The 57,671-nt window shown below is 72.2% G+C and carries 40 protein-coding genes and 1 pseudogene; 17 read left to right on the forward strand and 24 right to left on the reverse strand.

The annotated features are described in order from the left end of the window. Window positions 1–2,381: ATP-binding protein (locus tag M8J73_RS11510; RefSeq protein ID WP_249828577.1), on the forward strand; the 2,381-nt coding region annotated here is incomplete at its 5' end. A 125-nt stretch (window positions 2,382–2,506) separates the two neighbouring features. Here the strand turns inward: M8J73_RS11510 and M8J73_RS11515 are convergent. The 18 genes from M8J73_RS11515 to M8J73_RS11600 form a co-directional block, all read right to left on the reverse strand. Next, window positions 2,507–3,634 carry an ABC transporter ATP-binding protein gene (locus M8J73_RS11515; protein ID WP_055538125.1) on the reverse strand — a complete coding sequence of 376 codons (1,128 nt, stop codon included), beginning with the start codon at window positions 3,632–3,634 and terminating at the stop codon, window positions 2,507–2,509. Then, window positions 3,627–5,399, reverse strand: coding sequence for an ABC transporter permease (locus M8J73_RS11520; protein WP_055538124.1), 1,773 nt, complete (start codon window positions 5,397–5,399; stop codon window positions 3,627–3,629). Before M8J73_RS11520 ends, M8J73_RS11515 begins: the two co-directional genes overlap by 8 nt. Before the next feature lie 49 nt (window positions 5,400–5,448). After that, entirely contained in the window at window positions 5,449–6,651 is a 1,203-nt protein-coding gene (locus tag M8J73_RS11525) for an ABC transporter substrate-binding protein (RefSeq protein WP_055538123.1), read from the reverse strand. Between the two features lie 245 nt (window positions 6,652–6,896). Then, window positions 6,897–7,355 (reverse strand): PPOX class F420-dependent oxidoreductase, encoded by a 459-nt coding sequence (locus tag M8J73_RS11530; RefSeq protein ID WP_055538122.1) that lies wholly within the window; start codon window positions 7,353–7,355, stop codon window positions 6,897–6,899. Between the two features lie 36 nt (window positions 7,356–7,391). Beyond that, window positions 7,392–8,789, reverse strand: coding sequence for a DUF6177 family protein (locus tag M8J73_RS11535; protein WP_249828578.1), 1,398 nt, complete (start codon window positions 8,787–8,789; stop codon window positions 7,392–7,394). A 259-nt stretch (window positions 8,790–9,048) separates the two neighbouring features. Beyond that, on the reverse strand, window positions 9,049–13,044 hold the full coding sequence (gene eccCa, locus M8J73_RS11540) for a type VII secretion protein EccCa (RefSeq protein WP_249828579.1): 3,996 nt from the start codon (window positions 13,042–13,044) through the stop codon (window positions 9,049–9,051). Window positions 13,045–13,207: 163 nt separating this feature from the next. Then, entirely contained in the window at window positions 13,208–14,866 is a 1,659-nt protein-coding gene (locus tag M8J73_RS11545; RefSeq protein ID WP_249828580.1) for a hypothetical protein, read from the reverse strand. Window positions 14,867–14,881: 15 nt separating this feature from the next. After that, window positions 14,882–16,264 (reverse strand): type VII secretion integral membrane protein EccD, encoded by a 1,383-nt coding sequence (eccD, locus tag M8J73_RS11550; RefSeq protein WP_249828581.1) that lies wholly within the window; start codon window positions 16,262–16,264, stop codon window positions 14,882–14,884. 16 nt (window positions 16,265–16,280) lie between these two features. After that, window positions 16,281–16,586 carry a hypothetical protein gene (locus M8J73_RS11555; RefSeq protein WP_079054744.1) on the reverse strand — a complete coding sequence of 102 codons (306 nt, stop codon included), beginning with the start codon at window positions 16,584–16,586 and terminating at the stop codon, window positions 16,281–16,283. A gap of 96 nt (window positions 16,587–16,682) precedes the next feature. Beyond that, window positions 16,683–16,994: a pore-forming ESAT-6 family protein gene (locus M8J73_RS11560; RefSeq protein ID WP_055521555.1), complete on the reverse strand. Its 312-nt coding sequence runs from the start codon at window positions 16,992–16,994 to the stop codon at window positions 16,683–16,685. A 71-nt stretch (window positions 16,995–17,065) separates the two neighbouring features. Continuing rightward, a complete protein-coding gene (locus M8J73_RS11565; RefSeq protein WP_055521554.1) occupies window positions 17,066–17,398 on the reverse strand; it encodes a hypothetical protein in 333 nt (110 codons plus the stop codon). Window positions 17,399–17,623: 225 nt separating this feature from the next. Continuing rightward, the gene (gene dnaK / locus M8J73_RS11570) at window positions 17,624–19,336 is read right to left on the reverse strand and encodes a molecular chaperone DnaK (RefSeq protein WP_249828582.1); all 1,713 of its coding nucleotides are present in this window, start codon (window positions 19,334–19,336) and stop codon (window positions 17,624–17,626) included. Between the two features lie 369 nt (window positions 19,337–19,705). After that, window positions 19,706–20,095: a D-ribose pyranase gene (rbsD, locus tag M8J73_RS11575; RefSeq protein ID WP_055540512.1), complete on the reverse strand. Its 390-nt coding sequence runs from the start codon at window positions 20,093–20,095 to the stop codon at window positions 19,706–19,708. Continuing rightward, window positions 20,092–21,006 carry a ribokinase gene (locus tag M8J73_RS11580; protein WP_055540513.1) on the reverse strand — a complete coding sequence of 305 codons (915 nt, stop codon included), beginning with the start codon at window positions 21,004–21,006 and terminating at the stop codon, window positions 20,092–20,094. Before M8J73_RS11580 ends, rbsD begins: the two co-directional genes overlap by 4 nt. Window positions 21,007–21,113: 107 nt before the next feature. Continuing rightward, window positions 21,114–23,066 carry an ABC transporter permease/substrate-binding protein gene (locus tag M8J73_RS11585; protein ID WP_055540514.1) on the reverse strand — a complete coding sequence of 651 codons (1,953 nt, stop codon included), beginning with the start codon at window positions 23,064–23,066 and terminating at the stop codon, window positions 21,114–21,116. Then, window positions 23,056–24,600: a sugar ABC transporter ATP-binding protein gene (locus tag M8J73_RS11590; RefSeq protein ID WP_055540515.1), complete on the reverse strand. Its 1,545-nt coding sequence runs from the start codon at window positions 24,598–24,600 to the stop codon at window positions 23,056–23,058. Before M8J73_RS11590 ends, M8J73_RS11585 begins: the two co-directional genes overlap by 11 nt. Then, entirely contained in the window at window positions 24,597–25,616 is a 1,020-nt protein-coding gene (locus M8J73_RS11595) for a LacI family DNA-binding transcriptional regulator (RefSeq protein ID WP_055540516.1), read from the reverse strand. Before M8J73_RS11595 ends, M8J73_RS11590 begins: the two co-directional genes overlap by 4 nt. A 104-nt stretch (window positions 25,617–25,720) precedes the next feature. Beyond that, window positions 25,721–29,398, reverse strand: coding sequence for a BTAD domain-containing putative transcriptional regulator (locus tag M8J73_RS11600; RefSeq protein ID WP_249828583.1), 3,678 nt, complete (start codon window positions 29,396–29,398; stop codon window positions 25,721–25,723). A gap of 178 nt (window positions 29,399–29,576) precedes the next feature. Here M8J73_RS11600 and M8J73_RS11605 point away from each other — a divergent pair, with 178 nt between their 5' ends. From M8J73_RS11605 to M8J73_RS11620, 4 genes are all read left to right on the forward strand, one after another. Beyond that, window positions 29,577–30,278 (forward strand): hemerythrin domain-containing protein, encoded by a 702-nt coding sequence (locus tag M8J73_RS11605; RefSeq protein ID WP_240501558.1) that lies wholly within the window; start codon window positions 29,577–29,579, stop codon window positions 30,276–30,278. Beyond that, entirely contained in the window at window positions 30,275–31,234 is a 960-nt protein-coding gene (locus tag M8J73_RS11610; protein ID WP_107424051.1) for a pyridoxamine 5'-phosphate oxidase family protein, read from the forward strand. Before M8J73_RS11605 ends, M8J73_RS11610 begins: the two co-directional genes overlap by 4 nt. Before the next feature lie 62 nt (window positions 31,235–31,296). Continuing rightward, window positions 31,297–33,564, forward strand: a complete 2,268-nt coding sequence (recD2, locus tag M8J73_RS11615; RefSeq protein WP_055540763.1) for an SF1B family DNA helicase RecD2 — start codon at window positions 31,297–31,299, stop codon at window positions 33,562–33,564. Between the two features lie 271 nt (window positions 33,565–33,835). After that, on the forward strand, window positions 33,836–35,125 hold the full coding sequence (locus tag M8J73_RS11620; RefSeq protein ID WP_055540764.1) for a citrate synthase: 1,290 nt from the start codon (window positions 33,836–33,838) through the stop codon (window positions 35,123–35,125). A 668-nt stretch (window positions 35,126–35,793) separates the two neighbouring features. On the opposite strand, the gene M8J73_RS11625 is transcribed toward M8J73_RS11620, so the two are convergent. The 3 genes from M8J73_RS11625 to M8J73_RS11635 form a co-directional block, all read right to left on the reverse strand. After that, window positions 35,794–38,067 carry a heavy metal translocating P-type ATPase gene (locus tag M8J73_RS11625; protein ID WP_055540765.1) on the reverse strand — a complete coding sequence of 758 codons (2,274 nt, stop codon included), beginning with the start codon at window positions 38,065–38,067 and terminating at the stop codon, window positions 35,794–35,796. 77 nt (window positions 38,068–38,144) lie between these two features. After that, window positions 38,145–38,384, reverse strand: a complete 240-nt coding sequence (locus M8J73_RS11630) for a heavy-metal-associated domain-containing protein (RefSeq protein WP_055540766.1) — start codon at window positions 38,382–38,384, stop codon at window positions 38,145–38,147. A 117-nt stretch (window positions 38,385–38,501) separates the two neighbouring features. Further along, the gene (locus tag M8J73_RS11635) at window positions 38,502–39,209 is read right to left on the reverse strand and encodes a TetR/AcrR family transcriptional regulator (RefSeq protein WP_055540767.1); all 708 of its coding nucleotides are present in this window, start codon (window positions 39,207–39,209) and stop codon (window positions 38,502–38,504) included. A gap of 160 nt (window positions 39,210–39,369) precedes the next feature. On the opposite strand from M8J73_RS11635, the gene M8J73_RS11640 reads away from it, so the two are divergent. Both M8J73_RS11640 and M8J73_RS11645 read left to right on the forward strand, forming a co-directional pair. Then, the gene (locus M8J73_RS11640; RefSeq protein ID WP_107424052.1) at window positions 39,370–41,778 is read left to right on the forward strand and encodes an MMPL family transporter; all 2,409 of its coding nucleotides are present in this window, start codon (window positions 39,370–39,372) and stop codon (window positions 41,776–41,778) included. A 106-nt stretch (window positions 41,779–41,884) separates the two neighbouring features. Further along, window positions 41,885–42,937 (forward strand): zinc-dependent alcohol dehydrogenase family protein, encoded by a 1,053-nt coding sequence (locus tag M8J73_RS11645; protein WP_055540768.1) that lies wholly within the window; start codon window positions 41,885–41,887, stop codon window positions 42,935–42,937. A 526-nt stretch (window positions 42,938–43,463) separates the two neighbouring features. Here the strand turns inward: M8J73_RS11645 and M8J73_RS11650 are convergent. The 3 genes from M8J73_RS11650 to M8J73_RS11660 form a co-directional block, all read right to left on the reverse strand. Beyond that, a complete protein-coding gene (locus M8J73_RS11650; RefSeq protein WP_055537648.1) occupies window positions 43,464–44,054 on the reverse strand; it encodes a GNAT family N-acetyltransferase in 591 nt (196 codons plus the stop codon). Between the two features lie 53 nt (window positions 44,055–44,107). After that, entirely contained in the window at window positions 44,108–44,311 is a 204-nt protein-coding gene (locus M8J73_RS11655) for a helix-turn-helix transcriptional regulator (protein WP_055537649.1), read from the reverse strand. A gap of 342 nt (window positions 44,312–44,653) precedes the next feature. Further along, entirely contained in the window at window positions 44,654–45,571 is a 918-nt protein-coding gene (locus M8J73_RS11660) for a sugar phosphate isomerase/epimerase family protein (protein ID WP_055537662.1), read from the reverse strand. Between the two features lie 125 nt (window positions 45,572–45,696). On the opposite strand from M8J73_RS11660, the gene iolC reads away from it, so the two are divergent. The 10 genes and pseudogenes from iolC to M8J73_RS11710 all read left to right on the forward strand — a co-directional run bounded on the left by iolC (window position 45,697) and on the right by M8J73_RS11710 (window position 57,658). After that, window positions 45,697–46,647 (forward strand): 5-dehydro-2-deoxygluconokinase, encoded by a 951-nt coding sequence (gene iolC / locus M8J73_RS11665; protein WP_055537650.1) that lies wholly within the window; start codon window positions 45,697–45,699, stop codon window positions 46,645–46,647. Then, entirely contained in the window at window positions 46,644–47,528 is an 885-nt protein-coding gene (locus M8J73_RS11670) for a Cgl0159 family (beta/alpha)8-fold protein (RefSeq protein WP_055537651.1), read from the forward strand. Before iolC ends, M8J73_RS11670 begins: the two co-directional genes overlap by 4 nt. Window positions 47,529–47,535: 7 nt before the next feature. Continuing rightward, window positions 47,536–48,384 carry a 5-deoxy-glucuronate isomerase gene (iolB, locus tag M8J73_RS11675; RefSeq protein ID WP_055537652.1) on the forward strand — a complete coding sequence of 283 codons (849 nt, stop codon included), beginning with the start codon at window positions 47,536–47,538 and terminating at the stop codon, window positions 48,382–48,384. Next, window positions 48,381–50,270: a 3D-(3,5/4)-trihydroxycyclohexane-1,2-dione acylhydrolase (decyclizing) gene (iolD, locus tag M8J73_RS11680; protein WP_055537653.1), complete on the forward strand. Its 1,890-nt coding sequence runs from the start codon at window positions 48,381–48,383 to the stop codon at window positions 50,268–50,270. Before iolB ends, iolD begins: the two co-directional genes overlap by 4 nt. Window positions 50,271–50,286: 16 nt before the next feature. Further along, complete coding sequence (gene mmsA, locus M8J73_RS11685) at window positions 50,287–51,789, forward strand: CoA-acylating methylmalonate-semialdehyde dehydrogenase (protein ID WP_055537654.1); 1,503 nt, start codon at window positions 50,287–50,289, stop codon at window positions 51,787–51,789. Between the two features lie 242 nt (window positions 51,790–52,031). After that, window positions 52,032–54,890 (forward strand): alpha/beta fold hydrolase, encoded by a 2,859-nt coding sequence (locus tag M8J73_RS11690; RefSeq protein WP_055537655.1) that lies wholly within the window; start codon window positions 52,032–52,034, stop codon window positions 54,888–54,890. Then, on the forward strand, window positions 54,887–55,750 hold the full coding sequence (locus M8J73_RS11695) for an ABC transporter permease (protein WP_055537656.1): 864 nt from the start codon (window positions 54,887–54,889) through the stop codon (window positions 55,748–55,750). Before M8J73_RS11690 ends, M8J73_RS11695 begins: the two co-directional genes overlap by 4 nt. A 102-nt stretch (window positions 55,751–55,852) precedes the next feature. Continuing rightward, window positions 55,853–56,051 (forward strand): annotated as a pseudogene (locus M8J73_RS11700) (YfbK domain-containing protein); the annotation flags it as partial. Window positions 56,052–56,309: 258 nt separating this feature from the next. Then, the gene (locus tag M8J73_RS11705) at window positions 56,310–56,831 is read left to right on the forward strand and encodes a hypothetical protein (protein WP_055537658.1); all 522 of its coding nucleotides are present in this window, start codon (window positions 56,310–56,312) and stop codon (window positions 56,829–56,831) included. Window positions 56,832–57,418: 587 nt separating this feature from the next. Next, complete coding sequence (locus tag M8J73_RS11710) at window positions 57,419–57,658, forward strand: cold-shock protein (RefSeq protein ID WP_240501094.1); 240 nt, start codon at window positions 57,419–57,421, stop codon at window positions 57,656–57,658. Window positions 57,659–57,671 lie beyond the last annotated feature (13 nt).

The following is a 57,671-nucleotide window of genomic DNA, read 5'->3' on the forward strand; positions in this document are numbered from 1 at the left end:
AGCCCGCGCCCGGGAGCGTGGTCTGCGCCCTGACCGGTACCGCGGGCACGGGCAAGACCGCCCTGGCCGTGCACTGGGCGCACCGGGTCCGCGACCGTTTCCCCGACGGGCAGCTCTTCGTGGACCTGAGCGGCCACTCGCCCGAGGGCCCGGTGCGCCCCGTCGAGGCGCTGGCCCGGTTCCTGCTGGCGCTGGGCGTGACCGCGGACCGGATCCCGGGGACGCCGGAGGCCGCGGCCGACCTGTACCGCACCCTGGCCGCCGAGCGGCGGATGCTCGTCGTCCTGGACAACGCCGTGGACGCCGAGCAGGTACGGCCCCTGCTGCCCGGCGGGCCCGGCTGCATGGTGCTGGTCACCAGCCGCGACCGCCTGGCCGGACTCGCGGCACGCGACGGTGCCAGGCGGATCGGCGTGGACGTGCTCAGCCCCGACGAATCCAGGCTCCTGCTCGTCCGCACCCTCGGCCGAGCCCGCGTCGACACCGACCCGCGCGCCGCCGCCGACCTCGCCCGCGCCTGCGGGCACCTCCCGCTCGCGCTGCGGATCACCGCCGCCAACCTCGACCACACCCCCTGGCGCAGCCTGCGAGAACAGGCCGACGAACTGAGTGACGGCGACCCGCTGGCCGCCCTGTCCGTCACCGGCGACCAGTCCACCGCCGTACGTGCCGCCTTCGACCACTCGTACTACGCACTGGACGCCCCGGTCCGGCGGATGTTCCGCATGTTGGCACTGGTGCCGGGGCCGGAGACGGGGCTCCGGGCCGCCGCCCTCGTCGCGGGCACCACACCCAAGGAGGCCGCCGCCCTGCTGGAGCGGCTGACCGCCGCCCATCTGCTGCGCGAGCACCGGCCCGGCCGGTACCGCCGCCACGACCTGGTCGCGCTGTACGCCGCCGAACGCCTGCGCGACATGGAGAGCGAGTCCGACCGCCGGGCCGCCCGGAGACGGCTGTACGACTGGCTGGTGGCGGTGGTGGACCGCTGCGCGCTGTTGCTCGCCCCGGGGCAGCAGCGCCTGCTGCCCCGGGGCGAGCAAGGCGGCCACGACGGCGAGGCTGCGTCGGCGGAGATCCCCGACGCCGCGACGGCGATCCGCTGGCTGGACACCGAACTGCCCAACATCGACGCGGCCGTCCACCAGGCCGCCGCCGAGAGGCATCCGGCCGCGTGGCTGCTCGCCGACGCCCTGCGCGGCCACTCCTGGACCCGCAAGCTGGTCGTGGACTGGACGGCTCTGGGGGAAGCCGCCCTGTCCGCGGCCGAGGCCGCCGACGAGCCGCTGGCCCAGGGTGCCGTGCACAACCTGCTCGGCAACGCGCAGATCCAGCAGGGCCACCCCGAACGGGCGATCCTCCACTTCGAGCGGCTGCTCGTCCTCGCCGAAGCCGCCGGCTCACTGGAGGGCGCCGCCACCGCGCACACCAACCTCGGCATGGTCACCCGGCTCAGCGGTCGGCCGCGGCGCAGCGCCGAACACCTGGAGCGGGCCATGGAGATCGACCGGCTGGGCGGCCTGCCGGACGGGCACCCGGCGGTCCTTCTCCAACTCGCCAACGTGATGGTGGACCTGGGCCGTCCGGCCGCGTCGCTCGACTGCCTGCTGCGGGCCGAGCGCCTGGCGCCGGACCTGGACTCCCGGCACAACCGGATCCACCGGGAGGCCGACCGCGCACGCGCCCTGCACCTGCTCGGCGACCACCGCGGTGCGGCCCGTCATCTGGAGAGAGCCCTGTCGATGTCCCAGGAGGACAGCGACGTCGGCAGCGAGGCGTACGTCCTACGGTTGAAGGCCGCGGCCCGCCAGGACCTCGGCGACCTCACCGCAGCCCTCGAACTGGCTCTCAAAGCGGCTGAGTTGAGCGAGCTGAGTGTCCATGACTACTACCGCGCCGCCGCCCGGATCACGCTCGGCGGTGTCCTGCTCGCGCTGGGCCGCCGGGGTGAGGCGGCCCAGGTCTACCGGGAGGCGTTGAAGCAGGCACACGAGCACGGCGCGTTCGACCTGGAGGCGCGCGCCCTGCTGGGTCTGGCGTCCGTCCCGGACCCGGCGGACCGGGAACAGGCCGCCCGCGCCCTGGCCCTCGCCCGCCGCGCGGAGTACGTCCTGGTGGAGGGCGAGGCCCTGATCGTCCTGGCCCGCGCGGCACTCCAGCACGGTGAACCGGCGGTCGCCGCCGACCACGCCCGCCAGGCCCTCGCACTGCACCGCACAGCCGCCCATCCCCAGGGCCAAGCCCACTCCCTCGACCTCCTCGCCCGCGCCCTCGACGCGAGGGGAGGGAAGGCCGACGACACCGACGGGAGGGCCGCGAACCGACACCGGGAGGAAGCCCGGCAGATCTTCCGGACCCTGGGCGTCCCGGTCCCACGTCACTGACCGACCCGCCCACGGTGGGAAATCCGTCCACCGGGCCGCACCCATCATGGCGGGGACGGCGGCGGCGTGCGCCGGGCCGCCGTACGGGAGGCCGAACCCCCGGGTACGGCCGCCGATGCCGACGGCTACGACATCACCGTCAGCAAGTCCCGCTGATCCTCCGGCAGTTCCACCCGATCCGCGTACAGCAGCGCGTGCCCCGGTTCGAAGACCAGCGCCACCTCGCCCGCCAGCCCTCCGTTGCCGCTCAGCACCTGCACCACCTGGTCGCCGAGGCGCACGTCGTACTCGTAGCGGGAGCCTACGTAGGAGCTGGTGATGACCTCGGTGGTGAGGCGGTTGACGTCCGCCGGGGTCTCGGCGGACGGCACCACCTCCAGGCGCTCGGGGCGGACTGCCACCGTCACGGACTCGCCGACCCCGACCCGGCGTTCGCTGTCGACCCGCACCACCTCGCCGCTCGCGTCGAGACGTACGCCGTGCCGGGTGCCGTCCAGTCCGACCACCTTGCCGGTGAGGAAGTTGCAGCGGCCGACGAACGCCGCCACCGCCGGGGCGGCAGGCTTCTCGTAGATCTCGTGCGGCGTGCCGATCTGGATCATGTTGCCGCCCTCCATCACGGCGATCCGGTCACTCAGCGCGAGGGCCTCGTCCTGGTCGTGGGTGACGTACACCGTCGTGATGCCCAGCTCCTCCTGGAGCCGCTTCAGCCAGGCGCGGGCCTGTTCGCGGAGTTTCGCGTCGAGGTTGGACAGGGGCTCGTCCAACAGCAGGACCGTCGGCGAGTACACCAACGCCCGTGCCAGCGCCACGCGTTGCTGCTGGCCGCCGGAGAGCTGGTGCGGGTAGCGGCCCGCCAGCGCGGCCAGCCCCACCTTGTCCAGCGCGTCGTGGATGAGGGTCCTCTGCTTGTCCTTGGGCACCTTGCGGATGTTGAGAGGGAGGGCCAGGTTCTTCGCGATGGTCATGTGCGGCCACAGCGCGTACGACTGGAAGACCATGCCGAGGTTGCGCTCCTCTGGGGGCAGGAAGACCCCCGCGCCCGCGTCCACGAAGGTCCTGCCGCCCACCGCGATCGAGCCCTCCGTCGGCTGTTCCAGGCCCGCGATGCAGTTCAGCGTCGTCGACTTGCCGCAGCCGCTCGCGCCGAGCAGCGTGAAGAACTCGCCGTCCCTGATGGTGAAGGTGACGTCGCGCAGGACGGAGTTGTCGCCGAACGTCTTCGCCAGATTCTTGACGGTCACCTCAGGCATGGTGCTTTCCCTTCATGAGCAGTCCCGCCAGGGCGACGAAGACAGCGGTGATGCCGATCTGGAGGGTGGCCAGTGCGGCGACGGACCCGGCCCTGCCCTGCGTCCACAGGCTGAGCATGGTGGTGCCGAGGATGTTGTTGTCGGCCGAGCTGAGGAAGACGGCCGGCGAGTACTCCTTGAGCATGATCACGAAGGTGAGCACGAGGGCTCCGGCGAACGCGGGGGTGATCAGGGCCCGCAGGACCCGGAAGAACGTCATCAGCCAGTCGGCGCCGGAGACGCGGGCCGCGTTGTCCAGCTCACCGCCGATCTGCATGATCGCGGGGGCGACCGACCCGAACGCGCTGGGCAGGGCCCGCATGCCGAAGGCGATGATGACGGCGTAGACCGTGCCCTGGAGGACGGAGCCCATGCCGAACGGGGCGAGCGCGAAGGCCCAGAAGAAGCCGATGCCGATGATGATGCCGGGCAGGGACTGCGGGATCAGGGCCAGGTACTCGACCGCCCGGCCCCAGCGGAACGTGGAGCGCCGGGCCACCATCACCGCGAACACGGCGAGGACGGACACGGCCACCGAGCCGACACCGGCCACGATCAGGCTGTTCCACAGCGACTGCACGTAGTTGTCGGAGTCGAGGACCAGCTCGTAGTTCTTCGTCGTCACCGTCCGGAACGGCGACTGGAGCGGCGTGAAGACCAGGGTGAAGGACCGCATCACCAGGCCCGCGATCGGGATCAGCGCGCCCACGACGACGTACAGCGAGATGAACGCGATGCTCACCCACTTCAGCCGGCCCAGGTCCAGTTTGCGTGGCCGGGTGACCTTGCCGCGTACGGAGACGAACCGGGCCGCGTCCTTCAGCAGCTTCGCCTGCACGGCGACCAGGCTCAGGGTGACGACGAGGATGACCGTGGAGGCGGCGCCCAGCATCGTGTAGTCGGGGTCCACCGACTGAAGTCCGTTGTGGTACAGGAACGTCGAGAACACGTCGATGTCCACCGGCTGCCCGTACAGCAGCGGCACGCTCAGCGTCTCGATGGAGACGGAGAAGACGAGGATCGCGCTGTAGACGACCGGGGGCCGCAGCAGCGGCACGATCACCTGGGCGAGGATCCGGAAGGGGCCCGCCCCGCACACCTGGGCCGCCGATTCGAGCGACGCGTCCGACTGACGCAGCGCGTTGGCGCAGAACACGTACGCGATCGGCGCGAGCGCCACCGCCTCGGTGAGCGCCATGCCGGGGATCGAGTACAGGTTCCAGGGCACACTGCCGAGGAGCTGCTGCACCTTGACGCTGACGAACCCGGCGGGCCCGTACATGATGATCCAGCCGAAGCCCAGGATCAGCGACGAGATGAAGAACGGCCACTGCATGGCGAGGGCGATCAGCCGCCCGCCGGGCAGCTTGGTCCGGACGACCACGATCGCCATGGGGATGGCGATGGCGAGGCTCAGGACCGTGGTCAGCGACGCGAACAGCAGTGTGTTCAGGGCGACTTCACCGAAGCCGGCCTTGGTGAACAGGTCGGTGTAACCGCTGAGGGTGAACGCGCCGCCCGCCTCGTACAGCGGGCGGTTGCGGATGCTCTGGTAGAGGGTCGGGACGATCGGTGCCAGCACCAGGACGGCGAGGAACGCCAGGACCGCGTACTGGACCACCGTGTCCCGTCCGATGCCGAAGGGACGGCGGTAGCGCGGCGGCCGGAACGTCTGCGCCGGGGTCTCGTCCGCGGGTGTGCGGGGTGGCTGGGTGAGGGTTGACATCTGAGCTGACTCCGATCGTCCTTGAGACCTGCCTGTCTGCGGAGTCCGTCTACTTGCGCAGTCCGTCGAAGCGCTCCAGCCAGGCCGCGGCGTCGTCCTTGGCGACCTGCTGGTACTTGACGTGGATGATGTTGTCCTCGCCGACCGCGTCGACGACCTCCTGGTAGGTGTGCAGGCCCTCGCCCTTCACGCCCTCGCGGTACGAGGCGAGACCGCCCTCGGCGACCGCGCGTTGACCCTCGTCGGAGAGCGCGAAGTCCAGGAAGAGCTTCGAGGTCGCCGGGTGCGGGGCCTCGGCGGCGATCCCGATGCCGCGCGGCAGCACGACCGTGCCGTCCTTCGGGAAGACGATCTTCACCAGGCCGGCGCTGTCCTCGACCACCGGGTACGCGGGGGAGGCGCTGATCAGGAAGCCGGCCGAGTACTCACCGGAGACGATCTTCTCCAGCTGGGTGCCGGAGGAGGTCTCCGGGCGGGTCAGCGGGAGGATCCGCTTCAGGTCGTTCCACGCCTCCGGGTTGCCCTCGGTGAGCGCCCGCGTCACCGTGAAGCCGAACGAGCCCTCCGGGTCACGGACCGTCACCTTGTTCTTGAACGTGCCCTCGTCGGCCGTGACGATGTCCGCGAAGTCCGTCAGCGTCGTCGGCGGCTTCTCCATCAGCGAGGTGTTGTACGCGATGGTCATCGGGTCCTGCGACATCGAGTACACGCTCGGCAGCAGCTGCGCGCTGTCGCCCAGCTCCTTCAGTTCCGGCGACGTGTACTTCAGCACGGTGTTCTCGCGGGCCGAGAAGTCCGCCCACGCGGTCGCCGCGCTGGAGATCAGCACGTCCGCCGGTGACGAGCCGGCCGCGTTCTCGGAGAGCGTCTTCTGGAACAGCTCGTCGCTGTCCAGCTCGTTGACGGACACCGTCTTGATGAAGCCGTACTTCTTCTTGAAGTCCCGGACGATCGGCGCCATGTTCTCGTCGCCGAGGTTCGAGTAGACGGTGAGCTTGCCGCCCTCCTTCTTCGCCGCCTCGACCAGGTCGGCGTAGTCGGCCGGGTAGTAGTCCGGCACCTTGCCCGCGGAGATCTTGTTCACCGCGACCTTCGGCGCGTCGCTCTCCCCGCCGCCGCAGGCGCCCAGGGTGCCGAGCGCGAGGGTGGCCGCGACCGCGGCCGCCAAGGGGCGCCGGACGGGCCGCCGAAACGTGACAGCCGTGCCGGTGACGGCGATGTGTCCGGTGCCGAAGTGGCTGGATCTGGCCATGGTTCTCCTCCTGGCGCGTGCCTGCTGGCAGCTGTTGCCGGGAGGTTAGGGACCCAGGTCAGACCGGTAAATCCCTTACCGGCCAAAGCTCGTACTGCTCGTATTGGTCGTTGTGTACGTGACGCGAGTCACCGTCGCTCAGTAGGCGCGGATGGCTGAGAACACACCCGCGGCGGACCGTCTCCGACGCCCGCCGCTGGCCGCCGGAGAACGGCTCGTGCTCGCTCAGCCGGATCCGATGCGTCTCAGCCGTCGATGTCGAGCGCCGTGCCGTACAGGCGGTCCACCTTCAGGCGGATGACCACGCGGCGCTCGGCGACCAGCTGCCGCAGGAAGGCGTCCTCGTCCTCCGGCTTCGCCGCTTCCGGGATCATCGCGAGGAGTTCCCGTCCGACGGCGTCGCCGGGAACGGTCGTGGTCTCGGAGACCTCGGCCTCGCCCTCGGCGACGGCGAACGACCACACGTCGCCACCCTGCACATGGAGCGCCGCACGCGGGTCGCGCCGCAGATGCCCGACCTTGACCCGGTCGGCCGTCGTCGAGAACCGCACGACGCGGGCTTCGGGGTCCCAGCTGTACAGCATGGTGGTCAGGTGGGGGTGGCCACTGCGCTTGACGGTGGCGAGTGTGCCGAACTGCTGCTTGCCCAGCAGGCCGGAGAGGGCTTCGTCGGACAGGGGGCGCGGTGCGGGTCCTTGAGCAATGACGTGATCAACACCCTTGGGGGCTCGGCCATTTCATCACGGTGCCGTCGGCGACCGCAGATGGGTCGTCAGCCGCTGGAGCCGCTCCCAGGACGCCGGGTCCTCGCCGTCGCCGAGGGGGTAGTGCAGGGCCGGGCGGGTCGTCGGGCCGAGGGCTGTGGGGGGCTTGTCGAGTGGGGTGCGGCGGGCGTGGTCGGGGCCGATGGAGTGAACGTCGTCGGGGCCCAGGGTGAAGGCGGCCGGCAGCGGCGGGCCCTCCAGGCGCGGGGCGGTCGCGAGGTCGGCGGGGGCCGCCTGCACGGACGTCAGCATGGTCCGCAGGGAGTGCCTCGTGACCAGCTCCTCCGCCAGCGCCCGCACCCGGTCCAGCGGCAGCTCCTCACCCTCCGCGAACCCGACGGTCAGGACCATGTCCTCCTCGACGCCCTTCGTCGTCCGTGTCACCCGTAGCGTCGCGAGGGCCGGGCGCTCGGGCCGCCCCACCACGATCAGCTGCGACGGCTCGGGCATCCGCTCCCGCGCCAGGTCCGTCAACTGACGTGGTGACCAGGGGAGGTTGACGGGCTCTGCGGTGCCCCAGCCGCCGGGCGCCGAGCCGGTCAGGGTCTCCCAGGCCGTCTCCAGCGCGCCGCCCAGCAGGAGCCGTTCGTCGGGCCGGTGCACCGTACGGATCGCGACGATCAGCCGGCGGCCGGGCGCCTCCTCCGCGCGGCGGGTGAACGCGGCGGCGACCGTCGCCGTGCCGTCCTCGGACAGCGCGGGCGAGAACGCCCCGTCCTGCCAGCGCAGCACCGCCCCCGACAGACCGTCGTAGTAGCCGCACTCCGGGTCCCGCACCACCCACCGGTTGGGCACCCGGGCGAGCGTCGTCCGCGCCGGGGCGCTCAGCCGGACCCCGGGCGGGGTGACGATCTGGAGGGACCGCCGGGACGCCACGGCCGTCCGCATGATCTCGGCGAGCCAGCTGGTCAGCGCCACCACCGGGCGGTCGATGAGGACGACCGCCGCGTTCTCGGTGACGACGTCCACAGCGGGCTGCCCGGCCCCCGCCGACGGCACGGCCGACACGTCGACGGCCTCCGTGCTCGCGGCCCCGGCCGGCCAGGTCGTGCCGCCCAGCAGCGCGTTGAGCCGGCCGCACACCACCCCGGCCAGCTTCTCCGCCTCCGGTACGGCCGTGGAGGCCCGCGCCTCCGTCCACCAGTAGGGGGCCTCGGCGCTCTGCCCGAGCAGCCGCTCCGCCTCGCCCGGCACCCGCACCAGCAGCGGCGACTCGACGGACACCAGGGGGCGCCCGCCGGGGCCGTGCAGCTGGACGACCGCCCCGTCGGCCGCCGCCGACAGGTCCAGGTCGGAGCCGCCCGCGTACAGACTCGCCATGAGCGCCCACACGTCGGGCATCGTCGGGGTGAGAGCGATGACGTCCTTGGTCACGTGCGGTCGTCCTTGTCGGTGGTCGTGGCGGGCTGTCCTGTTGGGGCGGGCGCGGGTGGGCGGGCTCCCGTCGGAGTGGGCGCGGGTTGGCGGGCTCCCGTCAGGGCGGACGCGGGTCGGCGTACCCCCGTCAGGGCGGGCGCGGGTCGGCGGGCTCCCGTCGGGGTGGGCGCGGGTGGGCGGGCTCCCGTCAGGGCGGGCACCAGTCGGTGTGCTCCCCTCGGGGTGGGCGTGGGCGGGCGTCGTCCCGGCCGAGCCGTCATCGGCGGTCGGCCTCCTCGCCGGACAGTGCCGTCTGGATCAGCTGGTGGGCGCGGCCCCGGCGGACCAGGGTGCCCCGGCCCGGCGGCTGCGCGGACGGGTACAGGCCGGGGAAGAGCTGGCCCTCGCTGCGCTCGCCGGTCATGAGCAGCGCGGCCGTCCCCGTCTCGCGGAGCGTCTGGAGCAGCGGCTCGTAGACGGCCCGCGAGGCGCCCGCCGTCCGCCGGGCGATCACGAAGTGCAGGCCGATGTCCTGCGCCGACGACACATACGGCAGGAACGGCGCGAGCGGCTGCTGCCCGGCGGTGGTGAGGATGTCGTAGTCGTCGACGAGGATCACGATGCGCGGCCCCTCGAAGGCGGGCTCGTCGGTCACCGCGTCCGGGTCGGCGCTCTCCGGCATCCGCTTCTCCAACTCGGTCGCGATCCCGGACGCCAGCCCGACGGCGAGCTTCGCGTTGTGCGCGTAACCGCCCCGGTACGGCTCCGGGACCACGCCCCGCAGCCCGCGCCGCGGGTCGAACACGCCGAAGACCAGCTCCTCCTCGGAGTACTGCTCCACCAGTCGGTCCACGATCAGCTTCAGCAGGTTCGTCTTGCCGCACTCGTTGTCGCCGAGGACCAACAGATGCTGGTCGGAGCCGAACAGGTCCAGCAGCACGGGCGCGAGGGCGTCCTGGTCGACGCCGATCGGGACGCGGCCCGGCTCGGCGACCTGCGACGGCAGCCGGTCGGCGGGCAGCCGGGTCGGCAACACCCGGACCGGCGGCGCCAGTTCGCCGTGCCAGGTGGAGCGGATCGTACGGGCCGCGTCCTCCAGTGCCGGACCGAGGTCGCCCGTCGACGGCCGTCCGTCCAGGCGGGGCAGCGCGACCTGCGCGAACAGCTTGCCGTCGGTGAGGGCCCGCCCCGGCGTGTCGGGCGACAGGGTCTGGGAGAGCTTTCGGTCGACGCTGGAATCGCTCGGGTCGTTGAGCCGCAGCTCGATCCGGGTGCCGAACATGGACTGCGTCGCGATCCGCACGTCGTTCCAGCGGAGCATGCCGCCGACGACATGGATGCCGTAGCCGCCGCCCCGCTTCAGGAGGTCCACGACCGTGTCGTCCAGCTCGGCGAACTCGTCGCGCAGCGCCCCGAACCCGTCGATGAGCAGCACGATGTCGGTGGAGCCCAGCTCCCGCAGCCCGCCCTGGGCGCGGAGGCGGCGCAGCTGGTCGACGGAGTCGATGCCGTGCTCGCGGAACAGCTCCTCCCGCTCGATCAGCATCGTCCGCACCTCGGCGACCGTCCGCGCCGCCCGCTCCCGGTCGGCCCGCCCGGCGATCCCGCCGACGTGCGGCAGCCCGGCCAGGGCGGAGAGGCCGCCGCCGACCAGGTCGAGGCCGTAGAGGGCGACCTCGGCGGGTGTGTGGGTCGCCGCCAGCGACAGCGCGAGGGTCCGCAGCAGCGTCGTCTTGCCGGACTGCGGGCCGCCGATCACCGCCGCGTGTCCGCCCGCGACCGTCAGATCGAGCACCCAGTGGCCCTGCCACTGCTTCGCCGGATCGTCCAGCACCCCGAGCGGCACCCGCAACGGCCCCTGCCGGGCGGCGAGTTGAAGCCCGCGCTCGTCCACGCCCACCGGCCCGGCCGCCGCGTCCAGTGTGATCGCGTCCGGCAGCGGCGGCAGCCAGATCCGCCGCACCGGGCGCGCGGCCCCGGCGAGCCGGTCGACCATCACCGACATCACCGTCGGCCCGGTCTCCCGCTTGGTCGCCCTGGGTTCCTCGGACGCGCCGCCCGCCGCCGGCGCGCCGCCGAGCGTGTTGTACGCCGGGTACGGCCACGCGAGCGGCGTGTCGTCGTCCTCCCGCGCGGCGAGCGCCGGACCCCGGTAGGCGCCGGACACGTACCCCGCCTTGAACCGCTCGTACGTCGAGGTGTCCACCTTGAGGTAGCCGAAGCCCGGCAGCGGCGGCAGATGGAAGGCGTCGGTGGTGTCGAGGACGGTCCGCGACTCGTCGGCGGAGAACGTCCTGAGGCCCAGCCGGTACGACAGATAGGTGTCGAGGCCCTTGAGCTTGCCGCCCTCGATGCGCTGGCTGGACAGCAGCAGATGCACGCCGATGGAGCGGCCGATGCGGCCTATGGAGAGGAACAGGTCGATGAAGTCCGGCTTCGCGGTGAGCAGTTCACCGAACTCGTCGATCACGACGAACAGGTGCGGCAGCGGTTCCAGGTCCGGGCGGCTGCTCGCTCGCAGGGCCGCGTAGTGCCCGATGTCGGCGACGTTCCCCGCGTCCTTCAGCACCTGCTGCCGCCGCTTGACCTCACCGGCGAGGCTGGAGTGCACGCGTTCGACGAGCCCCGCCTGGTTCTCCAGGTTGGTGATCACCCCGGCCACGTGCGGCAGCCCGGTGAACGGGGCGAAGGTCGCGCCGCCCTTGTAGTCGACCAGGACGAGCGCCAGGTCCTCGGGAGGGTGGGTGGCGGCGAGCGCCAGCACCAGGGTGCGCAACAGCTCGCTCTTGCCCGAGCCGGTCGCGCCCACGCACAGCCCGTGCGGGCCCATGCCCAGCTCGGAGGACTCCTTCAGGTCGAGCAGCACCGGTTCATGACGGTCCGTCAGGCCGATCGGCACGCGCAGGAACTCCCGCTCGCCGCGCGGCGCCCACAGCCGCTCCAGGTCCAGTACGGCCGGGTCGTCGACGCCGAGCAGCACGGGGAAGTCGACCGGCCCGGTGACCGGGGTGCCCTCGGCCGCCGACTCCGCCGACAGTCGCAGCGGCGCCAGCAGCCGGGCGAGGCCCTCGGCCCCGGCGGCGGACACGTCGTCGGAGGAGCCCCGCGCGACCGCGTGCGCCCCCTCCCGGAGATCCTCGACGACGACCTGGTCGCCGCGGACGGTGATCCGCACCGACACCTGGTCCGGCTCGTGGACCTGCCGCTCCAGCAGATGCAGCACCGTGACACCCATGTCGCCGAGCCCCACCGCCGTGTCCGGCAGCGGCAGTTCGGCGGCCGTCTCCCCGTACTCGTCGCTCACCACCAGCATGCGTGACGCCAGCCGCAGCGCGCCCCGGTCGGCAAGGCCGCGCCGCACCTCCGCCGCGTACGAGGCGCGCCGCCCCAGCTCATGGCGGAAGTGCCGGGCCAGCTGCGCCAGGCTCGGCGCGATCCGCCGGGCGGCCACCGGCCCGTCGTGCTCCTGCCCGTCCAGCACATGGGGCAGCCACTTCGCCCACTCCCAGTCCGGCAGCCGCTCCCCGGGCACCCCGAGCGCCACGGCCACGTCGTCCGGCGCGTGCGTCACGGCGACCTGGACGAGCAGCGCCCGCGCCACCCGCAGCACACCCTCACGGTCGCCGACGACACTGACGTTGCCCGCGCGGTCCAGGGGCACGGTGATCGGGCAGTCGTCGGCCACCGCGTAACGGGCCAGCAGGGCACGCGCCTCGTTCAGCATGAACGGGTCCGGCGGCGTCATCACACCGCCCTGGTTCTGCCCGATCGCCAGCTCCGCCACCGGCACGTCACCGGTGCCGACCCGCACCCGAAGGAAGTCCGCATCCCGCCGCCGGCGCTCCCACAACCGCGCCGGGTCCCGCGCGAGGTCGTAGAGGGCCTCCGGGGGCGGATCGAGCACCCGGGCCAGCGTCCGCCGCTCGCGCTCCTGCGCCCCCAACTCCTCGCGCAGCTCCTCCAGATACTCCAGGTACCGCTCCCGCTGCGCCCGCCGGGTGCGCTGCGCCTTGCCGCGCTGCGACAGGAACAGGGCGACCGCGCCGAGCAGCGCGAAGACCAGCACGACCGCGCCGAGCGCCGCGAACTGGCTGCTGCGGATCACGGTCATCATCACGACGGAGCCCATGACCCCCGCCATCGGCAGCAGCGCCGTCGCCGCCGAACCCGCCTTGCCCTCCGGGAGGTTCGGCGGCGGCTCGATCGTGCGGGGTTCGGCCGCCCCGAGCGGACGGGTGCTGCGCGCGGGCCGATGGACCAACTGCTGGGTCACGGACGGACCCCTTCTTTCCCTGGGCGGTCGTGCGTGGCGGTGCGATGAGCGTGGTCGTGCGTGGCGGTGTGGTGAGCGTGGTCGTGCGTGGCGGTGTCATGAGGGCCGCGGTACATGGCGGGGGTGCCGTGGCGGCCGCTTGTCGCGGAGCCGGGTCGGCCGCTCATCGCATCCTCACCGCCCGGGTCATCGCCTCCGCCGCCAGTGTCACGGCCGCGTCCCGCGTGGCCTGGCCCAGCAGGGCGGTGCGGATCGGGCCGCCCTGGGCGAGGTGCCGGTCGTAGGGGACGGTGACGACGTGGACGCCGGACTCCTTCAGGTGCGCGACCGCCGTCTTCCGGTCCAGTGTGACGTCGGGCGAGTTCGCGGTGAGCGCCACGACCGTCGAGGCCAGCGCGGAGTGCGGCAACTGGCCCAGCCAGTCCAGGACCTGCCGGGTGCCGTTGACGCCCTCGGCGGTCATCGGGGCGACCACCACGCGCGCGTGCGCCGTGTCCATCGCCGTACGGGCCACCTCGCCCGGCAGCGTCTCGCAGTCCACCACGGTCACCGCGAAGTAGCGCCGGAGCGCGAGGGTCACCGTGCGGTACGTCCGGATGTCCAGCGGGGCTCCCACGCGGCCCTGGCTGGCGGGCAGCAGCCAGCCGCCGTCCGAGACGGGCACCAGGTAGCCGGTGACATCGGTGAGCTGCATCGCCGGGTTGAGGATCCGCGCGAGGTCGGCCGCCGCCCAGCGCACCGAGTCGGCGCCCATCCGCACCGGCAGCGTGCCGAGCGCGGCGTCCGCCTCCAGGGTGAGCACCGGGTCGTGCCGGTAGTGGTTGAACGTCCGCCCCAGCAGCGCGGCCACGGTCGACTTGCCGACGCCGCCCCGGATCGACGTCACGGCGATCACCCGCCCCGTCGTCACCGGCTGCTGCAACTCCCGCGCGATGCGCGTCTCCTCCGCCACGTCCTGTGCGGCGGACGCCGTCAGCTTCTTGATCGAACGCCCCGTACGCCGGGCCACGGAGTCCCCGTGCTGCGGTCGCCCCAGGGCGTGCGCCAGCCGGGGATCGATCGTCGGCACCGACTCCGGGGTGTGCGCCGGCGACTGCGGCACCCGCGAACCACGCGGCGCGGGGGCGGCCGGGGGAGTGGAGCGGGGGGTGGGACGACCATCGCCGCGCCGGTCAGGGGCGCCCGGCGACTGGGCGGACACCTGGGGGAGACCGAGGCGGGGGTCGACTTGGTGGGGGCCGACGGGGTGCGGGTCCACGGCGTAGGGATCGGCGGGCTGCCCAGGCCGGGGCTGAACCGGCGGCTGGACGACGGGCGTCGGCTGCACGGGCTGTGCGGGCTGAGCGGTTACGGGGTTCACGGGCACCGGGCCCACGGGCATCCCGTGCCCCGGCCCAGGCCCCGGCGGCGCGGGCTCCGGTCGTACGGCCCCCTGTTGCCCCCGCTCCTGCTGCTGTCCCTGCTGCCCCTGCTGTCCCGGAGCCGGATGCCCCGGCACCGCCCGCATCGGCCGGTCGCCGGCGCTCTCCTCGGCCGTTTCAGCCGTTTCGGATGGCTCGGGCCTCTCGACCGCCTCGGACGGAACCGAGCGCACCAGCCGCAGCGTCGGCTCGGGCCGCCGTGCGGCGCCGGAAGGCACGCCGGTCACACCGTTCGCACCCGCCGCACCCGACGCCGCACTGGCCCCGGCCCCGGACGGTTCCGAACCGGACGCGGCACCCGCACCCGTACCCGTGCCCGCACCGGCCCCCGCGCGCGCCCCCGCACCGTCCTGCCCCAGCTCGCGCAGCACGTCCCGCTGCCAGTCCTCTGCCTGCGCCATGTGCGCCCCCAGCTCCTAAGCGAAGGTGTCGAGCAGTCGCCCGTACACGCCGAACACCCCGATGAGCAGCGGGAACAGGATGATGACGCCGATGGACTCCAGCGTGTCGCCGAGGCGGCGGAACCGGACCCGGACATGTTCGGCGGGCTGTACGGCGAGCACCAGCAGCGGCAGGACGGCCAGCAGCACGAGCGCGCCGAGCGGACCGGCCGCGTCGCCGGACCGCTCCACCCAGACCGCGATCAGCCGCACCGCGAGCACCGCCGCCGCGCCCAGCAGCACCACGACCTCGCCGACCAGCGGGAACGCCCGGGCGCGCAGCGCGAGGACGACCATGGTGACGACGGCCAGCACCACGGTCCACTTGGTGGGCGCGCGCAGCGCGAACACCCCGGCGGCGGTGGCCGAGACGGCCATCGTCACCGTCGCGAGCACCAGTCCCCGGTGGGTGGCGGTGAGCGCGGCCGCCACCTGGTAGCGGCTCACGGAGGTCCCGGCGGAGCGCCGGTCGTCGAGCCCGGAGAGACCGGACGCCATCAGCGCGAGCCGGGGCAGCAGCCCCAGCACGATCACGGAGACGACGGCGAGCACGGCGCCCACCCGGGCCTGTTCGGCCGCCGGCGACCCCACCGACACGAACGCGGCGACGCCCAGCCAGCACACCGCGGTCCCGGCCAGCGCCCCGGCCCCGACCAGCCCGCCCCGCCCGAGCGGGCTGAACAGGCCGAGCAGGGCGAGGGTGACGATCCCCGCCCCGGCCAGCGCCGCGACCCGGGCGGTGCCGGACCAGCCCTGCGCGTCGGCCAGTGTGGAGGCGCCGAGCAGCGCCAGCGCCCCGGCGGTCACCAGGAGCGTCGTGGCGAGCCCGTACCTCCTCAGCCGCCCCAGCAGCGCGCCCGCGAGCGCGGCGACCAGGGCGACGGCGAGCAGGGCGCCCGCGACGGTCCCGGCCGCGTACTCGGCGCGCGCCAGCCACCCGGCGGCCAGGGCCCAGCCGACCGTGGCGAGCCCGGCGGTGACCCGCCGTGCGGCCGGGCTCCAGCGCCGGGCACGGGAGTCGAGGTCCTCGGCGGCCTCGTCCGTGACGTCGTGCACGACGGGCGCCGACGGCGCGTCCTCGGCGCGCACCAGACGCAGTACGGCGCCGTCAGGGACCCCGGCCGACTCCAGGGTGCTGTCGTGGGCGAGCGCGCTGCCGTCCGTGGTGACGAGATGCCGCAACTCCGGCTGTCCGCCGACCTGGTCGTCGAGCAGCCGCATCACCTCGGGCAGCAGCAGCCCGACCGGTTCCCGCGACGGCAGCACGAGATCCACGCGCCGCCGCTCACCGACCAGCGTGACCCGGCTCAGTGCCGTACGACCGCCGGTCATCTCCTGGCCCAGAGCCCCCGTAGACATCACGCGTTCGAACCTATCACCGGGTAGAAGTGCTGGTAGGAGCCGTGGAGGAGGCCCCCGACGGGCTCGCCGAGGGCGTCACGGACGGCTGTACCGAACTCCCGTACGGGCTCTTGCCGATGATGCGGTTCGACACGAACGACCACCCCACACATCCCGCGCACAACACCGCCGCGATGACGATCCCGGCGAAGACCTTCCCGATCCGCTCGTCCACCGAGCGCCGCTGCCTCTGCGCCCCGAACAGCAGGGCGTCGCGCAGCCGTCGACGGCGCACCGACACCGACTCCAGCAACTGGCTGTCGTAATCCTGCGCCGCCACGGCTGCCTTCCCTCACTCACTGCTCACTGCTCACGCGCCCGGAAGCCGACGCCCGACGAGCGGAAGCCGATGCCGGACGCCGGACGCCGGTCCGCGTCAGCCGATCTGGTCGACGGCCGCGCGGGCCTTGGCCAGCGTGGACTGGGCGGTTCCGTCGTTCTGTTCCAGCGTGGTGCGCACCAGGCGGATGATCTCGCGGACCTCGCCCGCGGCCTTCTTCCAGCGCTCTTCCTTGCCGTGGTAGTCGTCGGAGACACCGTCGGCCTGGAAGTCGGTCATCGCGGCCTTCACCGCGGCGTCGCGGTCGCTGAGCACCCGCTCCAGCTGACCCACGATCGTGCCGAGCGAGGTCTGCACCTCACCCGAGGCACCGGTGTCGTACGAACGGCGGTCCTGGTTCTGACCCATGGTGAATCTCCCCGTGTGGCTCTCGTGACTCTAGGGCTGTCGATGAACGGGCCGTGGCCGGTGGCCGTCGGCTATCGCGCCCCGAAGCGGGCCGCGTCGAAGTTCGCGAGACCCATGTTCTGGTTGGCGTTGTCCTGGGACTCCACGTCACCGGTGCCGAAGGCGTTGTCCATGCCCGACTGACCGCCCAGGATCGCGGCGAGCGAGCTGTTGAGGTCCGCGGTGATCTCGTCCGCGCGGTTCTTGAACGAGTCGAACGCCAGCTTGCCCGAGCCGTTGAACTTGCCCTCCAGCGGCTCCGCCGCGCTGATCAGCAACTGGATCAGCGTCCCCAGGTCGTCGCTCGAACCGAGCGTGCTCTTGCCGAGGTCCGCCAGAGTCGTCGACCCCATGTCGAACTTCACGTCGTGTCCACCCCCGTGTGTCTGGGTCACCTACGTCCCGCCCATGCTCCCCCACAACCCGTTGCACCCGCAACGCACTTGGCGTCGAAGTGACATGATCGGGACATAACTCGAACAGGGCTGTGGCGCGACGACGCTCGCACGCCCCGCCGACGCGGCCGATCGAGAGGGACCCATCGACGGTGAGTGGGGGTGCTCCAGGATCCGCGCGACCTTGTTGGTGGGTCAACGGTGGAGTAACTGTGCGATGGTGGCGGCCTTCTCGGTGGCCTCGCGGACGGCGGCGTCGTCCCCGTTCTCCAGGGCTTCCTTCAGCTCGCGGACCGCGGCCTCAGCCCTGATCTCGATGTCGCCCGGGACTGCGCCCGCATGGTCCCGAAGAGATGCCTCGATGATGTGGACGCGTCGATGGGCCTGGTCGCGAATCTCGGCGGATGCGCGCCGCTGACGTTCCCGGTGGTCGTACCGTGCGGCCTCACGCTCCAACCGTTCGAGATCTGCCTCCCGCAGAACGGATTCACCGGTGACTGCCACGCGTTGCTCCTTGCCGGAGCGCAGGTCCTTGGCGGAGACGTGCATGATGCCGTTGCCGTCGATGTCGAAGCTGACCTCGATCTGGAGCTCACCGGCCTTCGCCGGTGGCAGACCGTTCAGCGCGACCGTGGCGATCTTCTTGTTGTGCGCCGTGAGCTCGTGCTCACCCTCGTAGACCTTGACCTCCAGTGCCGTCTGGTGGTCCCGCGTCGTCGTGAAGATCTCGGATCGCTTGGTCGGGATCGTGGTGTTGCGTTCGATGAGCTTGGTCATGACGCCGCCCTTGGTCTCGATGCCGAGAGACAACGGGCTGCAGTCGAGCAGCATGACGCCCTGCACCTCGCCCTTGAGGATGCCGGACTGGAGGGCCGCTCCGACGGCGACCGGATCGTCCGAACGGACGCGTCGGCGCTCCTTGCCACCGGTCAGTTCGTCGACCAGCTGGATGACCGCGGGCATACGCGTCGAGCCGCCGACGAGGATGACGTGGTCGATCTCCCCGAGCTCTACGCAGGCGTGCTTGATGACGTTGTAGAACGGAGCTTTGCAGCGCTCCAGCAAATCGGCGGTGAGCTGCTGGAACCCGTCCCGGGTGAGCCTCGATTCCAGATGCAGCGGACCCTGGGCGGAAGCCGCGATGTAGGGCAGTTCGATCGTGGTCTCGGTGGTCGAGGAGAGTTCGACCTTCGCCCTCTGCGCGGCCTCGCGCAGGCGCCGAAGTGCTGTCCTGTCCTTGGCGAGATCGACGCCGTGGTCGTCGGCGAATCGCTTGACCAGATAGTCGACCATGCGCTGGTCCCAGTCGTCACCGCCGAGTGCGTTGTCCCCGCTGGTGGCCTTCACTTCCACCACGCCGTCGCTGATCTCCAGCAGCGACACGTCGAAGGTGCCGCCGCCGAAGTGGATGACCATGACTGTCTCTTCGTCCCGGTCCAGGCCGTAGGCAAGAGCGGCGGCGGTCGGCTCGCTGACGATGCGCAGGACGTTCAGCCCCGCGATACGGCCGGCTTCCTTGGTGGCTCGCCGCTCGCAGTAGCCGAAGTGTGCCGGGACAGTGATCACTGCATCGGTGACTCGCTCGCCCAGGTACGACTCGGCGTCCCGCTTCAGCTTCTGCAGGATGAACGCGCTGATCTGCTGCGGCGTGAAGTCCGTGCCGTCGATGCGTACCTTCTTGCCGGTGCCCATGTGACGCTTGACAGAACAGATGGTGCGGGCCGCGTTGATCACCGCCTGCCGTTTGGCCGCCTCGCCGACCAGCACCTCACCGCTCTTCGTGAAGGCGACGACGGAGGGTGTGGACCTGGCCCCCTCCGCGTTGGTGATGACGGTCGGATCACCCCCCTCGAGAACACTCACCACAGAATGCGCCGTACCAAGGTCGATCCCGACAGCACGAGCCACCGTGCGCTCCCCCTCAGCCATCGCGGCGTAAGCCACGCGCGGACTTCCCCCCATCAGGCTTCCATGTCCGACTAATGCGTACACGTCTCTTCCGTGAGCGTGTGGCGCCTTGTTCCGCCCCTGGAACCACCGACTCCCGAGGACTACCCGGAGGCCTATTGGCATACCAAAAAACTTTCAAGAGACCGTGCAACCCTTTCCCCACCTGGCCGGTCGTACTGGGCGTCGGAACTTCTGGAGGGGGATCTGGGGGGATCGCGGGGGTTCTGACGGGGAGGGGAAAGCCGAGGGGCCCGGTCTTGGACCGGGCCCCTCGAAACATGTCGGGCGGCGCGAGAGCATCCACGTCCCCTCAGCGGAGCGCCCCACTCAGAAGAACACCCCGCAGCGCAGCAGCACGTTCGCGTACGGCCGCGCCTCCCCGGTGCGGACGACCAGCCGCGCGTCCGCCGACAGTTCCTTCAGCCGCTCGTGGGGGACCAGCTCCAGCACGGCGAAGCGGTCCGCCAGCAGGGCCGCCGCCTCCGGGTTGGCGTCCCGTACCTCGTGCGCGGCGGTCGCGCCCTCGACCACGAGCTCGTCGAGCAGCCCGTCCAGCACCTCGGCGAACGACGGCACCCCCGCCCGGAACGCCAGGTCGACCACCCGCGGCCCCCGCGGCACCGGCATCCCCGCGTCGCACACCAGCACCCCGTGCCCGTGCCCCAACTCGGCCAGCGCCCCGGCCAGATGGCGGTTGAGTATCCCGCCCCGCCTCACCGGCTCCCACTCCCGAGCGCGGCGACCTCGTCGGCCGTGGGGAACGACACCTGCGCCCCGGCCCTGGTGACGGCCGCCGCCCCGACCCGCGCCGCGTACGCGGCTGCCTCGGCCGGCTCCTCGCCCGCGCCGAGCTTCCACGCCAGCGCCGCCGTGAACGCGTCCCCGGCCCCCGTGGTGTCCACGGCCTCCACCTTCAGGGCCGCCACCCGCGCGGTGCCCTCGGCGGTCGCGATCAGTGCGCCCTCCGCGCCCAGCGTCACCACCACCGAGCGGGGCCCGAGCGCCAGCAGCGCCCGCGCCCAGTCCTCCGGCGACCCCGCCAGCTCGCCGCCGGCGATGACCCGCGCCTCGTGCTCGTTGACGATCAGCGGATCGCAGGCCGCCAGCACCTCCCCGGGCAGCTCCCGCGGTGGCGACGGGTTCAGCACGAACCGGGTGCCCTCCGGCAGCCGCCGTACGACCTCCACCACCGTCTCCAGCGGGATCTCCAGCTGCGCCGACACCACCCGGGAACGCCGGAGCAGCGGGTCGGCGGCCCGGACGTCCTCGGGGGTCAGCCTCCCGTTGGCGCCGGGGGACACGACGATGCTGTTGTCGCCCGACGGGTCCACGGTGATCAGGGCGACCCCGGTGGGCGCCTCGCCGACCAGCACCCCCGCCGTGTCGACGCCCGCCTCGCGGAGCGAGTCCAGCAGCAGCCGGCCGTTGCCGTCGTCGCCGACCCGGGCCAGCAGCGCCGTACGGGCCCCGAGCCGGGCCGCCGCCACCGCCTGGTTGGCGCCCTTGCCGCCCGGATGCACGGCCAGGTCGGAGCCGAGCACCGTCTCACCGGCCCCCGGCCGCCGCTCGACACCGATCACCAGGTCGGCGTTGGCCGATCCCACGACCAGGAGGTCGTAGTCGTACATGAAGCATCTCCCTGTGCTGGGTTGGAGCCGCCCGCCGGCCGGTCGCGCCGGAGGGCGGAAAAGCCGAGGCGGCCGGACGGGTCCCCCCGTCCGGCCACCGCGTCGTGTCAGCCGCCGAACTCGGCCACATTCTTCGCCGTGACCACCTTCACCGGCACCATCACCGACTTCTTCACCTTCTCGCCCTCAGCGGCCTTCACCGCGTTGCGCACCGCGATCCTGCCGAGTTCGGCGGGCTGCTGCGCGACCGACGCGTACAGCGTGCCGCCCTCGACGGCCTTCAGACCGTCGGTGGTGCCGTCGAAGCCGATGACCTGGACGGACTTGCCGGCCTTCGAGCCGAGTGCCTTGATCGCGCCGAGCGCCATCTCGTCGTTCTCCGCGAAGACACCGTCGACGTCGGGGTTGGCCTGGAGAAGGTTCGTCATCACGTCGAGGCCCTTGGTGCGGTCCCAGTCGGCGGGCTGCTTGGCGAGGACCTTGATGCCCGGGTACGCCTTCAGACCCTCGGCGAAGCCCGCGCCGCGCTCCCGGCTGGCAGAGGTGCCCGCCTGGCCCTGGAGGATGACGATCTCGCCCTTGCCGCCCAGCTTCTCCGCGAGCGCCTTCGCGGCCAGCTTCCCGCCGCTGACGTTGTCGGAGGCGACGAGGGCGGCCGTGTTCGCGCCGTTGACCGCCCGGTCGACGGCCACCAGCGGGATGTCCGCCTTGTTCACGGCCTTCGCCGCCGGGGTCACCGCGTCGGAGTCCACCGGGTTCACGATGATCGTGCCGAGACCTTCGCTGGTGAAGTTCTGCAACTGGTTGGCCTGCTGCGAGGCGTCGTTCTGCGCGTCCGTCACGGACAGGTCGACACCCAGCTTCTTCGCCTCGTCCTGCGCGCCCGCGCGGATCTGCACGAAGAAGGGGTTGTTCAGCGTGGACAGCGACAGCCCGATCTTCTGGCTCTTGGCCGCCGACGAACCACTGTGCAGGAAGGATGTCGCGCCCACGACCGCCGCCGCGACCACCGCCGCGAGGAGGTACGTCATCGCCTGCCTGCCCCGGTCGCCCGAGCCACCGGTCCCGGCGGCCACCGGGGTCGCCCCGGCCTTGCGGCGGACCGTGTCGAGGAGTACGGCCAGCGCGATCACGACACCGATGACGACCTGCTGCCAGAACGCCGACACCGACAGCAGGTTGAGGCCGTTGCGCAGCACCGCCAGGATCAGCGCGCCGATCAGCGTGCCCGACGCCTTGCCCGTGCCGCCGGCCAGGGAGGCGCCGCCGATGACGACCGCCGCGATCGCGTCCAGCTCGTAGCCCTGCGCGGCCTGCGGCTGCGCGGACGACAGCCGGGAGGCCAGCACGATGCCCGCCGCCGCGGCGAACAGCCCGGACAGGGCGTAGATCACGAGCTTCTGACGCTTCACCGGGAGGCCGGACAGTCGGGCCGCCTCCTCGTTGCCGCCGATCGCGTACATGGCCCGCCCGATGTACGTCCGGCCCAGGACCACAGCCGTGACCAGACCCATGACGACCATCACCAGGACGGGCACAGGCAGCCAGCCGCCGAGGTTGTCACCGAGGTGCGACACCGACTCCGGGAACGCGATGGGGCTGCCCTGCGAGATCACCAGCGACAGACCGCGCCCCACCGACAGCATCGCGAGCGTCGCGATGAACGGGGGCAGCTTCCCGTACGAGACGAGGAAGCCGTTGACGAGACCGCACGCGATGCCGGTGACGATCGCGAGGAGGACGGCTATCGGGACCGGCACGCCCTCCGATGTGGCGCTCCACGCCAACACGGTCGCCGACAGGGCCGCCACCGAACCCACCGACAGGTCGATGCCCGCCGAGACGATCACGAAGGTCACACCGAAGGCGAGGATGGCGGTGACGGCCGCCTGGACGCCGATGTTCAGCAGGTTGTCGGCCGTCAGGAAGTCGCCGGACAGCACCGACATCGCGACGACGAGGACGATGAGGGCGCTCAGCGCGCCGTTGTCGAGCAGGATTCTGCGCAGGCCCGAGGGGCCACTCGCGCCCGTCGTGCTCTTGAGCGTGTCAGCGGCCACCGTTGGCCTCCGTTCCGGTCGTGGTGGTGTGAGGGGTGGTGGTGTGCGGGGTGGACACGGCGAGCGCCATCACCGCGTCCTGGGTGGCCTCGGCGGCGGGCAGTTCGCCCGCGACCCGCCCCTGGGCCATGACGATCACCCGGTCGCTCATACCGAGCACCTCGGGCAGATCGCTGGAGATCATCAGGACGGCGGCTCCGGCGGCCGTCAGCTCGTTGATCAGCTCGTAGATCTCGACCTTCGCGCCGACGTCGATACCGCGCGTCGGCTCGTCGAGGATCAGCACCTTGGTGTCCGCGAGCAGCCACTTGCCGATGACGACCTTCTGCTGGTTGCCGCCGGACAGCGTCCGCACCGCCTGGCCAAGACCGGCCATCCGCACGCCCAACTGCGCGGCGACCCGTGCCGCGTTCGCCCGCTGCCCCTTGAGGTCGACGAACCCGCCCCTGGTCGCGCCCCGCAGGGTGACCAGGCCGAGGTTCTCCTCCACGGACGCGTCCAGCACCAGCCCTTGGCCCTTGCGGTCCTCGGGGACGAGACCGACGCCGGCGGTCATCGCCGCGTTGACGTCGTGCCGGGGGACCGGGGTACCGGAGACCTTCACGGCCCCCTTGTCGTACGGGTCGGCGCCGAACACGGCCCGCACGACCTCCGTCCGGCCGGCCCCGACGAGCCCGGCGATGCCGACGACCTCACCGGCCCGCACCTCGAAGCTCACGTCGTGGAACACGCCGTCCCGCGTGAGCCCCTCGACGGCCAGCAGCGCCTCCCCGGCGTCCGGCCGCCGACGCGGGTACTGCTGCTCGATCGACCGGCCCACCATGAGCCGTACGAGCTCCTCCTCGGGCGTGGACGCCGGGACCTGCCCGACGCTCCTGCCGTCCCGGACGACCGTGACCCGGTCGCCCAGCGCGGCGATCTCCTCCAGGTGGTGCGTGATGAAGACGATCCCGACCCCGTCCTCGCGCAGCCTGCGCACGATCGCGAAGAGCTTCTCGACCTCCTCGGTCGTCAGCACGGCCGTCGGCTCGTCCATGATCAACACGCGCGCGTCCAGGCTCAGCGCCTTCGCGATCTCGACCATCTGGAGCCGCGCGATACCGAGTTCACGGACCCGCGCGCGGGGCGACACGTCCACACCGACCCGCTCCAGCAGGACGGCGGCGTCCGCCTCCATCCGCTTGCGGTCGACCATCCCGAAGCGGCGCGGCTGCCGCCCCAGGAAGATGTTCTCGGCGACCGTCAGATCGGGAACGAGGTTGAACTCCTGGTAGATGGTGGCGATGCCCAGCCGCTCGGCGTCCTGCGCCCCGCGGATGCGCACCTCCTCGCCGTCCACCAGGACCCGGCCCCCGTCGGGGTGGTAGGCGCCCGACAGCATCTTGATCAGCGTGCTCTTGCCGGCGCCGTTCTCGCCGAGCAGCACGTGCACCTCGCCCCGGCGCAGGTCGAAGTCGACGCCGTCGAGCGCGACCACGCCGGGGAAGGTCTTGCGGATGCCCTCGATGCGCAGCAACTCGTCCTCGTTGCTCACGACGTGCTCCTTTGCACAGGGTTGGGGTTCTCGCCGCACGAGCGGCGTACGACGAGACGGGCGGGGAGGGTGACGGACTGCGGGGGCCGCCCCTCGATGCGGTCGACCAGCGCGCGCACGGCGGCGCGCCCCAGCTCGCCCGTGGGCTGGGCGATCGCCGTGATCGGCGGATCGGTGTGCACGAACCAGGGGATGTCGTCGAAGGCGGCCAGCGCGATGTCGTCCGGAACCCGCATCCCACGCGCGCGTACCGCGTCCAGCGCGCCGAGCGCCATCAGGTTGTCGGCCGCGAAGACGACCTCGGGCGGCGTGGCCAGATCGAGGAAGCCCTCGGTGACCCGGCGCCCGCTCTCGGCCTGGAAGTCGCCCTGCCCTGTGTAGTCCTCGGGCAGGTCGAGCCCGTACGCGTGCAGCGCCTCACGGAAGGCCGCCACACGCTCCTGGCCGGTCGTGGTCGCCGCCGGGCCCGCGATGATGGCCAGCCGCCGGTGCCCGAGCCCGTGCAGATGCGCCACGAGATCCCGGACGGCGGCCTCGCCGTCCGCCCGGACGACCGGCACGTCGACACCCGGGATCCACCGGTCGACGAACACCATCGGCGTGCCCGCGCGCACGGCGTCCAGCATCAGCGGGGAGCCGCCGTCGGTGGGGGAGACGAGCAGGCCGTCGATGCGCCGGTCGAGCAGGTTCCGCACATGGTGGTCCTGCAGGTCCGGCCGCTCGTCGGCGTTCCCGATGATCACGCTGTACCCGAGCGCGCGGGCCTCCTCCTCCACGGAACGGGCCAGCTCCGTGAAGTACGGGTTCATCACGTCGCTGATGACCAGGCCGAGGGTGTGGGTCTGGTCGGTGCGCAGGGAGCGGGCGACGGCGTTCGGGCGGTAGCCCAGCGTCTCGACGGCGGCCAGCACCCGCGCGCGGGCGTCGGCACTGACCGACGGATGGTCGTTCAGGACCCGCGACACCGTGGCGACGGAGACCCCCGCCTCGGCAGCGACATCCTTGATGCTCGCCATCGCCGCTCCACCTCCTCGTGGAATCGATTACACGACTTCGTGCACGGAGGATTGGAATCGATTACACGCGAGGTTGGCAAGCCCCCGAGACGGGATCGTGATGTTCAGTTCCCGATGAGCTCCGCGAGGGCCCGGCGTGCGGCGGTCACCTGGTGCGGCGACCCCCAGACCCGGGCGACCCGATCGGCCAGCGCATAGGCGTCCGCCGCGGCCCCCCGCTCCCCGACCAGCAGGTACAGGTCCCCGAGGGCGTGCGCGAGGGGACGGGTGGCGTAGGCCCCGCCCGCCGTGCCCCCGAACTGCTCCTTCAGCGGCAGCAGCGGCCCGATCAGCGACTCCGCCGTGTCCCGGTCGTCCAGCAGCACGGCGAGTTCGGCGCGGTAGTCGAGTTCCATGCCGTACAGGTGGTCGGTCACCGGTCGCGCGGGGAAGGGCACGGCCGCCGCCTCGTCCAGGCGCCCCAGCCGGGCCAGGACGAGGGCGTGTGCCACCGCGACCGGAGTGCCGACCGACTCGTACACCTCACGGACGGCCGGTTCGAGCTCGGCCTCCCGGCGCTGGGCCAGCCGGATGGTCCACAGGCCGAGCGTCCGCGGGGCCGTGGCGTGGTGAGCCCCGACCCGCTGGAACAGCCCGTCCGCCTCGGTGTAGCGCGCCTCCGCCTCCTCGAAGCGCCCGGCGACCGCCGCCAGCATGGCCGACGTGGCGGTGTTGATGCCCTGCGCCCACCGCATCCGGTAGCGGTGCGCCAGCTCCAGGCCGGCGGCGGTGTGCCGGCGTACCGCGTCGGGGTCGTTGCGGGTGGCCGCGGTCAGGGTGTCGAGGTGCTCGCACACCCAGCGGTGCGCGGGCAGATCATGGTCCCGGGCCAGGACGCGCAGTTCGTCGACGAGCGGGGTGCGGGCGGCGCCCTGCGCCTCGTGCGGCAGCAGTCCGGCCGACGTCATCAACGCCGAGGCCAGCAGCCGTGGTTCGCCGTCGGCCCGGGCCAGCTCCAACTGGGTGTCAGCCGCCTCCCGGGCCCGTCGCGCGTCCTCGCCCGCCACCGCCTCCACCAGGACCTGCAGCACGCGCGCGCGGGTCGGACCGTCCAGCGAGCGGTCCCCGGCGAGCCGCTCCAGGTGGGCCAGTGAGGTCCGGTCCACGAAGCCCTCCAGACGGCTGCGCCAGGGCGAGGGTTCGGTCCACGCGCCGTAGACCGCCGCGGCCAGGTCGTCCCGGCCGGCCCGCACGGCCAGGTCCACCGCCTGCCGCCGGGTGTGCCGGGCGGCTCCGGTGGCACCGGCCCGCACCTGCGCACCCAGCAGCCGCACCAGCAGCGCGACCGTGCCCTCCGGGTGGGCCTCGGGGTCGGCGGTCACCGCGGTGTGCGCCTCCAGCGCCTGCCGGACGAGTCCTACGGCCACGTCATGGGCGTAGCGCCGCTCGGCGAGCTCCGCCGCCCGCAGCGCGTAGTCGACGGCCAGCGGAGCGTTCGCCGTCCGGCCCGAGCGGGCGAAGTGGTGGGCCAGGGCCGCCAGATCGTCGGGCCGGTGCGCGCGCAGCCGCTGCGCGACGCGGTCGTGCAGCCGGGCCCGGCGGATCCCCGACAGGTCGGTGTAGACGGTGTCGCGGACCAGCGCATGCACGAAACGGACCCGGCCCGGCCCCGGGTCGGTCAGCAGGTCCGCGGCCACGGCGGCGTCCAGGCCCGCCAGCACGGTCTCCTCGTCCGCCTCGGCCGCGTCCACCAGCAGCGCGACATCGGACTCGGGGCCGACGACCGCCGCGAGCTGCACGGCCGCGCGCGCGTCGGCGGACAGCAGGGCGAGGCGCCGGCGCAGCACGTCCCGGACGCCCTGGGGGACCTCCGACACGGCCACCAGGGCGCCCTCGTCGGCCAGCAGCCGCGCGCTCTCCCGGACGTAGAAGGGGTTGCCGCCGGTGCGTTCGGCGAGCGCCGCCACCGTGGCCTCGTCGACGGGCTCGCCGCAGACGGCGTCGACCACCGTGGCGACGTCCCGCGGCGACAGACCGGCCAGCGCGACGCGGTGCGGCAGCCGGGGAGCGAGGTGGGCGAGCGTCTTGGCCAGCGGTTCGCCGACCTCGGCCGGGCGGTAGCCGGCGACGGTCAGCAGCGGCACACCGGTGACCGCGGCCGCGGCCTCCAGCAGGGCGAGGGTCTGTCCGTCGGCCCGGTGCACGTCCTCCAGGAGCACGGCGACGGGGCCGCCCGCGGCCGCCTCGTGCAGCCACGCGGCGAAGGCCCGGTGCAGCCGGAACCGTCCCGCGGTCGCTTCGTCCCGGGTCGTGGCGGCCGTGCCGTCGGGTTCGTGCAGCAGCGCCGCCACCTCCTCGGGCCGCGCCGGAGGCACGAGCCGGGCGAGCGCCCCGAGCGCCTCCACCCAGGCCCACGCGGGTGGAGCCCCTTCATGCTCCGGGCACCGCCCGACGACCACCGTCCACCCCTCGTCCCGCAACCGCCGGGCGAACTGCCCGAAGAGCGCGCTCTTGCCGGCCCCGGCCTCTCCGGTGACCAACACGAGCCCGCCGCCCCGCCGGGCGAACCGGGCGACGGAGTCCAGGGCACCCAGTTCCTCGGTACGGCCCACGAAGAGGTCGTGGGCGGGGGGTGTGGGGGACGACGGGGCTGTGGTGGGGGGTCGTTGCGGCGCGGCGGGCGTCGACTCGTGGGCACGGTGGGGTGGTTCGGGGGCGGCTGACGTCGACTCGTGCGTGTTGTGAGGCCGCCGTTCGAGTGCCGTCGGCGCCGACTCGTGCTTCCCGTAGGGCCGTTCCGCTTCCGCTGACGCTGACTCCATTGCGCCGCCCGGCCGTTCCGGTTCGGCTGACGCCGACTCCCTTGCACCGTCCGGCCGTACCGGTGCGGCTGCCACCCACTGCCGTGCAGCGTCGAGCCCTTCCGCTGTGGCCGGGGACGACTTCGCTGCGGCCGACGCCCGTTCCGGTGCGCCGGCCCCCAGGCCCGGCGTGGGCGCCTCCCACGCCGGTGTCAGCGAGGTCACCCGCCGCACCGGCACCGCCGCCCGCAGCACCTCCACCCGCTGGGTCAGGATCGCCCGCTCCAACTCGGTCAGGGCCGGGGACGGGTCGCAGCCGAGCTCGTCGCGGAGTGTGCTGCGGGCCCGGCGCAGTGCCGCGAGGGCGTCGCCGCGGCGGTCGGTGGCCCAGTGGGCCAGCGCCAGCAGTCGCCAGCCCTCCTCCCGCAGGGGCCGTTCCCGCACCATGGCCTCGGCGGTCGGTGCGACCTCGGCGGCGTGCCCGGTGAACAGACCGGCGGCGACGACGAGTTCGCGGGCCTCGGCGCGCAGCGCGTCCAGCCGGGCCGCCTCGGGCACCGCCCAGGTCTCGTCCTCGTGCTCGTGGAACGCGGGCCCGTGCCACCACCCCAGCGCCTCCGTCAGCGACTCCCTGACCTGCGTGGCCGGTGCGCGCCGGGCACGCTCGACCCGGGCCGCGAACCGCCAGGCGTCCACCGCTTCCTCGGGCAGCCGCAGGGCGTACCCCGGGTGCGAGGAGAGCAGGACGGCGGCGGGGGCCCGCGGCGGTCGCTCCGGTTCGAGCAGCCGCCGCAGGTTCGACACATACACCTGGAGGGACACGGTCGCCCTGGCCGGGGGCGCCCCGCGCCACAACTCGTCCACCATCCGGTCCATGGAGACGACCGCCCCACGAGCCGCGACCAGCAGCGCGAGAACGGCACGCTGCCGCGGGGTGCCCAGTCCCACCGGCGCACCCGCGACCTCGGCACCCAACGGTCCCAGCACTCTGATACGCAGCACGCCGCCGGAATCTATCCGAGCGGTGCGCGCAACCCGTCAACGAGTGGTAAACGCTCAGGTCGGCACGGCTTCAGCTGCCGTTCCAAGCGCACGCCAAGCGGAACGCCAAGTCATCGCCAAGTGGACCACGACAGCGTCGGCGCCCGTCGTCCGTAACCCGAACATCGAAGGACACAGCGTGCCCCGCAGCAGTACACCGTCCGGTCTTCCCGTCGCCGACCGCCCCTACACCCACGAGATGGTCGTGGTCCACCGCGTCTTCCGCCGGGAGTCGGCGCTGCTGCCCCGTATGGTCCGGGCCGTACCCGACGGGGAGTCGGCGCGGGCCGCGCAGGTCTCGGCGTACCTGACCGACTACGTCCTGGGACTGCACCACCACCACACCCTGGAGGACGAGTTGATCTGGCCGCTGCTGCGTGCCCGGGCCGACGACGCCGAGGAACTGGTCGCCCGCATGGAGGAGCAGCACGGCCGTATCGACAGCACCCTGGAGGCCGTCGCGCTGTGGGCGCCGCAGTGGCAGCGCTCGGCCGACAGCGTCGCCGGGCAGGAGCTCGCGCTGGCCCTCGATGAACACCGCCTCGCCCTGCTCGACCACCTCGACGACGAGGAACGCCTGGTTCTCCCCCTGGTCGCCGAGCACTTGACGGTCGACGAGTGGGACCTGGTCGGTCGCCGCGGCCTGGAGAACCTCCCCAAGGACAAGGTCATGTTCGCCATCGGCGCGATCCTGGAGGACGCCACCGAGGACGAGCGGGCCTACTTCCTCGGCAAGGCCCCGCTGCTCGGGCGGCTGGTCTGGAAGCTGGTGGGGCGGCGGCAGTACGCCGCTGCCTGCCACGCCCTGCGCGCCCCGTTGTCCGGGGAGGCGGGGCGATGACCGTGCTCGACTCCGCGCCGACGGCCGTCCTCGACGCCTACCGGACCTGCGAGTTCGTCACCCTCGGCCGGGACGGGACACCGCTGGCCTGGCCGACGGCGGTGCGGCGGTGTGAGGACGGCACGCTGGTGCTGACCACGTCCCTCGCCTTCGCCCAGAAGGCGCTGAACATCCGCCGCGACGGCCGCGTCGCGCTGCTCTTCTCCGACCCCACCGGCAGCGGCCTCACCGACGCCCCGCAGCTCTTCGTCGGCGGTCGGGCGCAGTGCCCCGACGACATCAGGACGGGTCCGCAGGACCTGGAGGACTACTGGCGGATGCTGTTCGAACGCCAGCCGCACAGTCGGGCGTATCTCTCCCGGCCCATGAGGCGGTTGATGGACTGGTACTACCTGCGGCTCCTCATCACCGTCACCCCGGAGCAGCTGATCGTACGGTCCGCCGCGCCATCCCCACTCCCCAAGCCGCCCGCCCCTTCGGCGCCGCTGCCCGGAGCCGTCCAACTCGCCCGTTACGACACCGCGGTCCTGGCCGCCCGGGACGCCTCCGGCGCTCCCGTCCTGGCCCGGACCCGCCCGGTGCCCACGGCCGACGGTTTCGCGGTGCGGCCCCCCGACGACTGCGCCGTGACACCGGGCCCCGCCTCGCTGCTGGTGCACCGGCACGACGAGCGGATCAACAACATGCGCAACGCGCTGGTCCGCGGGCACCTGACCCGGAACGGCGACGGCTGGCTGCTGGTCCCCGAGAGGGTCCTGGAGCCGATGGGTTCGGGACGGCCGACGGATGCGATACGGGTCCTGCGCCACACCCAGCGCGCCACCGACCGGTATCTGGAGCGCCGGGGCATGTCCCGGCCCCCGGTGCAGTGGGACCGCTTCCGCGCACTCGCGAAGCCCGCCGCCGGGTCCGGTCCGGCGCGCCTGGAGAGCGTGATGCGCTCCCCTCACCACTGAGCGGAACGGTGCGTCATCGAACCGGGCACCCGGTTGTCGGACCGCGCCTGTAGCGTCGGATCATGCCCAACCAGACGGCCGCCCAGCAGGGGACCGGTGAGCGTCGGCTCGCCGTGCTCGAAGGCGTGCTGGAGCGCATCACGTACGCCAACGAGGAGAACGGCTACACCGTCGCCCGGGTCGACACCGGCCGGGGCGGCGGTGACCTGCTCACCGTCGTCGGCGCGCTGCTCGGCGCCCAGGTCGGCGAGTCGCTGCGCATGGAGGGCCGCTGGGGCTCCCACCCGCAGTACGGCAAGCAGTTCACCGTGGAGAACTACACGACCGTGCTGCCGGCCACCGTCCAGGGCATCCGCCGCTACCTCGGCTCGGGCCTGGTCAAGGGCATCGGCCCGGTCTTCGCCGACCGCATCACCCAGCACTTCGGCATGGACACCCTGAAGATCATCGAGGAGGAGCCCAAGCGCCTCATCGAGGTCCCCGGTCTCGGCCCGAAGCGCACCAAGAAGATCGCCGACGCCTGGGAGGAGCAGAAGGCGATCAAGGAGGTGATGCTGTTCCTCCAGACGGTCGAGGTGTCGACGTCGATCGCCGTGCGCATCTACAAGAAGTACGGCGACGCCTCGATCGGCGTCGTGAAGAACCAGCCGTACCGCCTCGCCGCCGACGTCTGGGGCATCGGCTTCCTCACCGCCGACAAGATCGCCCAGTCCGTCGGCATACCGCACGACAGCCCGGAGCGCGTCAAGGCCGGTTTGCAGTACGCCCTGTCGCAGTCCACCGACCAGGGCCACTGCTTCCTCCCCGAGGAGCGGCTGATCGCCGACGCGGTCAAGCTGCTCCAGGTCGACACGGGCCTCGTCATCGAGTGCCTGGCCGAACTCGCCCAGCCGGACGAGGAGTCGGGCGAGCCCGGTGTCGTACGGGAGAAGGTCCCCGGCCCCGACCCCGGCTCGGACCCGGTCACCGCCATCTACCTGGTCCCCTTCCACCGCGCCGAACTGTCCCTGTCCGCCCAGCTGTCGCGCCTCCTGCGCACGGACGAGGACCGTATGCCCGGCTTCCGTGATGTGGCGTGGGACAAGGCGCTGTCCTGGCTCAGGGGCCGTACGGGCGCGGAGCTGGCCCCCGAGCAGGAGGCCGCCGTCCGGCTCGCGCTCACCGAGAAGGTCGCCGTGCTGACCGGCGGCCCCGGCTGCGGCAAGTCCTTCACGGTCCGCTCGATCGTGGAGCTGGCCCGCGCCAAGAAGGCCAAGGTCGTCCTCGCCGCCCCCACCGGCCGCGCCGCCAAGCGCCTCGCCGAGCTGACCGGCGCCGAGGCGTCCACCGTCCACCGCCTGCTGGAGCTGAAGCCCGGCGGCGACGCGGCCTACGACAAGGACCGTCCCCTGGACGCCGACCTGGTGGTCGTCGACGAGGCGTCCATGCTGGACCTCCTCCTCGCCAACAAGCTGGTGAAGGCTGTGCCCCCGGGCGCCCACCTGCTGTTCGTCGGGGACGTCGACCAGCTGCCCAGTGTCGGCGCCGGCGAGGTCCTGCGCGATCTGCTCGCCGACGGCAGTCCCGTCCCCGCGGTCCGCCTCACCAAGGTGTTCCGGCAGGCCCAGCAGTCCGGTGTGGTGACCAACGCGCACCGGATCAACTCCGGGCACCACCCGGTCACCGACGGCATGAAGGACTTCTTCCTCTTCGTCGAGGAGGACACGGAGGCCGCCGGGCGTCTCACGGTGGATGTGGCGGCCCGTCGGATTCCGGCCAAGTTCGGTCTGGATCCCCGGCGGGACGTCCAGGTGCTCGCGCCGATGCACCGCGGCCCGGCCGGCGCCGGCACCCTCAACGGCCTGTTGCAGCAGGCCATCACCCCGGCCCGCCCCGACCTGCCCGAGAAGCGGTTCGGCGGCCGGGTCTTCCGCGTCGGCGACAAGGTCACCCAGATCCGCAACAACTACGAGAAGGGCGCCAACGGCGTCTTCAACGGCACCGTCGGCGTGGTCACCGCGCTCGACCCGGTCGACCAGCGCCTGACGGTCCTCACCGACGAGGACGAGGAGGTGCCGTACGAGTTCGACGAACTGGACGAACTGGCGCACGCCTACGCGGTGACCATCCATCGCTCCCAGGGCAGCGAGTACCCGGCGGTGGTCGTCCCGGTCACCACCGGCGCGTGGATGATGCTCCAGCGCAATCTGCTCTACACAGCGGTGACCCGGGCGAAGAAACTGGTCGTCCTCGTCGGCTCCCGCAAGGCCCTCGGCCAGGCGGTGCGCACGGTGTCCGCGGGCCGGCGGTATACGGCCCTCGACTTCCGGCTCGCGCCCCGGGGCCTGTAGCCCCCAGGATCTAGGGAGGGGGCCGGTCGGGGGACCCTCTCGCGACTCCCCGGTGTCACGTGAGTGAAATTTGATCGATCAAATGAGTCGCAAAGGTCACACAGCCCTTCCAGATGCCGGACGGAGGGGGCAGGATGAGCAAGTTGGCGGCACTCAGTGCCGCCGATAGGCCCGATGGTCGACCCCGAGTGCACTCTCCTGAGCCAATTGGGGGATGGTAGAGACAGTCAGGGCACCTCGAAGATGAGGCACTACGTCGGTGAGGGAAGACGTGAGCGACAACTCTGTAGTACTGCGGTACGGCGACGGCGAGTACACCTACCCGGTGATCGACAGCACCGTCGGCGACAAGGGCTTCGACATCGGGAAGCTCCGGGCCCATACCGGTCTGGTCACCCTGGACAGCGGTTACGGGAACACCGCCGCCTATAAATCCGCCATCACGTATCTGGACGGCGAGGCGGGCATCCTCCGCTACCGCGGCTACCCGATCGAGCAGCTGGCCGAGCGCTCCACCTTCCTGGAGGTCGCCTACCTGCTGATCAACGGCGAGCTTCCGACGGTCGACGAGCTCTCCACGTTCAAGAACGAGATCACCCAGCACACGCTGCTGCACGAGGACGTCAAGAACTTCTACCGGGGCTTCCCCCGGGACGCCCACCCGATGGCGATGCTGTCCTCCGTGGTCAGCGCCCTGTCGACGTTCTACCAGGACAGCCACAACCCGTTCGACGAGCGGCAGCGCAACCTCTCCACGATCCGTCTGCTGGCGAAGCTCCCGACGATCGCGGCCTACGCGTACAAGAAGTCGATCGGTCACCCGTTCGTCTACCCGCGCAACGACCTGGGCTACGTCGAGAACTTCCTGCGCATGACCTTCTCGGTCCCGGCCCAGGAGTACGAACTCGACCCGGTCGTGGTCTCGGCCCTCGACAAGCTGCTCATCCTCCACGCGGACCACGAGCAGAACTGTTCGACCTCCACGGTCCGCCTCGTCGGCTCCTCGCAGGCGAACATGTTCGCCTCGATCTCCGCCGGCATCTCCGCGCTGTGGGGCCCGCTGCACGGCGGCGCCAACCAGTCCGTCCTGGAGATGCTGGAGGGCATCCGCGACGCGGGCGGCGACGTCGACTCCTTCATCCGCAAGGTGAAGAACAAGGAGGACGGCGTCCGTCTGATGGGCTTCGGCCACCGGGTCTACAAGAACTTCGACCCGCGCGCCAAGATCATCAAGGCTGCCGCGCACGATGTCCTCTCCGCGCTCGGCAAGTCCGACGAGCTGCTGGACATCGCCCTGAAGCTGGAGGAGCACGCGCTCTCCGACGACTACTTCGTCTCGCGCAGCCTCTACCCGAACGTGGACTTCTACACGGGTCTGATCTACCGCGCGATGGGCTTCCCGACCGAGATGTTCACGGTCCTGTTCGCCCTCGGCCGGCTGCCGGGCTGGATCGCCCAGTGGCACGAGATGATCAAGGAGCCGGGTTCCCGGATCGGTCGTCCGCGCCAGATCTACACGGGCGTCGTCGAGCGCGACTTCGTGCCGGTCGAGGCCCGCTAGGGGTTTCCCCATCGGCGGCGGAGCTGCCGGTCGTGGTGCGGAGGCCGTTCTCCGTCGTGGGGTGTGTGGGAGCCGTTCACCCGGTTCCCCGCGCCCCTTTCGGCTTCCCCTGCGCGCACGGGCACAGGACCCCGTATCGGTGGAAAGTGCCTTCTGGGCGCAGAAAGAAGGCGCCCTGCGCCGCTGGTCCCCCCACGGGCCGGCGAGCAGGGCGCCTTCCCATGTCCCGGTGCGGATTCCCCCCACGGGATCCGGCCGGGCGTCTGGTGGACCAGCGCCTGAATCGCTGAGCAGGACGGGGTCCGTCCTGCGTATATGAAGTTGTCGTGCGGTGAGGTGCGGTCTGCCGGGACGCGTACGTACGGGAGGGCCGCTCAAAGCTCCCCGGGTACGTGCCCCGGCAACGCAATTCCGGGAACGTCCCCCAAGACATCCCCAGATGCCAGTCGCGCCCCCCAAGACGCTTCTGACATCGCCAACTTAGACTCACGAACCCCTTCGTTGGTTACGTTCGCGCCACTGTGATCTGCGTCTCTTGCCTTATGTCCTGAAGATGCGCAAGAGACCCGATACGGCGACCGAGGCCCCAGCGTAAGGAAGATGCGCGAGCCTTGTGAAGAGCTTATGTGAGGCTGCTTCCGGACTCTAGAGGGACTTTTACCCGGTCGTCACGCAAATGCCCTGAGTCGCAAGCTGTTCGTGACCACGAAAACGGACGAAAAGGCCATTGCCGCCCCCGCGATCATCGGATTCAGCAGTCCGGCGGCGGCCAGCGGCAGCGCGGCCACGTTGTAGCCGAAGGCCCAGACCAGGTTCCCCTTGATGGTCGCCAGGGTGCGGCGGGACAGCCGGATGGCGTCGGCGGCCACCCGCAGGTCGCCGCGGACCAGCGTCAGGTCGCTCGCCTCGATCGCCGCGTCCGTGCCCGTACCCATGGCGAGCCCCAGATCGGCGGTGGCGAGCGCGGCGGCGTCGTTGACCCCGTCCCCGACCATCGCGACCGTACGGCCCTCGCCCTGGAGCCGCCGTACGACGTCGACCTTGTCCTGCGGCAGGACCTCCGCGATCACCTGGTCGGGGGCGATGCCGACGGCGGCGGCCACGGAGCGGGCCACGCGCGCGTTGTCGCCGGTCAGCAGGACCGGGGTCAGCCCGAGCGCCCGCAGCCGCCGGACGGCCTCGGCGCTGGTGTCCTTGACCGCGTCGGCGACGGTGAGGACACCGACCGCCGTGCCGTCGCGGACCACCACGACCGCCGTGTGCCCCTCGTCCTCCGCGGCCTCCTTGGCGGCCCTGAGCGGCTCGGGGAGGGGTCGGTCGTGGATCCGGCCCACCTGCACGTCGTGGCCCGCCACACGGCCGTGTACGCCCTTTCCGGGCTCGTTCCGGAAACGCTCGACGGGCGGCAGGGGGCCCAGGCGCTCCTCGGCGCCCGCGGCGACGGCCCGCGCGACCGGGTGTTCGGAGGCGTGCTCGACGGCGCCCGCGAGGCGCAGGACGTCCTCCTCGGGGACGCCCTCGGCGGCGTACACCTTCTGGAGGGTCATCCGGCCGGTGGTGACCGTGCCGGTCTTGTCCAGGACGACCGTGTCGACGCGGCGGGTGGACTCCAGCACCTCGGGGCCCCGGATGAGGATGCCGAGCTGGGCACCGCGGCCCGTGCCGACCATGAGGGCGGTCGGTGTGGCCAGGCCCAGCGCGCAGGGGCAGGCGATGATCAGCACCGCGACGGCCGCGGTGAAGGCCGCGGTCGGGTCCCCGGTGACGCCGAGCCAGGCACCGAAGGTGGCCACCGCGATCAGGAGGACGACGGGCACGAACACGGCGGAGATCCGGTCGGCCAGCCGCTGCACCTCCGCCTTGCCGTTCTGCGCGTCCTCCACCAGGCGCGCCATCCGCGCCAGCTGGGTGTCCGCTCCCACGCGGGTCGCCTCGACGACGAGCCGGCCGCCGGCGTTCACCGTCGCGCCCGTGACGGCGTCGCCGGCGGTCACGTCCACCGGCACGGATTCGCCGGTCAGCATGGACGCGTCGACGGCGGAGGCGCCCTCTACGACGGTGCCGTCGGTGGCGAACTTCTCCCCGGGCCGTACGACGAACCGGTCGCCGACCACCAGCCGCTCGACCGGGATCCGGGTCTCCCGGCCCTCGCGCAGCACCGAGACGTCCTTGGCGCCCAGGCGCAGCAGCGCCTTGAGGGCGGCGCCCGCCCGGCGCTTGGAGCGGGCCTCCAAGTAGCGGCCCAGCAGGATGAACGCCACGACCCCGGCGGCCACCTCCAGGTAGATCGTCGAGGAGCCCGCCGTGCGCGACACGCCGAACTCGAAGCCGTGCCGCATGCCCGGCATGCCCGCGTGCCCCAGGAACAGCGCCCACAGGGACCAGCCGAACGCCGCGAGCGTGCCGAGCGAGACCAGGGTGTCCATGGTCGCCGCGCCGTGCCGGAGGTTGGTGAGGGCGGCCCGGTGGAAGGGCAGCCCGCCCCATACGACGACCGGCGCGGCCAGCGTCAGGGAGAGCCACTGCCAGTTGTCGAACTGGAGGGCCGGGACCATGGACATGAGGACCACCGGGGTGGCCAGCAGCGCCGAGACGGTGAGCCGCTGCCGCAGGGCGGCGAGCTCGGGGTCCTCCACCGGGGCGTCCGCGCCCGGCTCCCGGTCCGCCTCGGAATCCACCGCCGGAGGCGCGGGGGGCGGCGGCTCCTCGGCCGTGTAGCCCGTCTTCACCACGGTGGCGATCAGATCGGCGACCTCGACCCCCGAGGGGTAGGCGATCTTCGCCTTCTCCGTCGCGTAGTTCACCGTGGCGGTGACGCCGTCCATGCGGTTGAGCTTCTTCTCGACGCGGGCCGCGCAGGAGGCGCAGGTCATCCCGCCGATCATCAGTTCGACCTCATGGGCCGACTCGGCCGCGGGGGTGGCTTCGGTGGTGCTGGTCATGTCCGTGTCCGTGCTCCGGGGAACGTGCGGAAGTGCGGTCCGGGGCGGGGCGGGGCCCCGCCCCGGGCGGGCGGTTCTCAGACGGTGCCGACGAGCTCGAAGCCGGCCTCGTCGACGGCGGCGCGCACGGCCTCCTCGTCGAGCGGGGCGGACGAGACCACGGTGACCTCGCCGCTGGAGGCAACGGCCTTCACCGAGGAGACGCCGGCGATCTCGGAGATCTCGCCGGAGACGGCACCTTCGCAGTGGCCGCAGCTCATGCCGCTCACCTTGTAGACGGTGGTGACGGAGCCGGGAGTGTCGGTCTGGGCGGTCATGTCGTTGCTCCTCATCGGGGTGTCTGGGGTACGTGTAACCCTTCAGATCTCCTACCCTATACCCCTAGGGGGTATGAATCCAAGAGAGGTCGGGCGCTCGGGGTGGGGCGCGCGGGTTCAGGGGGTCGGGTTCGAGGCCGCGGTCGAGGCGGCCGCGCCGGGAGTCGCGGTGGTGGCCGCGGTCGCCTGCGCGTCACGGAGGCGGTCGCCCACCAGTGGGTCGAGGTAGCGGAACAGCACGTCCTTCAGCTCCTGGACGTACGCCTCGCGCTCGTCGCCCTCGCTGGCGAGGACCAGTTCGAGGCCCGCCATGTAGAGGGCCATGCAGACGTGCGCGATACGGGTGACGGCGGCGGCCGGCCGGTCGGGCAGGAGCGGGGAGAGCAGGTCCTCGACCCGGGTGATCAGGGTGTTGTGGAGGGCGTCGTGCTCCTCCGCCATCCGGCCGGGGACGTCCGGGCCGTGCATGAGGGTGAAGAACACCGGGTTGTGGCAGTTGAAGTCGATGAACCGGTCGACGGCGGCCGCCACCGCCTGCTCCAGCGGGGTCGCGGGATCGATCGGCGCGAGCGCCTGGCCGTACGCCGCCCGCATGTCGGCCATCAGCCGCTGGCCCAGCTCGATCGCGATCGCTTCCTTGTTCGGGAAGAACTGGTACAGCGTGCCCGGTGAGACACCGGCCTCGCGGGCGATCGCGTTGGTGCTCGCGGCCGCGTACCCGGTCGAGGTGAACACCGAGGCCGCGGCTTCGAGGAGTTGGGCGATGCGGCGCTCGCCGCGGGCCTGGCGGCGGCGCGGCTGCTCCTGCTCCTGGTGGGTGGGCATGCGGTTGTCCCCAGCTTCTCGGACCTGATTGACAAACACGAGTCGTCGCTCGCATTCTGATGAAACGCGAGCGATCTCTCGTGTTTGCCAGTTTATGGCGTGGCGCATCCGCCCGCCCGGCTGCGCACGGCACGGATCAGACTGAAGGGGACACCGCACCATGACCGAAGTCAACAGGCCACCCCGAGCGGGAGGCTGGACCAGACTGGTGACCGCCCGTCCCCGGCTCTCCCTGCTCGTGGCCCTGCTGATCACCGCCCTCGCGGTCGTCGCGGGCAGCGACGTCGCCGACCGTCTGACCAGCGGCGGCTGGGAGGACCCCAAGGCCGAGTCCACCTACGCGACCAAGGCGCTGCAGCGCGAGTTCCCGAACTCCCAGCCGAACCTGCTGCTGATGATCGACGCGGGCGACACCTCGGTCGACGATCCGGGGGTCGCCGCCGAGGCGAAGCGGCTGACCGGGCGGCTCGCCGCCGAGAAGGGCGTCACGGGCGTCGGCTCCTACTGGCAGACCGGTGCCCCCGCCCTCCGCGCCGAGGACGGCCGTCAGGCGCTGATAGCGGCCCGCCTGACCGGCGACGAGACCACGATGAACGCGACGCTGGACCGCATCACGCCCGAGTTCCGCGGCACGCACGGCCCGGTCGACGTCAAGATCGGCGGCATCGTCGCCGTGCGCCACGAGATGCAGACGATCATTCAGGAGGACCTCACGCGGGCCGAGCTGATCGCCCTGCCGGTGACCCTGGTCCTGCTGGTGATGGCCTTCGGCAGCGCGGTCGCCGCCCTGCTGCCGCTCGTCGTGGGCGTCGTCGCCATCCTCGGCACCAACGCGATCCTGCGCGGTCTCACCGAGCTGACCGACGTCTCGATCTTCGCGCTGAACCTCACCACCGCCATGGGCCTCGGCCTCGCGATCGACTACGCCCTGTTCATCGTGCGCCGCTTCCGCGAGGAGCTGTCCGCCGGCGCCGACCCCCGGGCCGCCGTCGCCACCACCCTGCGCACCGCCGGGCGCACGGTCCTCTTCTCGGCGCTCACGGTCGCCGTCTCGCTCGCCGCGATGGCGGTCTTCCCCCAGTCCTTCCTGAAGTCCATCGCCTACGCCGGCATCGCGGTCGTCCTGCTCGCCGCGGCGGCGGCCCTGATCGTGCTCCCGGCGGCCCTGGTGCTGCTGGGCGAGCGGGTCAACGCCCTCGACCTGCGCAAGCTGTTCAGGCGCCGCAGGGCGGAGGGGGCTCCCGCACGCGAGGAGGGCGCCGCCTGGGGACGCACGGCCGGCTTCGTCATGCGCCGCGCCCCCTTCTTCGCCATCGCCACCACCGCCGGCCTGGTCCTCCTCGGCCTGCCCTTCCTCGGTGTGAAGTTCGGTTCGGCCGACGACCGTCAGCTCCCCGCGTCCGCCGAGTCCCGTGTGGTCCAGCAGCACATCCGGGAGGACTTCCCGGGCACCCCCGGCGGCGGTCTGGAGATCCTCGCCGAGGGCCGAGCGACCGAGGCCCAGTACGCCGCGTACAAGGACGAGATCGCCGCCCTGCCCGATGTGCTCCGGGTGGACGGCCCCGTGGTCGACGGCGACGCGGCCTACTTCGCCGTGCAGCCGAAGGGCGACGTGGTCGACGAGGCCGCGCAGGACCTGGTCCACGACATACGGGCGCAGGCGGCCGACGCCCCGTTCAAGACGTCGGTGACGGGTGCGGGCGCGGTCCTGGTCGACACCAAGGAGGCGATAGGCGGCGGCCTGCCGCTGGCCCTCTCCTTCATCGCCGTGGTCACCCTCCTGCTGGTCTTCCTGCTCACCGGCAGTGTGCTGGTCCCCCTCCAGGCGGTCCTGCTGAACGCGCTCAGCCTCACCGCGATGTTCGGCGCGATGATCTGGGTCTTCCAGGACGGGCACCTCTCCGGCCTGCTGGGCTTCACCCCCTCCGGCTCCATCGAGACGACACTGCCGGTGCTGATGTTCTGCGTGGCCTTCGGCCTCTCCATGGACTACGGCGTCTTCCTGCTCTCCCGCATCAAGGAGGAGTACGACCACACCGGCGACCACACCGCCGCCGTCCGCCACGGCCTCCAGCGCACCGGCGGCCTCATCACCGCCGCCGCCGTCATCCTGGCCGTCGTGATGATCGCGATAGGCACCTCACGGGTGACGAACACCAAGATGCTCGGCCTGGGCCTCGCCCTCGCCGTGCTCATGGACGCGATGATCGTGCGCAGCCTGCTGGTCCCGGCCGTCATGCGGCTCACGGGCCGCGCCACCTGGTGGGCCCCGGCCCCGCTGCGCAGGTTCCACGAGCGGTTCGGCCTGAGCGAGGGGGAATCGGCCCCGCGCGCCACCGAGACCGAGACCGGGACCGCGACCGGGACCGCAGCCGAGACCGGCACGGGGGCCGCCACGCAGACGGAGACGGGGACGGAGACCGAATCGGGGACCGGGAGCACCGCGCCGTCCGCGACCCCCGCGTCCGGGAAGGGCGAGGAGGGCGACCGGGACAAGGCGAGCGGCGCCGACCCGGAGAGCGACGCCGGCAGACAGAGCGACCACGACAAGGTGGAGATCTCTGGCTAGCGTTCACCGCAAAGGATCTCCGACAGGTCGGCGGGCCGGCGGGCCGGCAGATCGGTCGGCAGGCGGACGGGCCGGCCGACCTGTCGGGCGGTGAGGGCGAGGGCGTATGCGCGCGGTGGTGTTCGAGCGGTTCGGTGAGCCGGCCGAGGTACGGGACGTGCCGGACCCGGCCCCGGCGGTCCACGGCGTGGTCGTCCGCGTCGAGGCCACGGGCCTGTGCCGCAGCGACTGGCACGGCTGGATGGGCCACGACCCCGACATCACCTTGCCGCACGTCCCCGGCCATGAACTGGCCGGTGTGGTGGAGGGGGTCGGCGCCGGGGTGACCCGCTGGCAGCCGGGCGACCGGGTCACCGTCCCGTTCGTGTGCGCCTGCGGCGGGTGCGCCGCCTGCGCGGCCGGGGACCAGCAGGTGTGCGAGAGGCAGACCCAGCCGGGGTTCACGCACTGGGGCTCGTTCGCCCGGTACGTGGCCCTGGACCACGCCGACGTGAACCTGGTGGCGCTGCCGGAGGGACTGTCGTACGGCACGGCGGCCTCCCTGGGCTGCCGGTTCGCCACGGCGTTCCGGGCGGTGGTGGCGCAGGGCCGGGTCGCGGCGGGCGAGTGGGTGGCCGTGCACGGCTGCGGGGGAGTGGGCCTGTCGGCGGTGATGATCGCGGCGGCCTCCGGCGCCCGGGTCGTCGCCGTCGACGTCTCGCCCCGGGCCCTGGAGCTGGCGCGGACGTTCGGCGCGGCGGCCTGCGTGGACGCCTCGGCGGTCCAGGACACGGCCGAGGCGGTACGGGACCTGACCGGCGGCGGCGCCCATCTCTCGCTGGACGCGCTCGGCTCGCCGGTCACCTGCGCGGCGTCGGTCGGCAGCCTCCGCCGCCGGGGCCGCCATGTCCAGGTGGGCCTGCTCCCGTCACCGACCGGCACGACCCCCGTCCCCATGGCCCGCGCGATCGCCCTGGAACTGGAACTCCTCGGCAGCCACGGAATGGCTGCCCACGCCTACCCGCCCATGCTGGAACTGGTCCGCTCGGGCGTCCTGCGCCCCGACCTCCTGGTGACGTCGACGATCCCGCTGGACGCCGCCCCCGAGGCCCTGGCCGCCCTGGGCACGGCGCCGGGCAGCGGAGTGACGGTCATCGAACCGTGGATGGACCGCACCTGACGCCCACCGAGCGGGGACCGACCGCCGCCACAGCCGCCGAACCATGAGAGTCAGCGGGCCGTGAAGGTCAGCGGGCCGTGGGCGGGCAACGGGCCGCAACGGTCAGCCGGTCGGAGGTCGTCGTGCCGGGAGCCGAACAGCCATCACGGTCGGCGGCCGCAAGGGTCAGCGGGCCCCAATGGCCATCCGGCCGTCAGGGTCGGCGGGGCGCAAGGTTCAGCCGGCCGGCAGGGTGGCAGCGGGCCGCTAGGGTCGGCGGGCCTCGGGGTCAGCCGGTCGGCAGGGGGTCGGCGGGCAGTCAGGGTCGCGGGCCCCAATGGCCGTCCGGCCGCCACGGTCGGCGGGCCGCAAGCTTCAGCCAGCCGGCAGGGTGGCAGCGGGCCGCTAGTGTCGGCGGGCCTCGGGGTCACCCGGCCGGCAGGGGGCCAGCGGGCAGTCAGGGTCGCGGGCCCCAATGGCCAGACGGCCGCCACGGTCGGCGGGCCGCAAGCTTCAGCCGGCCGCCAGGCACCGTGGCCCGCGGCGGTCACTGGGCCGTGAGGTCCGGTCGGCCGGCCCCCGGGCGCCCGCGGTGCGCGGCCCACTCGGGGGCGAGGATCGACATCCGTACGGCGTCGATCCACTCCCCGTCCTGCCACAGCGTCTGCCGCTCCACGCCCTCGGCCACGAACCCCACCTTCTCGTAGGCGCGCCGGGCGCGGGGATTGTGCGTGAAGACGTACAGCGAGACGCGGTGCATGCCGAGCCGCTCGAAGGCGTGGCCGACCGTCAGGCGCACGGCCTCCGTGCCCAGCCCGCGGTCGCGCCCGGCGGGGCCGATCAGGATGCGGAAGCAGCAGGCGCGGTTGGGCTCGTCCCAGTCGTTGAGCACGACCTCGCCCACCAGCTCCCCGCTCGCCCGGTCCACGATGGCGAGATCGAGCCGGTCGGTCTGCTCGCTTCGGTTTCCGTACCAGGTGCGCAGCCTCTCCATGTCGTACGCCCCGTCCTGACTCCCGGTGAGCCGGATGACGTCCGGGTCGGTCAGGATGCGGGCCATCACGGGGGTGTCGTCCACGGTGAAGGGCCGCAGGACGGCCCGCTCGCCGGTGAGTACGGGTTTCTCGGAGAAGCTCATCCCGGAATCCTCGGCAGGGGGAGAAGGCCGGGGCAAACGATTAAGCGCGGCCGTCAGTCGACCGCCCTGCGCCCCCGGTTGCCGGGTCGCGACGCGACCCAGGCGCGGACCGTGTCCGCGTACCAGTAGGGCTTGCCGCCCTCCACATGGTCGGGCGGCGGCAGCAGCCCGTGTTTGCGGTAGGAGCGGACGGTGTCGGGCTGCACACGGATGTGCGCCGCGATGTCCTTGTACGACCAGAGGCGTCGGTCGGTCATCAGTGGCACCTCCCCGCGCGCACCGCGGCGGCGGCCGGGACGACCGTCGGGGGAGCCGGGCACAGCGCTGGTGATCACAAACCTGTGCTCGCTCAACGACGCACGGTGCCCCCGGAGAGCCGCTGTGCCCCGCATGTGACACAAGCCCCGCGTACACGTGACATCTGTGACGAAGGGGTGTCATTCGTGACGCCCGTGACGAACGAGGGTGCACCTCGCACGCGACCGCCCACCCCCAAAGGGGCGCGGGGAACTGCGCGGCCAACCACGACGCACTCGCGGCCCGCGACGGACGCGCAGTCCCCCGGCGCCGCACGGCACCCGGCTCACGCAGCGGCGCGCCTACGCCCCGCAACTCCTCAAGAACGCCCGCGTCCGCCGGGCGATCGGGAGCGGAGCGTCCGGCTCGCACGGATACATGTCCTGCTCCACGATCGCGAACAGATCCACGTCCAGCTTCTGCGCGGCCGCCAGCACCGGCCCCAGCTCGGGCACGCCCTTCGGTGGCTCGCACATCACGCCCTGCGCCACGGCCGGCCCGAACGGCGTCCCCTTGGCCCGGACGTCCGCCAGGATCTCGGGGTCGACCTGCTTGAGGTGCAGATAGCCGATGCGCTCGCCGTACGTCTCGATCAGCTTGACGCTGTCGCCGCCGCAGTACGCGTAGTGCCCGGTGTCGAGGCACAGGGACACCACCGAGGAGTCGGTGCCGTCCAGGAAGCGGACGACGTTCTCCTCGCTGTCGATGTGGGTGTCGGCGTGCGGGTGGACGACGATCTGGAGGCCGTACCGCTCCCGCACCTCCCGCCCGAGCCGCTCGGTGAGCTGGGTGAGGTGCCGCCACTGCTCGACGGTCAGCTCGCTGGGCTCCAGCACCTGGCCCGTCTTGTCGTCCCGCCAGAAGGAGGGGATGACGACGAGGTGCTTGGCGCCCATCGCCTGGGCGAGGACCGCGTTGTCGGCGACGTGCGCCCAGGTCTTCTCCCAGACGTCGGGGCCGTGGTGCAGCCCGGTGAAGACCGTGCCGGCCGACACCTTCAGGCCACGTTTGGCCGTCTCCTCGGCGAGAACGGCGGGGTCCTTCGGCAGATAGCCGTAGGGGCCCAGCTCGATCCACTCGTAGCCGGCGGCGGCCACCTCGTCGAGGAAGCGCTGCCAGGGGACCTGCTGGGGGTCGTCGGGGAACCACACACCCCAGGAGTCGGGCGCCGAGCCGATCCGGATGCGCGAGAGTGAGGACTCAGGTGACAACGACGTCATGGCGGCCAGCTTCGGGCCGGAACCCAAGGGTGTCAATAGGTAGTCCGAATGTCTGGACAAAACATTGACAGGGTCGCTCTCGCGGAGCTAGACCTTTGACGGAACCGGAGCGCGAAGGGAACTCGATGGCGTACGACCTGATCACCATGGGGCGGATCGGTGTGGACCTCTATCCGCTGCAGACGGGGGTCCCGCTGCCGCAGGTGACGTCCTTCGGGAAGTTCCTCGGCGGATCGGCGACGAACGTCGCGGTGGCCGCCGCCCGGCTCGGCCGGGACACCGCCGTCATCACCCGCACGGGCGAGGACCCGTTCGGCGAGTACCTCCACCAGGCGCTGCGGGACTTCGGCGTCGACGACCGCTGGGTGACACCGGTCCCCGGCCTCGCCACCCCGATCACGTTCTGCGAGGTCTTCCCGCCGGACGACTTCCCGCTGTACTTCTACCGCCGCCCCAAGGCGCCGGACCTGGAGATCGACGCCCACGAGCTGGACCTGGAGGCCATCCGCGAGGCCCGCATCTTCTGGGTCACCGGCACCGGTCTGAGCGAGGAGCCCAGCCGCACGGCGACGCTCGCGGCCCTCGCCCACCGGGCCAAGGCGGGCACGACGGTCTTCGACCTCGACTGGCGCCCCATGTTCTGGACCGAGCCGGCCGCGGCCCGCCCGTTCTACGAGGAGGCCCTGCGGCACACCACCGTCGCCGTCGGCAACCTGGACGAGGTCGAGGTCGCCACCGGCGTCCGCGAGCCGCACGCCGCCGCCGAGGCCCTGCTGGCCGCCGGGGTGGAACTCGCGGTGGTGAAGCAGGGCCCCAAGGGTGTCCTGGCGGTGCACCGCGACGGCACGACGGCCGAGGTGCCGCCGCTGCCGGTGAACGTCCTCAACGGACTGGGTGCCGGAGACGCCTTCGGCGGGTCCCTCTGCCACGGCCTGCTCGAAGGCTGGGACCTGGAGCGGATCATGCGGCACGCCAACGCCGCCGGCGCCATCGTCGCCTCCCGCCTTGAGTGCTCCTCCGCGATGCCCACCACCGAGGAGATCGAGGCCGCGGTCACGGCGGGGGAAGTGCGGTGAGCGTCGACGTCTCCGCCCTGGTCCGCACCCGGGTCCACCACCCCGAGGCGATCGCCGAGGCCGCCGCCCGCCGCATCCGCCGCCCCCTGATCGGTGACTCCGGACGGCTGATGATCGTCGCCGCCGACCACCCGGCCCGCGGCGCGCTCTCCGTCGGCGACCGCAAGCTCGCCATGGCGAACCGCGCCGACCTCCTGGAACGGCTGTGCCTGGCCCTCGGCCGGCCCGGCGTCGACGGGGTGCTCGCGACCGCCGACATCCTCGACGACCTGCTCCTCCTCGGCGCCCTCGACGGCAAGGTCGTCATGGGCTCGATGAACCGCGGCGGGCTCGTCGGCGCCTCCTTCGAACTGGACGACCGTTTCACCGGCCACCGCCCCGAGGACATCGAGCGGCTCCGTTTCGACGCCGGCAAGCTGCTGCTGCGCGTCGACTACGACGACCCGGGCTCCCTCGACACCCTGGAGTCCACCGCGCACGCCGTGGACGCCATGGCCGAGCGGCGGCTCCCCGTCTTCGTCGAGCCGTTCATCAGCCGCCGCGACCCCGTCACCGGCAAGGTCAGGAACGACCTCTGCGCCGACGCGGTCACCAAGTCGATCGCCATAGCCGCCGGACTCGGCGGCACCTCGGCGTACACCTGGCTGAAGGTGCCCGTCACCGAGAACCCCGACGACATGGCCCGCGTCATGGAGACCTCGACCCTGCCCGCCGTCCTTCTCGGCGGAGATGTCGGCGAGGACCAGGAGGGGGCGTACGAGAAGTGGCGGGGCGCCCTGCAACTGCCCACCGTCCAGGGCCTGGTGGTCGGCCGCTCGTTGCTCTACCCGGCGGACGACGATGTGACCGCCGCCGTGGACACCGCCGTAGGACTGCTGTGAGGGCCGCATGACACACAAGACCGAGCTGTACGTCCCCAAGGGGACGACCGCCCACGGGGGGTACGCCCTCGACATCGGCCCCGAGCAGGCCGGCTGGACCCACAGCAGCCTGCGCGTCGTGGAGTTGGGGCCGGGCGGCGAGCACACCTTCACCACCGGGGACAGCGAATGGATCGTGCTGTCCCTCAACGGCGCCTGTACGGTTCGGGTATCGGAGGATCCGAACGAATCGGACGGCGACGGCACCGCAGAGTTCGACATCCTGGGCCGCGAGGACGTGTTCGCCGGAGTCTCCGACTTCGTCTACGCGCCCCGCGACGCCCGGGTACAGATCGCCTCCGGCGCGGGAGGCCGCTTCGCTTTGGCAGGAGCGAGGTGCGAGCGACGACTCCCCGCCCGCTACGGCCCCGCGCCGGAGGTTCCCGTCGAAGACCGCGGCAGCGGCAACTGCGCTCGCCAGGTGCGCAACTTCGCCTCCGCCGACGCCTTCGAGTGCGACAAGCTCATCACCGTCGAGGTCATCACCCCGGGCGGCAACTGGTCCTCGTACCCGCCGCACAAGCACGACGAGAACCGGCCGGGGGAGGAGACCGAGCTGGAGGAGATCTACTACTTCGAGATCGACGGCCCGAACGGCTTCGGCTACCAGCGGGTGTTCCCCTCCCGCGAGGGAGGCTCCGACGTCCTCGCCGAGGTCCGCTCGGGTGACGCCGTCCTCGTCCCCGACGGCTGGCACGGCCCGTCCATCGCGCAGCCCGGCCACAGCATGTACTACCTGAATGTGATGGCCGGTCCGGGCACCGAGCGGCAATGGCGGATCTGCTTCCACCCGGATCACACGGAGGGATACCGATGACCACCGGGACCACGCGGCTCACCGTGGCGCAGGCGCTGGTGCGGTTCCTCGCCGCCCAGTACACCGAGCGGGACGGCGAGCGGCAGCGGCTGATCGGCGCCACCTGGGGCATCTTCGGCCACGGCAACGTCGCGGGCCTCGGCCAGGCCCTCGTCGAGTACGCCGACGTGATGCCGTACCACCAGGGCCGCAACGAACAGGCCATGGTGCACGCGGCCGTCGGCTACGCCCGCCAGTCGGGCCGCCTGTCCACGCACGCCGTGACGACGTCGATCGGCCCCGGCGCCACCAACCTCGTCACCGGCGCCGCCCTCGCCACCATCAACCACCTGCCGGTGCTGCTCCTGCCCGGCGACACCTTCGCGACCCGGCCCGCGGACCCGGTCCTCCAGCAGCTCGAAGTGCCGTACGCGGGCGACATCAGCGTCAACGACACGCTGCGCCCGGTGTCGCGGTACTTCGACCGGGTCACCCGCCCCGAGGCGCTGATCCCGGCCGCCCTCCAGGCGATGCGGGTCCTCACGGACCCCGTCGACACGGGCGCCGTGACGCTCGCGCTGCCGCAGGACGTGCAGGCGGAGGCGTACGACTGGCCGGAGGAGTTCTTCGCCGAACGGACCTGGCACGTACGCCGACCCGCGCCGGACTCGACCGAACTCGCCGACGCGGTACGGGTGATCCGCGAGGCTCGCCGTCCGCTGATCGTCGCCGGCGGCGGTGTCCACCACGCCCGCGCCGAGGAGGTGCTCGCCGAACTCGCCGACGCCACCGGCATCCCCGTCGCCTCCACGCAGGCCGGCAAGGGCTCCCTGCGGTACGACCACCCGCAGGACGTCGGTGCCATAGGCCACACCGGCACCGCGACGGCCAACGAACTCGCCCGCACCGCCGACCTGGTGATCGGTGTGGGCACCCGGTACACGGACTTCACCACCGCCTCCGGCACCCTCTTCGCCGCCGACGGCGTCCGCTTCCTCAACCTCAACATCGCGCCCTACGACGGCCACAAGCTCTCCGGGCTGCCGCTGATCGCGGACGCGCGGGCCGGCCTGGAGGAACTGACGCAGGCGCTGGAGCTGCACGGCCACCGGGTCGCGGACGCGTACGTCGCCGAGTACGGCGAGGACAAGCAGCGCTGGGAGCACCGCGTCGACGCCTGCTACGAGGCGGAGGAGCCGGACACCCGGCCCACCCAGGCCCAGGTCCTCGGCCTTCTCGACGAGATCGCCGACGAGTCCGACATCCTCATCAACGCGGCCGGGTCCCTCCCCGGTGACCTGCACAAACTGTGGCGGACGCGGTCGCGGGACCAGTACCACCTGGAGTACGGCTACTCCTGCATGGGATATGAGATCCCGGCCGCGATCGGGGTCCGCATGGCCGCTCCCGGGCGCCCGGTGTGGGCGCTGGTCGGCGACGGCACGTATCTGATGATGCCGACGGAGATCGTGACGGCCGTCCAGGAGAACGTGCCGATCAAGGTGCTGCTGGTGCAGAACCACGGGTACGCCTCGATCGGCGGCCTGTCGGAGTCGGTGGGCGGGGAGCGGTTCGGCACCGCCTACCGGCACCGGAACCCGGACGACGGCACGTTCACGGGCGCCCCGCTGCCGGTGGACCTCGCCGCCAACGCGGCCAGCCTCGGCATGCGCGTCCTACGCGCCAAGACGGTCCGCGACCTGCGGGCGGCCCTCGCGGAGGCACGGGCCGCCGACACTCCCACTTGTGTCTACGTGGAGACCGAAACCGCAGACACAGTGTCGGGCCCGCCCCCGGCGCAGGCCTGGTGGGATGTACCTGTGGCCGAGACCGCGACCCGAGCGTCGGCGGTCAAGGCACGCGAGGAGTACGACCGGCACGTCTCTACCCGACGCCGCCATCTGTAAGAAGGAGTCTTTCGGCATGACGAAGATCGTCAACCACTGGATCGGCGGCAAGACCGTCGAGGGCGCGTCGGGTACGTTCGGGCCGGTCACGGACCCGGCGACCGGCGCGGTCACCACCAAGGTCGCCTTCGCGACCGTCGACGAGGTCGACGCGGCGGTACGCACCGCCAAGGAGGCCTTCGTCACCTGGGGCCAGTCCTCGCTGGCCCAGCGCACCTCCATCCTGTTCAAGTTCCGGGCGCTGCTGGACGCCAACCGGGACGCGATCGCGGAGCTGATCACCGCCGAGCACGGCAAGGTGCACTCGGACGCGCTCGGCGAGGTCGCGCGCGGCCTGGAGATCGTCGACCTGGCGTGCGGCATCACCGTGCAGCTGAAGGGCGAGCTGTCGACGCAGGTCGCCAGCCGCGTGGACGTCTCCTCGATCCGCCAGCCGCTGGGTGTCGTCGCGGGCATCACGCCGTTCAACTTCCCGGCGATGGTCCCGATGTGGATGTTCCCCCTCGCCATCGCGTGCGGCAACACCTTCGTGCTGAAGCCGTCCGAGAAGGACCCCTCGGCGTCCATCAAGATCGCTGAGCTGCTGGCCGAGGCCGGCCTGCCCGACGGTGTCTTCAACGTCGTCCACGGCGACAAGGTGGCCGTGGACCGTCTCCTGGAGCACCCGGACGTCAAGGCGGTCTCCTTCGTCGGCTCCACCCCGATCGCCCGCTACATCCACACCACGGCCTCCGCGAACGGCAAGCGCGTCCAGGCCCTCGGCGGCGCCAAGAACCACATGCTGGTCCTCCCGGACGCCGACCTGGACGCCGCGGCCGACGCCGCCGTCTCCGCCGCGTACGGCTCGGCCGGTGAGCGCTGCATGGCGATCTCCGCGGTCGTCGCGGTCGGCGCGATCGGCGACGAGCTGGTGGACAAGATCCGCGAGCGCGCCGAGAAGATCAAGATCGGCCCCGGCAACGACCCGACGTCCGAGATGGGCCCGCTGATCACGGCGGTCCACCGCGACAAGGTGGCCTCCTATGTGACGGGCGCGGCGGCCGAGGGCGCCGAGGTGGTCCTCGACGGCACCGGCTACACGGTCGACGGCTTCGAGGACGGCCACTGGATCGGCATCTCGCTCCTCGACAAGGTGCCCACGTCGGCCAAGGCGTACCAGGACGAGATCTTCGGCCCCGTCCTGTGCGTGCTCCGCGTGGACACCTACGAGGAGGGCATGGCCCTCATCAACGCCTCGCCGTTCGGCAACGGCACCGCGATCTTCACGCGGGACGGCGGCGCCGCCCGCCGCTTCCAGCTGGAGGTCGAGGCCGGCATGGTCGGCGTGAACGTCCCGATCCCGGTCCCCGTCGGCTACCACTCCTTCGGCGGCTGGAAGGACTCCCTCTTCGGCGACCACCACATCTACGGCAACGACGGCACCCACTTCTACACCCGAGGCAAGGTCGTCACGACCCGCTGGCCCGACCCGGCCGACGGCCCCACCGGCGTCGACCTGGGCTTCCCGCGCAACCACTGAGGCCCGGCCTCCCTCTCCCCGCACCCCCTCAGGGTGCGGGGAGCCGCATGTCCGGGGTGTGGGGAACCGAAGCGGGCGACCGCCGGGCCGTCCCCGCTTATCAGGTTGCTGTCGAGTCCGTCCCGCGCCCCCGCATACCGCGACCGCTGTATGCCGAATTCCTCCCGTACGACCGTGGGATGGCCCACTCCTCCGCCCCGAGGGTGCCGTGGGTCACCCCCGGTGCCCCGTACCGTTGACGCATGGATCTTCGACTGACCGGGCCGCGACTGCGCGGGGCGCTGCGGCGGCGGCCGCGGCGGGCCCTCGCCGCCGTGGCCGCCGTCGTCGTGCTCGCCGGGGCCGGTACCTGGACGGCCACCGCCTCGGACGAGGCGGCGCCGGTGAAGCGCACGGACCAGGCCATGGCCATGGGCGAGGGCGTCCGCATCGACACCTCGTACTTCACCTCCGGCGCCACCGGCCGCCGTCCGGCCGTCCTGCTCGGGCACGGCTTCGGCGGCAGCAAGAACGACGTACGACGCCAGGCCGAGGACCTCGCCCGCGACGGCTACGCCGTGCTGACCTGGTCGGCGCGCGGCTTCGGCGACTCGACCGGAAAGATCGGGCTGAACGACCCGAAGGCCGAGGTCGCCGACGTCTCCCGGCTGATCGACTGGCTCGCGAAGCGCCCCGAGGTCCAGCTGGACAAGAAGGGCGACCCGCGCGTGGGCGCCGCCGGCGCCTCCTACGGCGGGGCGATCTCCCTGCTGGCCGCCGGGTACGACGACCGGGTCGACGCCATCGCCCCGGCCATTACCTACTGGAACCTCGCGGACGCCCTGTTCCCGAACGGCGTGTTCAAGAAGCTCTGGGCCGGCCTGTTCTTCAACACCGGCGGCGGCTGCGCCAAGTTCGAGGCCGACCTGTGCGCGATGTACGACCGGGTCGCCGAGTCCGGCGAGCCGGACGCGCAGGCGATCAAGCTCCTTGAGGAGCGCAGCCCCGAGGCCGTCGGCGACCGCATCAAGGTGCCGACGCTGCTGCTCCAGGGCCAGACCGACTCCCTCTTCCCGCTAGGCCAGGCCGACGCCGCCGCCAAGGCGATCAAGGCCAACGGCGCGCCCGTCGACGTCGACTGGATCTCCGGCGGCCACGACGGCGGCGACATGGAGACCGGCCGCGTCCAGTCCCGCGTCGAGGCCTGGTTCGACCGCTACCTCAAGGGCGACAAGAGCGCCGACACCGGCTCCGCGTTCCGCGTCACCCGCACCCTCGGCACCGGCTCCGGCGACGGCGAGCCCCGCCTGAGCGGCACCACCGACGACACCTACCCGGGCCTGGAGAGCGACCGCCGGTCCATCGCCCTCACCGGACGCGAGCAGAGCTTCGAGAACCCGGCCGGCGCCAGCCCGCCCGCCCTCTCGGCCCTGCCCGGCATCGGCGGCGCCGCCGGCGGCCTCTCCCAGCTGTCCTCGCTCGGCGTGAGCCTGTCGCTGGACTTCCCCGGCCAGTTCGCCGCCTTCCAGTCCAGGCCCGTCACGGACGACCTCCAGATCACCGGCTCGCCCACGGCGACCGTCCATGTGAAGTCCACCAGCGACGACGCCGTCCTCTTCGCCAAGGTCTACGACGTCGGCCGCGGCGGCGCCTCCCAGGTGCTGCCCTCCCAGCTCGTCCAGCCCGTGCGGGTCGAGGGCGCCAAGGCCGGCAAGGACGTGCGGATCACCCTCCCGGCCATCGACCACGAACTCGACGACGGCCACAGCCTGCGCCTGGTCCTCGCCTCCACCGACCTCGGCTACGCCTCCCCGGCCGCTCCGGCGACGTACACCGTCTCCCTGAAGGGCGACCTGGAGGTGCCGACCCCGCTCGGCGGCGCCGACCGCTCGGACATCCTGCCCGCCTGGGTCTGGTACCTGCCGATCGGCGGCGCGGCCGTCGCGGCCGTCCTGCTCGTCACCGGCCGCCGCCGCATCACGACGCCCGCCCCCGATCCGGCGCTCGCCGAGGTCCCGCTCCAGATCACCGACCTCAGCAAGAAGTACAAGAACGGCGACCGGTACAGCGTCCGCGACCTGTCCTTCCGCGTCGAGAAGGGCCAGGTGCTCGGTCTCCTCGGCCCGAACGGCGCCGGCAAGACCACGACCCTGCGCATGCTGATGGGCCTGATCCAGCCGGACGGCGGCGAGATCCGCGTCTTCGGCCACGCGATCGTGCCGGGCGCACCCGTCCTTTCGCGCGTCGGCGCCTTCGTCGAGGGCGCCGGTTTCCTCCCGCACCTGTCCGGCCGGGAGAACCTGGAGCTGTACTGGCGGGCCACCGGCCGCCCCGCCGAGGACGCCCACCTGGAGGAGGCGTTGGAGATCGCCGGCCTCGGCGACGCCCTCGCCCGCGCGGTGCGCACCTACTCCCAGGGCATGCGCCAGCGCCTGGCCATCGCCCAGGCCATGCTCGGCCTGCCCGACCTGCTGATCCTCGACGAGCCGACCAACGGTCTCGACCCGCCGCAGATACGCGAGATGCGCGAGGTCGTCATCCGTTATGCGGCGGGCGGCCGCACGGTCATCGTCTCCAGCCACCTGCTGGCGGAAGTAGAGCAGTCCTGCACGCACCTGGTGGTCATGGACCGCGGCCGACTGGTCCAGGCGGGCCCTGTCGGCGACATCATCGGCGGCGGAGACACCCTGCTCGTCGGCCTTGCCTCCGACATCACCGACCCGGTGCTGGACAAGGTGTCGGCGCTGCCGGAGGTGGAGACGGCGGTACGAACGGAGGGCGGCCTGCTGGTACGGCTCGCGCCGTCGCCGTCGCCGTCGCCGTCGACACCGCCCTCGGGTAACGGGACGCGGGCCTCCGGGACGGTCTCCGGCTCGGCCGCGGCCTTGGACACGGACGGCGCCCAACAGGCCGCCGGCCCGGTGGCCGTGGCGGTCGCGCCCCACGCCGACGAGTCCTCGGCGGCAGCCGGTCCGCAGGCGGGCGCCCCCGGCGCCCCGGGCTCCGCGGCCGCTGCCCGACTCCTCGTCGAGCTCGTCCGGCTGGACGTGCCCGTCGCCTCCCTCGGCCCCCACCGCCGTCTGGAGGACGTCTTCCTCACCCTGATCGGAGGTTCCGGATGAGCACGCTCGCAGCAGAGTCGGGCGAGGTGGCCTCCGGCTACCGGGCGGGCCAGACCCTGCCGTTCCGTATCGAGCTCGTACGGCAGCTGAAACGACGGCGCACGTTCGTCATGGGCGGGATACTGGCCGCGCTGCCGCTCGTGCTGCTCATCGCCTTCCAGCTCGGCGGGCCGGGCGAGGGCAACAACCGGGTGAACCTGATGGACACGGCCACGGCGTCGGGGGCGAACTTCGCCGCGGTGAACCTGTTCGCCTCCGCCGGCTTCCTCCTCGTCATCCCCGTGGCGCTGTTCTGCGGGGACACCGTCGCCTCCGAGGCGAGCTGGTCGTCGCTGCGCTATCTGCTCGCGGCACCCGTGCCGCGAGCCCGGCTGCTGTGGTCCAAGCTCCTCGTCGGGCTCACCCTCAGCCTGGGCGCGATGGTGCTGCTGCCGGTCGTCGCCCTGGCCGTCGGCACGGCGGCGTACGGCTGGGGCCCACTGCAACTGCCCGTCGGCGGCACACTGTCCGCCGGCACAGCCGGCCAGCGCCTGGTGATCGTGGTGGCGTACATCTTCGTGTCGCAACTGGTCACCGCTGGGCTCGCGTTCTGGCTCTCCACCAGGACGGACGCGCCGCTGGGCGCGGTCGGCGGCGCGGTGGGACTGACCATCTTCGGCAACGTGCTCGACGAGGTGACGGCTCTCGGTGACTGGCGCGACTTCGTTCCCGCCCACTGGCAGTACGCCTGGCTCGACGCCGTCCAGCCGCAGCCCCAGTGGGACGACATGATCCAGGGCGTCTCGCTGTCAACAACGTACGCCCTCGTGCTGTTCGCCCTGGCCTTCCGCGGTTTCGGGCGCAAGGACGTCGTCTCCTAGGCCAACGGAGGATCACCCACCGGTCTCGCCCCCGGCCGTGGCCGCATCGCAACCCAACCGCAACGCCGCGTGGCGCACATCCCGGTGCCCTCGCCGTGACGCCGGGGCCCGGTGGCGTTCGACCCTGAGACGGTCGCCGAGTACCGGCTCATCGGCGACGACGACCGCCGGGTCGCCGACGAGGACTTCCGTGATGACCGCGTCGACTGCGGAGAGGTCGGTCGGTCCGGGCCACACGGTCACGGCCCTCTACGCGGTCCGCACGCGGTCCGGGGCCTCCGGCCGCCTCGCCGCGGTGACCGCCCTTAGCTGAAAGGGGTGAGGGTTTTCTTCGCCTTGACGGCGTGAACCGCACCCGTGATGGAATTCTGTTCGTATTCTTCGGCTATATGTAAAATGCAGTGGAGCGCATGGTTCGGTGTTGAATTTCTCGCGAATTCGCCAGGGTGCGCCACCCCTTCCGCACAGTAGAAAAATCCATCAGCATGAATGGGCCGGGTCTGACCAGCCTGGGTGATGAGGGGGATATCGCCGTTTCCCACGGATCCGGAGGAACCTCATGCGAACCCTCAGGAGGCATGCCACGGAGTGGCTCGCCGCCGCCGCGACCGATCCACATGACTGCAAGAGGCAGTGGCAGGGAGAAAGTGGCGTCGCGATGCTGTCCTGCGGACGGCTCTGGGACGTGCTGAGTGTGCCGGAGGCCTTGGGCGTGCCCGCCCTGGACGTCCTCTTACGTGTTCCGCGGGCGCCCGGCCCCGTGCTGGCCGACGTCGTCGCGCGCAGAGTGGGCTTCTTCCTGCCGCCGGATCCCTCGGGCCGCTGGGTCGGCTCGGACATCCGGTACCTCGGGAAGGGCGCGTGGGTGACGGTGCCCGCGCCGTATCGGGCCGCGGGGCGTCTGCGCTGGTTGGTTCCGCCCGACGGAGCGGGCACGCTGTGCGTTCCCGCCGCTGTGGAAACGGCGCTCCAGCAGGCCCTGGGCACCCTCGCCGCCCAGGCCGCCACGCGGCGGCGATGCCTGGTGTGCGGAGGGCGGCCCGCGGGGACGCGCCTTCGCGGCGGCGGCCGGTGCGGATGACGCCGGCAGGCCCGCACGCCGCCACCGCCGCCGCGTGCGGGGGAGCGACGGGGCCGGGGTACGGCCCGCCCGCAGCATGCGGGCACCCGATCGGCACGGCGCTGAGTCCGGCCGACGGTGGATCCCCCTCAGGGGCAAGGTGAGGGGTCGGAGGGCCGTGGCCGTCAGGCGGTGACGGAGGGCGGCCACGGGAGCGGCACGCCGGGCACACCCGTGCCGCGGACCGCCCGGCGTCGGCCTGCCACTGCGCGGCGAGGGTCGCGTGACGTTCTGGAAAACGTGCCGTACGGCGCCGGGCGGGCGCCGTTTTCGAGGCGGAGGTCTCCTGAGGTGATGGTGCCGTTCATGTTTCTTCCCATGCTCGTGTGCGGTCGAGTGATACGTCTGCTCACCGGCATGGCGCGAATCGGAAGGACAAGTTTCCCTTGTTCAGAGTCATGGGTTTATCGGACAAGAATGTCGGCCCTGTCCTGGGGTGTCGTCCCGCGTTCCTGTGGACGGAAGCCGGGTGAATTCTCCGTCGGTGTCGCCGAATGCCGGGGACGGCCGTGCCGATGCCGGGGGCGGCTGTACCGAGGATGCCGGGGGTGGCTGTGCCGAGCGGTGTCGTGAAGTGGTTCGACCCCGACCGGGGGGTGGGCGTCATCTCACGGGACGGCGGGGCGCCGGACGTCGCCGCGTGTCGCTCCGCGGTGCACGGCCGGGCGGACCGCACGCTCCTCGCGGGCGAGCGCGTGTTCTTCGACATCACCGAGGACGCCTCCGGCATCCGCGCCGACAACATCTGCCGGGTCGCGCCAGGGGTGCGCTGTCCGCCGGCCGAGTAGCGAGCGGACCGCA

Source organism: Streptomyces neyagawaensis (assembly GCF_023516595.1).
GTDB classification, from domain to species: domain Bacteria; phylum Actinomycetota; class Actinomycetes; order Streptomycetales; family Streptomycetaceae; genus Streptomyces; species Streptomyces neyagawaensis.

Excerpts from the sequence above, each read along its gene's own strand:
- M8J73_RS11520 (WP_055538124.1), bottom strand. The coding sequence starts at position 5,399 with ATGTCAACCCTCACCCAGCCACCCCGCACACCCGCGGACGAGACCCCG.
- M8J73_RS11690 (WP_055537655.1), top strand. The coding sequence starts at position 52,032 with ATGGATCTTCGACTGACCGGGCCGCGACTGCGCGGGGCGCTGCGGCGG.
- iolB (WP_055537652.1), top strand. The coding sequence starts at position 47,536 with ATGACACACAAGACCGAGCTGTACGTCCCCAAGGGGACGACCGCCCAC.
- M8J73_RS11525 (WP_055538123.1), bottom strand. The coding sequence starts at position 6,651 with ATGGCCAGATCCAGCCACTTCGGCACCGGACACATCGCCGTCACCGGC.
- iolC (WP_055537650.1), top strand. The coding sequence starts at position 45,697 with ATGGCGTACGACCTGATCACCATGGGGCGGATCGGTGTGGACCTCTAT.
- M8J73_RS11580 (WP_055540513.1), bottom strand. The coding sequence starts at position 21,006 with ATGTACGACTACGACCTCCTGGTCGTGGGATCGGCCAACGCCGACCTG.
- recD2 (WP_055540763.1), top strand. The coding sequence starts at position 31,297 with ATGCCCAACCAGACGGCCGCCCAGCAGGGGACCGGTGAGCGTCGGCTC.
- iolD (WP_055537653.1), top strand. The coding sequence starts at position 48,381 with ATGACCACCGGGACCACGCGGCTCACCGTGGCGCAGGCGCTGGTGCGG.
- M8J73_RS11545 (WP_249828580.1), bottom strand. The coding sequence starts at position 14,866 with ATGGCGCAGGCAGAGGACTGGCAGCGGGACGTGCTGCGCGAGCTGGGG.
- M8J73_RS11660 (WP_055537662.1), bottom strand. The coding sequence starts at position 45,571 with ATGACGTCGTTGTCACCTGAGTCCTCACTCTCGCGCATCCGGATCGGC.
- M8J73_RS11695 (WP_055537656.1), top strand. The coding sequence starts at position 54,887 with ATGAGCACGCTCGCAGCAGAGTCGGGCGAGGTGGCCTCCGGCTACCGG.
- M8J73_RS11650 (WP_055537648.1), bottom strand. The coding sequence starts at position 44,054 with ATGAGCTTCTCCGAGAAACCCGTACTCACCGGCGAGCGGGCCGTCCTG.
- M8J73_RS11635 (WP_055540767.1), bottom strand. The coding sequence starts at position 39,209 with ATGCCCACCCACCAGGAGCAGGAGCAGCCGCGCCGCCGCCAGGCCCGC.
- eccD (WP_249828581.1), bottom strand. The coding sequence starts at position 16,264 with ATGTCTACGGGGGCTCTGGGCCAGGAGATGACCGGCGGTCGTACGGCA.
- M8J73_RS11630 (WP_055540766.1), bottom strand. The coding sequence starts at position 38,384 with ATGACCGCCCAGACCGACACTCCCGGCTCCGTCACCACCGTCTACAAG.
- M8J73_RS11705 (WP_055537658.1), top strand. The coding sequence starts at position 56,310 with ATGCGAACCCTCAGGAGGCATGCCACGGAGTGGCTCGCCGCCGCCGCG.
- M8J73_RS11640 (WP_107424052.1), top strand. The coding sequence starts at position 39,370 with ATGACCGAAGTCAACAGGCCACCCCGAGCGGGAGGCTGGACCAGACTG.
- M8J73_RS11645 (WP_055540768.1), top strand. The coding sequence starts at position 41,885 with ATGCGCGCGGTGGTGTTCGAGCGGTTCGGTGAGCCGGCCGAGGTACGG.
- M8J73_RS11655 (WP_055537649.1), bottom strand. The coding sequence starts at position 44,311 with ATGACCGACCGACGCCTCTGGTCGTACAAGGACATCGCGGCGCACATC.
- M8J73_RS11515 (WP_055538125.1), bottom strand. The coding sequence starts at position 3,634 with ATGCCTGAGGTGACCGTCAAGAATCTGGCGAAGACGTTCGGCGACAAC.
- M8J73_RS11610 (WP_107424051.1), top strand. The coding sequence starts at position 30,275 with ATGACCGTGCTCGACTCCGCGCCGACGGCCGTCCTCGACGCCTACCGG.
- M8J73_RS11595 (WP_055540516.1), bottom strand. The coding sequence starts at position 25,616 with ATGGCGAGCATCAAGGATGTCGCTGCCGAGGCGGGGGTCTCCGTCGCC.
- mmsA (WP_055537654.1), top strand. The coding sequence starts at position 50,287 with ATGACGAAGATCGTCAACCACTGGATCGGCGGCAAGACCGTCGAGGGC.
- M8J73_RS11560 (WP_055521555.1), bottom strand. The coding sequence starts at position 16,994 with ATGGGTCAGAACCAGGACCGCCGTTCGTACGACACCGGTGCCTCGGGT.
- M8J73_RS11625 (WP_055540765.1), bottom strand. The coding sequence starts at position 38,067 with ATGACCAGCACCACCGAAGCCACCCCCGCGGCCGAGTCGGCCCATGAG.